At 71.7% G+C, this 57,671-nt stretch carries 40 protein-coding genes and 1 pseudogene (1 of these 41 cut by a window edge); 23 read left to right on the top strand and 18 right to left on the bottom strand.

The features are described 5' to 3' along the window. The first annotated feature begins 50 nt into the window (after positions 1-50). Positions 51-677, top strand: coding sequence for an NADH-quinone oxidoreductase subunit C (locus G401_RS0106305; protein WP_027341834.1), 627 nt, complete (start codon positions 51-53; stop codon positions 675-677). Further along, positions 677-1,636, top strand: a complete 960-nt coding sequence (gene nuoH, locus G401_RS0106300; protein ID WP_027341833.1) for an NADH-quinone oxidoreductase subunit NuoH — start codon at positions 677-679, stop codon at positions 1,634-1,636. The genes G401_RS0106305 and nuoH overlap by 1 nt, the downstream gene beginning before the upstream one ends. 64 nt (positions 1,637-1,700) lie before the next feature. Here the strand turns inward: nuoH and G401_RS0106295 are convergent, their stop codons facing one another. From G401_RS0106295 to G401_RS0106285, 3 genes are all read right to left on the bottom strand, one after another. Then, entirely contained in the window at positions 1,701-4,181 is a 2,481-nt protein-coding gene (locus G401_RS0106295) for a carboxypeptidase-like regulatory domain-containing protein (RefSeq protein ID WP_027341832.1), read from the bottom strand. A gap of 60 nt (positions 4,182-4,241) precedes the next feature. After that, positions 4,242-6,725: an MSCRAMM family protein gene (locus G401_RS0106290; protein ID WP_027341831.1), complete on the bottom strand. Its 2,484-nt coding sequence runs from the start codon at positions 6,723-6,725 to the stop codon at positions 4,242-4,244. Positions 6,726-6,886: 161 nt separating this feature from the next. After that, positions 6,887-9,394: a carboxypeptidase-like regulatory domain-containing protein gene (locus tag G401_RS0106285; RefSeq protein WP_027341830.1), complete on the bottom strand. Its 2,508-nt coding sequence runs from the start codon at positions 9,392-9,394 to the stop codon at positions 6,887-6,889. Positions 9,395-9,525: 131 nt separating this feature from the next. Here G401_RS0106285 and G401_RS43860 point away from each other — a divergent pair, with 131 nt between their 5' ends. The 7 genes from G401_RS43860 to G401_RS0106250 all read left to right on the top strand — a co-directional run bounded on the left by G401_RS43860 (position 9,526) and on the right by G401_RS0106250 (position 22,180). Next, complete coding sequence (locus tag G401_RS43860) at positions 9,526-10,044, top strand: NuoI/complex I 23 kDa subunit family protein (RefSeq protein ID WP_034590957.1); 519 nt, start codon at positions 9,526-9,528, stop codon at positions 10,042-10,044. Then, positions 10,041-10,535, top strand: a complete 495-nt coding sequence (locus G401_RS43855; protein WP_034590868.1) for an NADH-quinone oxidoreductase subunit J family protein — start codon at positions 10,041-10,043, stop codon at positions 10,533-10,535. The genes G401_RS43860 and G401_RS43855 overlap by 4 nt, the downstream gene beginning before the upstream one ends. Continuing rightward, on the top strand, positions 10,536-10,865 hold the full coding sequence (nuoK, locus tag G401_RS0106270; RefSeq protein ID WP_027341829.1) for an NADH-quinone oxidoreductase subunit NuoK: 330 nt from the start codon (positions 10,536-10,538) through the stop codon (positions 10,863-10,865). Beyond that, a complete protein-coding gene (locus G401_RS0106265) occupies positions 10,855-12,651 on the top strand; it encodes an NADH-quinone oxidoreductase subunit 5 family protein (RefSeq protein WP_027341828.1) in 1,797 nt (598 codons plus the stop codon). Before nuoK ends, G401_RS0106265 begins: the two co-directional genes overlap by 11 nt. Then, positions 12,648-14,132: a complex I subunit 4 family protein gene (locus tag G401_RS0106260; RefSeq protein ID WP_027341827.1), complete on the top strand. Its 1,485-nt coding sequence runs from the start codon at positions 12,648-12,650 to the stop codon at positions 14,130-14,132. Before G401_RS0106265 ends, G401_RS0106260 begins: the two co-directional genes overlap by 4 nt. Before the next feature lie 11 nt (positions 14,133-14,143). Then, the gene (locus tag G401_RS0106255) at positions 14,144-15,550 is read left to right on the top strand and encodes an NADH-quinone oxidoreductase subunit N (protein ID WP_245601632.1); all 1,407 of its coding nucleotides are present in this window, start codon (positions 14,144-14,146) and stop codon (positions 15,548-15,550) included. A gap of 252 nt (positions 15,551-15,802) precedes the next feature. Then, positions 15,803-22,180 carry an FG-GAP-like repeat-containing protein gene (locus G401_RS0106250; protein ID WP_027341825.1) on the top strand — a complete coding sequence of 2,126 codons (6,378 nt, stop codon included), beginning with the start codon at positions 15,803-15,805 and terminating at the stop codon, positions 22,178-22,180. A gap of 53 nt (positions 22,181-22,233) precedes the next feature. On the opposite strand, the gene G401_RS0106245 is transcribed toward G401_RS0106250, so the two are convergent. Both G401_RS0106245 and G401_RS0106240 read right to left on the bottom strand, forming a co-directional pair. Further along, on the bottom strand, positions 22,234-23,244 hold the full coding sequence (locus G401_RS0106245) for a LacI family DNA-binding transcriptional regulator (RefSeq protein ID WP_034590866.1): 1,011 nt from the start codon (positions 23,242-23,244) through the stop codon (positions 22,234-22,236). 100 nt (positions 23,245-23,344) lie between these two features. Continuing rightward, positions 23,345-24,136: a maleylpyruvate isomerase family mycothiol-dependent enzyme gene (locus G401_RS0106240; RefSeq protein ID WP_027341823.1), complete on the bottom strand. Its 792-nt coding sequence runs from the start codon at positions 24,134-24,136 to the stop codon at positions 23,345-23,347. Positions 24,137-24,183: 47 nt separating this feature from the next. Here G401_RS0106240 and G401_RS0106235 point away from each other — a divergent pair, with 47 nt between their 5' ends. From G401_RS0106235 to G401_RS0106225, 3 genes are read left to right on the top strand one after another with little or no spacing between them, the layout of a single operon-like run. Further along, positions 24,184-25,224 carry a UDP-N-acetylmuramate dehydrogenase gene (locus G401_RS0106235; protein WP_027341822.1) on the top strand — a complete coding sequence of 347 codons (1,041 nt, stop codon included), beginning with the start codon at positions 24,184-24,186 and terminating at the stop codon, positions 25,222-25,224. 58 nt (positions 25,225-25,282) lie between these two features. Further along, entirely contained in the window at positions 25,283-26,995 is a 1,713-nt protein-coding gene (locus G401_RS0106230) for a GEVED domain-containing protein (RefSeq protein WP_157545384.1), read from the top strand. 6 nt (positions 26,996-27,001) lie between these two features. Further along, positions 27,002-28,594, top strand: a complete 1,593-nt coding sequence (locus G401_RS0106225; RefSeq protein ID WP_157545382.1) for a DUF6923 family protein — start codon at positions 27,002-27,004, stop codon at positions 28,592-28,594. Positions 28,595-28,806: 212 nt separating this feature from the next. On the opposite strand, the gene G401_RS0106220 is transcribed toward G401_RS0106225, so the two are convergent. Together G401_RS0106220 and G401_RS0106215 are read right to left on the bottom strand one after the other, a co-directional pair. Then, on the bottom strand, positions 28,807-29,574 hold the full coding sequence (locus tag G401_RS0106220; RefSeq protein WP_027341819.1) for a methyltransferase domain-containing protein: 768 nt from the start codon (positions 29,572-29,574) through the stop codon (positions 28,807-28,809). Next, positions 29,571-30,323 carry an SDR family NAD(P)-dependent oxidoreductase gene (locus G401_RS0106215; RefSeq protein WP_027341818.1) on the bottom strand — a complete coding sequence of 251 codons (753 nt, stop codon included), beginning with the start codon at positions 30,321-30,323 and terminating at the stop codon, positions 29,571-29,573. Before G401_RS0106215 ends, G401_RS0106220 begins: the two co-directional genes overlap by 4 nt. Positions 30,324-30,430: 107 nt before the next feature. Here G401_RS0106215 and mshA point away from each other — a divergent pair, with 107 nt between their 5' ends. Further along, positions 30,431-31,780 carry a D-inositol-3-phosphate glycosyltransferase gene (gene mshA / locus G401_RS0106210; protein ID WP_051366247.1) on the top strand — a complete coding sequence of 450 codons (1,350 nt, stop codon included), beginning with the start codon at positions 30,431-30,433 and terminating at the stop codon, positions 31,778-31,780. A gap of 11 nt (positions 31,781-31,791) precedes the next feature. After that, on the top strand, positions 31,792-32,265 hold the full coding sequence (locus G401_RS0106205) for a type III secretion system chaperone family protein (protein WP_245601646.1): 474 nt from the start codon (positions 31,792-31,794) through the stop codon (positions 32,263-32,265). Here G401_RS0106205 and G401_RS52420 read toward each other — a convergent pair. Beyond that, positions 32,250-33,581, bottom strand: a complete 1,332-nt coding sequence (locus tag G401_RS52420; RefSeq protein ID WP_051366245.1) for a protein kinase family protein — start codon at positions 33,579-33,581, stop codon at positions 32,250-32,252. The genes G401_RS0106205 and G401_RS52420 overlap by 16 nt on opposite strands. A 154-nt stretch (positions 33,582-33,735) precedes the next feature. Between G401_RS52420 and G401_RS0106195 the strand changes: the two genes are divergently transcribed. Both G401_RS0106195 and G401_RS0106190 read left to right on the top strand, forming a co-directional pair. Then, entirely contained in the window at positions 33,736-34,650 is a 915-nt protein-coding gene (locus G401_RS0106195; protein WP_027341815.1) for a COG1361 family protein, read from the top strand. Between the two features lie 152 nt (positions 34,651-34,802). Next, on the top strand, positions 34,803-35,531 hold the full coding sequence (locus G401_RS0106190; RefSeq protein WP_245601630.1) for a DUF559 domain-containing protein: 729 nt from the start codon (positions 34,803-34,805) through the stop codon (positions 35,529-35,531). Positions 35,532-35,593: 62 nt separating this feature from the next. Here G401_RS0106190 and G401_RS43845 read toward each other — a convergent pair whose 3' ends face one another. The 3 genes from G401_RS43845 to G401_RS0106175 all read right to left on the bottom strand — a co-directional run bounded on the left by G401_RS43845 (position 35,594) and on the right by G401_RS0106175 (position 41,101). Then, a complete protein-coding gene (locus tag G401_RS43845) occupies positions 35,594-37,174 on the bottom strand; it encodes a serine/threonine-protein kinase (RefSeq protein ID WP_051366244.1) in 1,581 nt (526 codons plus the stop codon). Continuing rightward, positions 37,171-38,913 (bottom strand): FHA domain-containing protein, encoded by a 1,743-nt coding sequence (locus G401_RS57040; protein ID WP_051366241.1) that lies wholly within the window; start codon positions 38,911-38,913, stop codon positions 37,171-37,173. The genes G401_RS43845 and G401_RS57040 overlap by 4 nt, the downstream gene beginning before the upstream one ends. A 226-nt stretch (positions 38,914-39,139) precedes the next feature. After that, the gene (locus tag G401_RS0106175; RefSeq protein ID WP_027341813.1) at positions 39,140-41,101 is read right to left on the bottom strand and encodes a hypothetical protein; all 1,962 of its coding nucleotides are present in this window, start codon (positions 41,099-41,101) and stop codon (positions 39,140-39,142) included. 227 nt (positions 41,102-41,328) lie between these two features. Between G401_RS0106175 and G401_RS0106170 the strand changes: the two genes are divergently transcribed. Then, entirely contained in the window at positions 41,329-43,893 is a 2,565-nt protein-coding gene (locus G401_RS0106170; protein WP_027341812.1) for a helix-turn-helix transcriptional regulator, read from the top strand. Between the two features lie 275 nt (positions 43,894-44,168). Here G401_RS0106170 and G401_RS0106165 read toward each other — a convergent pair whose 3' ends face one another. After that, positions 44,169-44,915, bottom strand: a complete 747-nt coding sequence (locus G401_RS0106165) for a phosphoglyceromutase (RefSeq protein WP_027341811.1) — start codon at positions 44,913-44,915, stop codon at positions 44,169-44,171. Between the two features lie 148 nt (positions 44,916-45,063). On the opposite strand from G401_RS0106165, the gene G401_RS43835 reads away from it, so the two are divergent. Together G401_RS43835 and G401_RS43830 are read left to right on the top strand one after the other, a co-directional pair. Further along, positions 45,064-46,269, top strand: a complete 1,206-nt coding sequence (locus G401_RS43835) for an MDR family MFS transporter (protein ID WP_051366239.1) — start codon at positions 45,064-45,066, stop codon at positions 46,267-46,269. A gap of 39 nt (positions 46,270-46,308) precedes the next feature. Further along, positions 46,309-47,598 (top strand): MFS transporter, encoded by a 1,290-nt coding sequence (locus tag G401_RS43830; RefSeq protein WP_051366237.1) that lies wholly within the window; start codon positions 46,309-46,311, stop codon positions 47,596-47,598. A gap of 117 nt (positions 47,599-47,715) precedes the next feature. Here G401_RS43830 and G401_RS0106150 read toward each other — a convergent pair whose 3' ends face one another. Together G401_RS0106150 and G401_RS0106145 are read right to left on the bottom strand one after the other, a co-directional pair. Then, positions 47,716-48,510 (bottom strand): sugar phosphate isomerase/epimerase family protein, encoded by a 795-nt coding sequence (locus tag G401_RS0106150; protein ID WP_245601629.1) that lies wholly within the window; start codon positions 48,508-48,510, stop codon positions 47,716-47,718. A 108-nt stretch (positions 48,511-48,618) separates the two neighbouring features. Further along, a complete protein-coding gene (locus G401_RS0106145; protein ID WP_027341809.1) occupies positions 48,619-49,395 on the bottom strand; it encodes a hypothetical protein in 777 nt (258 codons plus the stop codon). 181 nt (positions 49,396-49,576) lie between these two features. Between G401_RS0106145 and G401_RS0106140 the strand changes: the two genes are divergently transcribed. Beyond that, the gene (locus tag G401_RS0106140; protein ID WP_027341808.1) at positions 49,577-50,497 is read left to right on the top strand and encodes a Ppx/GppA phosphatase family protein; all 921 of its coding nucleotides are present in this window, start codon (positions 49,577-49,579) and stop codon (positions 50,495-50,497) included. Here G401_RS0106140 and G401_RS43825 read toward each other — a convergent pair. The 3 genes and pseudogenes from G401_RS43825 to G401_RS43820 form a co-directional block, all read right to left on the bottom strand. Next, on the bottom strand, positions 50,487-51,980 hold the full coding sequence (locus tag G401_RS43825; protein WP_157545378.1) for a hypothetical protein: 1,494 nt from the start codon (positions 51,978-51,980) through the stop codon (positions 50,487-50,489). The two genes, G401_RS0106140 and G401_RS43825, sit on opposite strands and share 11 nt — an antisense overlap. 18 nt (positions 51,981-51,998) lie before the next feature. Then, entirely contained in the window at positions 51,999-52,685 is a 687-nt protein-coding gene (locus G401_RS0106130; protein ID WP_027341807.1) for a response regulator transcription factor, read from the bottom strand. Between the two features lie 58 nt (positions 52,686-52,743). Beyond that, a pseudogene (locus G401_RS43820) lies at positions 52,744-53,829 on the bottom strand (sensor histidine kinase); the annotation flags it as partial. 231 nt (positions 53,830-54,060) lie between these two features. On the opposite strand from G401_RS43820, the gene phoU reads away from it, so the two are divergent. Continuing rightward, a complete protein-coding gene (gene phoU, locus G401_RS43815; RefSeq protein ID WP_084556863.1) occupies positions 54,061-54,813 on the top strand; it encodes a phosphate signaling complex protein PhoU in 753 nt (250 codons plus the stop codon). Between the two features lies 1 nt (position 54,814). Here phoU and G401_RS0106115 read toward each other — a convergent pair whose 3' ends face one another. Further along, complete coding sequence (locus G401_RS0106115) at positions 54,815-55,735, bottom strand: proline dehydrogenase family protein (RefSeq protein ID WP_027341806.1); 921 nt, start codon at positions 55,733-55,735, stop codon at positions 54,815-54,817. A 171-nt stretch (positions 55,736-55,906) separates the two neighbouring features. Here G401_RS0106115 and G401_RS0106110 point away from each other — a divergent pair, with 171 nt between their 5' ends. Continuing rightward, positions 55,907-56,467, top strand: a complete 561-nt coding sequence (locus G401_RS0106110) for a CGNR zinc finger domain-containing protein (protein ID WP_027341805.1) — start codon at positions 55,907-55,909, stop codon at positions 56,465-56,467. Between the two features lie 121 nt (positions 56,468-56,588). Then, positions 56,589-57,671 carry the 5' portion of a hypothetical protein gene (locus tag G401_RS0106105; protein WP_157545376.1) on the top strand. Its footprint extends 864 nt past the window's final position, so the window shows 1,083 of its 1,947 coding nt (coding positions 1-1,083); its start codon is at positions 56,589-56,591; the stop codon falls past the right edge of the window.

Raw genomic sequence — 57,671 nt, 5'->3', positions numbered from 1 at the left:
CCGGCCCGACCGACACGACCCCCGGGCTGCTGCTCGCCTAGGATCGGGCCATGACTCCCGAGGAGGTCGGCGCGCGCCTGACCGAGCTGCTGGCGGCGGCCGGTGTGGCGGACGGCGTCACGGCGGGCGTCTCGGCCGGCAACGCGTACGCGCGGGCGGTCGTGGACGTGCCGGCGGATTCCTGGCCGGCCGCCCTGACCGTCGCCCGCGACCGGCTCGGCTGCGACTTCTTCGACTGGCTGTCGGCCGTCGACGAGCTTCCCGAGGGCTTCGCCGTCCTCGCGCACCTGTGGTCCACCGCGGAGCGGTTCGGCGTACTCGTGCGCACGCGGCTCGGCCGGTCGGAGCCGTCGCTGCCGTCCGTTGTGGACGTCTATCCCGGCGCCGCCTGGCACGAGCGGGAGACGTTCGAGATGTTCGGCATCGGCTTCCCCGGCGAACTCCCGCCGCTGCTGCTGCCGCCCGAGTTCGAGGGCCACCCGCTGCGTAAGGAGTTCATCCTGGCCAGCCGGGTCGCGAAGCCGTGGCCGGGCGCGAAGGAGCCGGGCGAGTCCGAGTCCGGCTCCGCGAAGCGCGCCCCGGTACGCCCGCCGGGCGTACCCTCGCCGGAGGAGTGGGGTCCGGCCGCTCACCGGGCGGCTACGGCCCCCGAAGCGGCTCCCGGGGCGGAGGACTGATGCCCGTCTGGCTCGAACTCGCGATCCGCGTGGCCGGCGTGTTCGTCGCGTTCCTGGTGCTGCCGCTGATCGTCGGGCAGACCGAGCACAAGGTCATGGCGCACATGCAGGGCCGCCTCGGCCCCATGTACGCCGGCGCGTTCCACGGCTGGGCGCAGCTGGTCGCCGACGGCGTGAAGTTCGCGCAGAAGGAGGACGTCACGCCGCGCGCCGCCGACCGCCCGGTCTTCCGCTGGGCACCGGTCGTCGCGCTGATCCCGTACCTCATGGCCCTCATGGTGATCCCGCTCGGCCCGGGTGACCTGGTCGGACAGTCCCTCGACGTCGGCCTCTTCTTCGTCCTCGCCGTCCTCGGTATCGGCGTCGTCGCCGTGCTCATGTCCGGCTGGGCCTCCGCCAACAAGTACTCCCTCCTGGGCGCTCTGCGGGCGGCGGCGCAGCTGATGGCGTACGAGCTGCCGCTGGTGCTGTCGGCGGCGAGCGTGGCCATGGCGGCCGGGACCCTGTCGCTGTCCGGCATCGTGCACGCCTGGCAGCCGTGGTGGCTCGCCTGGCAGCTGCCGGCCCTGGCGGTCTTCTTCGTGGCCGGCGTCGCCGAGATCCGCCGCCCGCCGTTCGACATGCCGATCGCCGACTCCGAGCTGGTCTTCGGCTACATGACCGAATACACGGGCCTGCGCTTCGCGTTCTTCCTGCTCGCCGAGTACGTCGGCATCGTGGTGATCGCGGCGCTCACGGCGGTGCTGTTCCTGGGCGGGTGGAAAGGTCCCGGGCCGGACGCGATCGGCTGGATCTGGATGCTCGTGAAGACGTTCGCGGTGGCGTTCGTCGTGATCTGGCTGCGGGTGTCCTATCCGCGGCTCCGGGAGGACCAGCTGCAGAAGCTGTGCTGGCTGATCCTGGTGCCGGTGGCGCTGGCGCAGCTGATCCTCACGGCGGGTGTAAACATCGCCCGCTGACCTTGTTCCTCAACGGCAAGAGGACGGCCCGCCAGGTGGCGAACCGTCCTCCTGCGACCGAGCCTCAGCGCCGGGTGGCGTGACCCTGCTGCAAGCTCGGTGTGATGTCCGATCGACAGTCCGCCCCGGGGGTGATCGTCAGTCGATCCACCGGATCGATGACGTAGCTCGGCTGGGGGCGGCGGCCGGGCGCCGCCGACCGCGCAACGGTGACGTAGCACGGCTGGGCCAGCGACGGCGCGCTGAGCATCAGCACGACCTGGCCCGGCACCGAGATGGACTCGAACAGTCCACGTCCGACACCGACATCCGCGACCCGGTCACCGGTCACGGGGTCGAAGGCGGTGAGCGTCCACGTGTTCGCCGGGACGCCCTGCACGGTCAGCCACATCTGCGACAGCGGCCGCAGCCGGATGTCAGCCTGGGCGGCCTGGCCGCTGGTGACCTGGACGTAGCCTGCGTCGAAGCGGTTGGCACCCGGTCCGGTCCAGCCCACCACCTGCCCGAACGGCGACAGCGAGAGCGACACGGGCCAGCGGTACGGGCCTAGGCCGGACTGGGTGTAGCTGCCGGTCGCGCAGCTGCCGTAGCCGGTGATGACAGGGCCTGGGCACACCAGGTCGGTGGAGCCCGGACCGGTCACCGTGCCGTTGATCGACCCGCTCGGGAGGAGATGCTGCGTCGGCCCGGTGGTGGTCTGACCCGCTACGAAGGTGAACCGGGTCGCCTGCCGCTGGTCACCGCCGCCGCCGGCGTCCGTGACCCAGAGCGCGCCGAGATTGGTGTTGACTATCAGGTACAGCAGCACCTGCGCGGAGCCGGCCGGGATCGGGCCGAGCAGAGCATGCCCGCCGCTCACCGTCGGGCAGGCGTCGGTGGCCCGGTCGGGCTGGAAAGGAGCTGCCGTGACGGCGTGGAAGCAGATCTGCGACGGGCTGTAAGCGTTCGCGGGAACCGTGTAGTCGAGGGCCAGAACCGCACCCGGCCGCAGCCGGAGGGTGACCTTCGTCGTCTGTCCGAGGACCGCCGAGACTTTCCCTGACGAGGCTGGGAAGTAGGTGGGCGTGCGGCTGGCGGTCACGGAGGTGAAGCTCGTCGAGGCGGCGGTGGAGTCGTACGCGTAGACGCCGGCCGCGATCGCCGGGGCACAGGCCGACCACGAGGTGGTGTTGCCCTTGACGCAGGCCCCCGTGACCGGCTGCCCGGTCACGTCGTCCAGCACGGTGACCTCGATGCGGGCCGGTGCGACGAGCGTCTCCTGGACGTCGGTCGTGGTCTTGTCGGTCACCGTGATGGTTCCGCTCTTCGCGGGATCGGTCGTTCCCGGCCAGTACTGCGTCAGGCGGCTGGTGGGCACGAGCGTCAACCGATACTGCCCGGCCGGCACGTCGGGAATCTCGAAGTGGCCGTCGAACCAGGCGTAGGTGGTGAAGGAGACCGTCTCGTCGACGGACGCGAAGTTCAGCCGTGTACGCGGTGGCGTACCGCCGTCGAAGTCGTGCAGTGTGCCGGTGATGGCACCGGCGCCGGGCCGCAGGACGACGCTGACCGCCGAACCGGCAGGGCTGACGCTGATGCTCGACGGCGTGACGGTGCCGGTTCCCCACGCGCTTGCGTAACCAGCCGCGCTGGTACGCAGGTAGTAGGCCAGATCATCCTGCGCGAGGCCGGTCAGGGTGAAACGCCCGTCCTGGTCGGTCACCGTCTGGGCCACCGTCTCAGCCGTATACGCCAACGGGCTCAAGAGCTGGACGTCGGCGCCCGCGATGGCGGCCCCGGCGGGATCGCGTACGGTCCCGGTCAGGCTGCCCGTCGTCGCCGGCGGGATCGGCGTCACCGGCAGGAACGTCTCGTTCACGGTGGTCGTGGCGCCGGCCGTCACGGTCTGCGGCTGGGCGTCGGCGAACGTGGTCCGGCCGGGGACGTACTGGGTCGGGTAGCCCGCCCCGTAGACCTGTATCCGGTACTGCCCCGCGGTCAGCCCGCCGAGGTTGTAGCTTCCATCCAACCTGGTGTACACCGTTTCGATGTCGTCGCCCGTGGCCGTGTACACCTGCACGACAGCGCCGGAGGCGGGTGTGCCGTCCTGACGCCGGATCGTTCCCGTGATCGTCCCGCTCGCCTCGGCCATCGTCGGCAGGACGAAATCGACCGTACGCGGAACCCCGGGCGCCGGTACGGTCACCGGCTTGCTGCCGTTGTACTCCACCGAGGCAGGCCACCAGCGGGCGGCGTACCCGGGCGCGGCGGCCTGCATCCGGTAGATGGCGAGCTGGTCGGAGATGCCGCCGACCTCGTAGTGCCCGGCGGCGTCGGTGCACGCGTGCGCGAAGAACTGCCACTGGTTGTAGTGGACATCCACGCAGGCGCCGGCGAGGGGCAGGCCGGAGCTGTCCCGTACCGTGCCGACGATCCTCCGGGCGACGTCGGGCGACGTGGTGAGGCCGGTACGCGTACCGGATGGTGTGACCGCCTGGGCGGGCGCGGGCGCTCCGAGCAGCGCGGCGGTGAGCAGCAGTGTCAGGGTCGCGGCGAGACGACGCACGGCGATCCTCCCCGTGAGAATGCGAGATGCCTTCGGCACGGTACCTCCTGTGTTCTCTGGTTAGCGGCGCGTGCCCGATCCTGGCTGCAGGCTCGGCATGATGTCCGGCCGGCAGTTGACGCCGGGTGTGATCGTCAGCTGCGCTACCGGGTCGATCACGTAGCTCGGCTGGGAGCGCCGGCCGGGCAGCGCGGGCTGCGGAATGCTGACGTAGCAAGGCTGGGCCATCGACGGCGAGCTGAACCGGAGCACGGCCTCTCCGGTCAGCTGGAGCGGCGACCCGGCCCCCGTGGCCGAGACTCGGTCGCCGGTGACGGGGTCGAACGCGGTCAGCGTCCAGGTGTTCACCGGTACGCCGACCGCCGTGACCACCATCTCCGACACCGGCCGCAGGCGGATGTCGGCCTCGGCGGTCTGACCGCTGACGACCTGAACGTAGCCCGCGTTGTAGCGGTTGGTCCCCGCTCCGCTCCAGCCGACGATCGTCCGGCTCGATGACAGGAAGACCGAGACCGGCCAGCGGTAGGGCCCCAGGTGGGACCGGGTGTACGACCCGATGGCGCAGCTGTATCCGCCGTCGCTGGGCCCGCCCGGGCAGACTGTCTCGGTGCCGGCGCCGGGTCCGCTCACCGTGCCCCGAACCGATCCGCTGTAGAGGAAGTGCTGGACAGGTCCGGTGGTCGTCTGCCCGGCGGTGAACGTGAAGCGGACGGCTTCGCGCTGGTCGCCTCCACCGCCGACCGTGGTCATCCACAGTGCCCCGAGGCCGCTGGAGCCGCCCGGGGAAAGGAGGAAGACCTGCGCCTGGCCCGGCTCGATCGGTCCCAGCAGCACACGACCGGCGGTCACGGCGCCACAGCCGGCGTCGGAACCCCTGGTCGCGAAGGGTACGCCGGCGTCCGAGACGAAGCAGACGACGGTGGGTGCCGCAGCATCCGCGGGCACGGTGACATCGAACGCGAGCAGCGCGCCCGGCCGGAGCCGGATGGTGATCTTCGTCGTCTGCCCCCGTGCCGCGGCGATCGGACCTGACTGACCGCTGAAGTAGTAGGGGGCAAGGGTGGCGACGACATAGGAGTAGCTCTGATCACTGGTGAAGGAGTCGAACGTGTACACGCCAGGGGCGGTGGCCGGCGCGCAGTCCGACCATTCACCCGACGGCGGCCGTACGCAGGCTCCCGAGATCGGCTGCCCGGTCGCGTCGTCGAGGACGGTGGCCTCGATCCGGGCCGGGGCCGCCAGGATGCCGTCGAGGTTCGTCACAGCTCCGTCGGTCACGGTGATCGTGGTTTGCCGGTCGGGATCCACAGTGCCCGGCCAGTACTCCGCCGGACGGTCGGAGTGCGTCATCGTGATTTTGTAGGTGCCGCTCGGAACGTTCGGCACCTCGATGTGGCCGTCGATCCACGCGTACGTCGAGAAGCTCACGGAGCCGTCGAGCGAGGTGAAGGACAGCTGGGTCAGTGGCGGCGCGCTCCCGTCGAAGTCGCGTACCGTGCCGGTGACCGCACCCCCCGAGCGCAGCACCACGTCCTTGACGACATCGGCCGTGCCGGTCTGGATCGTCGACGGCATCACGCCGTTCGCGCCCCAGGTCGCGACATACCCTGGCGCGGTGGTGCGCAGGTAGAACGTGCCGACGAGGTGAAAGAGGCCCGGCACGGTGTAGTGGCCGGCTTGATCGGTCACGGCTCGGGCGAGCGGAGCCATGCCCCAGGTAGCGGGCGGCCAGACCTCCACCGTGGCACCGGCCACGCCGGCACCGGCCGGGTTCCGCACCGTCCCGCTGATACCGTGCAGGGTGGAAGAAGGGATGGTGGGCAGGGGCAGGAAGGTCTCGTCCACGGTGGTCGTCTGCCCGGTGACGACCGTCTGCGGTTGCGCCTCGGCCACCTTCGTCTTGCCCGGGACGAACTGCTGCGGGTAGCCGTCTCCGAACATGCTCACGATGTACTGGCCGGAGACCAGGCCGGTCAAGGCGTAGCTTCCATCCGTCCCGGTGTACGCGACCGCCACGGCCACGTTGTCCGGCGTCTGCACCCGTACGCGTACATCGACCGCGGGTGTGCCGTCTTGGCGGCGCACCGTTCCGGCGACGCGGCCTGACGCCTCCGCCGGCGACGGCAGGACGATGTCCGCGGTCGTGCTCGACCCCGGTCCGCCGCCGACCACCGCCCGGGCGTCGCCGAAGTCCACGGCCGACGGCCACCAGCGGGTGGCGTACCCCACCGCGGACACCTCCAACCGGTAGCCGAAGTCCGCCAGCACGTTGTCCATCTCGTAACGGCCGGCCGAGTCGGTGCAGACATGGTCGAGGTAGAGCCACGGGGACGAGTTCGTGTGAGCGTCGACGCAGGCTCCCGCGATCGGCCGGCCGGCGGTGTCGCGTACGGTGCCCACGATCTTCCGGTCCTGGTCGGGTGGAGTGATGAGATCGGCCGGCGTACCCGATGATGGGCCGGATGGGACGGCCTGGGCCGGAACCGGGGCTCCCAGCAGCGAGGCGGTCAGAAGAACGGCGACGGCCGAGGCGAGACGACGCACGGCGATCCTCCCCGTGAGAATGCGCGAAAATGCCCTCGGCACGTTATCGATCTTGGAGATGCCCGGCAATGAGCCGAACGTACGGCGGGGTCTTCCTTTCGGGGCTGATCAACAGTAAGGGACGGCCTGCCGGGTGGCGGGCCGTCCCTTGATGCCTCCGGTCAGCGGCGGGTGGCCGATCCTGGCTGCAGGCTCGGCGTGATATCCGACCGGCAGTTGACGCCGGGTGTGATCGTCAGCTGCGCCACCGGGTTGATCACGTAGCTCGGCTGGGAGCGCCGGCCGGGCAGCGCGGGCTGCGGAATGCTGACGTAGCACGGCTGGGCCATCGCGGGCGCGCTCAGCTTGAGGACGACCTGGCCGGGCACCCAGATACTGTCGTACGTCCCCCGGTTGGTGCCGATGTCCGAAACCCGGTCACCTGTCACCGGGTCGAACGCGACGAGGGTCCACGTGTTCGTGGGTACGCCCGCGACGGTCACCCCGATCGGCGACAGCGACCGCAGCCGGATGTCGGCCTGGGCGGAACCACCGCTCGTGACCTGGACGTATCCGGCGTTGAAGCGGTTGGTGCCGGCCCCCGACCAGCCGGCCACCTGGCCTCCGCCGTACAGCGCGAGGGACACCGGCCAGCGGTACGGCCCCAGCTTCGGCTGCGTGTACGCCCCGGCGCCGCAGTTGAGGTAGCCGGTGTAGACCGGACCGGGGCAGACCTGCGACGTCGCACCGGGGCCGGTGACCGTGCCCTGGATCGAGCCGCTGTAGAGCAGGTGCTGGCTCGGCCCGTTCGTCGTCTGCCCGGCGACGAACGTGAAGTCGGTGGCTTCGCGCTGATCGCCGCCGCCGCCGGAGCCGGTCACCCACTGCGCGCCGAGGTCGCTGGCTCCGGTCGGCGCCTGCAGGAAGACGTTGACGTGGCTGCCCGGCCGGATCGGGCCGAGCAGCGCGTGCCCGCCGGAGACGGTCGGGCAGGCCGCGCTGCGGTCGCCGTTGTCGTACTGGAACGGGGCCGAGGTCGTCGCGCTGTAGCAGATCTGTGTCGGGCCTTGTGCGCCTGACGGAACGGTGTAGTCGAACGCGAGCTGCGCGCCCGGCTTCATCCGGATGGTGACCTTGGCGGTCTGCCCGATCGTCGCCGCCGCCGGCCCGCTGGAGGCGATGAAGTGGTACGGCCCGTCGGTGGCCGACACGCTGGGGAAGTTCAGCGCTTGCGTGAAGTCGTCGTGGGCGTACACGCCGGGGGCGATGGCGGGAGCGCAGGCGGTCCAGCCACTCGTGCCGGTGAGGACGCACGCGGTGGTGATCGGCTGGCCGGTCACGTCATCCAGCACCGTGGCCTCGATACGGGCCGGGCTGAGCAGCGTCTCGCGCAGATCGGTCGAGGTGTGGTCGGCCACCGTGAAGGTGCCGTACTCCTGGGGCGTACGCCCGCCCGGCCAGTACTGGTACGGCCGCGTGTAGGGCTCGAGCGTGAGCCGGTACTGACCGGCGGGCACGTTGGGCAGCTCGAAGTGGCCGTTGAACCAGCTGACCGTGTTGAAGGTCAGGGAACCGTCCAGCGAGGTGAAGACCAGCGAGGTACGCGGCGGCACTCCGCCGTCGAAGTCACGCAGCGTACCTGTGATCGCGCCGACGCCGGGCCGCACGGTGACGTCCCGGATCGTGTCGACCGGAGGCAGGCTGTTGGTGACGGGCGTGACGTTGCCGGCACTCCAGGCGGTCGCGTAGCCGGGGGCGCTGGTCCGCACGTAGTAAGTCTGGCTGGCCTGGGCCAGACCCGTGAGGGCGTAGTGGCCGTTCTGGTCGGTCACCGTCTGCATGAGGGCCGCGGACTCGTAGGCCAGCGATCCCCACAGCGCGACGGTGGCTCCCGCGACCGGCGTACCGGCCGGATCGTGGACCGTGCCGCTGAGGCTGCCCATCGTCGCCGGCGGAATGGTCGCCAGGGCGAGGAAGGTCTCGTTCACCGTGGTCGCCGCGGCCGTTGTCACGGTCTGCGGTGCGGCCGAGGCCAGGTCGGGCTGCCCGGGAACGTACTGGACCGGGTAGCCGGCCCCGCTGACCTGGATCCGGTACTGCCCGGCGACCAGACCGTCCAGAGTGTACGAACCGTCCGTCACGGTGTACGCGATCTGGACAGCCGGCACCGTGGTGTCCAGGAAGGCCCGCACGATGGCCCCGGACGCGGGCGTACCGTCCTGCCGGCGGACCGTTCCGGTGATCTTCCCGCTGGCCTCCGCGGTGGACGGCAGCACGAAATCCACCGTCCGAGCCTGACCCGCGACCGGGAGGGCGACGACCTGGGCGCCGCTGATCTGCGCCCCGTTCGGCCACCACCGGGCGGCGTGGCCGACCGCCGAGGCGTGCAGCCGGTAGGAGGCCGGGACGGTCGAAACGTCGCCGATCTCGTAGTGACCGGCCGCGTCGGTGCAGGCGTGCGCGAAGTACGCCGTCAGCGAGCCCTGCACGTCCACGCAGGCGCCCTCGATGGGCTGGCCGGCGGTGTCGCGTACGGTCCCGGAGAACGTGCGCTCCTGACCGGGCGGTGTGGTGAGGCTGTTGGGCGTACTCGATGATGATGTGTTCGAGGTGACCGCCTGTGCCGGACTGGGTGCTCCGAGCAGCGAGGCGGTCAGCAGAAGAACGATGATCCCGGCGAGACGACGCACGGCGATCCTCCCCGTGAGAATGCGAAATGCCACCGGACCGTATCGATGATCAACCGGGCTGGCAATGAGCCGAACGGTCGGCCGGACCCCCGGTGCTCGCGCGCGCCCCTTCAGCAGGGGATGATGTGGCCATGAGTGCGGGCGGTTTCCCCGGGTCGGGACTGGCGAAGGGTCTGGCGGTCACGTTGAAGACGATGACCCGCCGGTCGACCACTCAGCAGTACCCGGATGTGGCACCGGAACTGCCGCCGCGGTCGCGGGGGGTGATCGCGCTGCTCGCGGAGAACTGCACGGTGTGCATGCTCTGCTCGCGCGAGTGCCCCGACTGGTGCATCTACATCGACTCGCACAAAGAGGAAGTGCTGGTGCCGGGGGCTGCCCGGCCGCGCCAGCGCAACGTCCTCGACCGCTTCGACATCGACTTCTCGCTCTGCATGTATTGCGGCATCTGCATCGAGGCCTGCCCGTTCGACGCGCTCTACTGGTCACCCGAGTTCGAGTACGCCGAGTACGACATCCGCGATCTCGTGCACGACAAGGATCGGCTGGGGGAGTGGGTGGCGACCGTGCCGCCGCCGCCCGCGCACGATCCGATGGGCGAGCCCGCCAAGGAGGAGCAGAACGCCGCGAAGAAATCGGCCGCCGCATGACCGGCCTTGATCTTCTGCTCGCCGGGATAGGCCTGGTCGCGGTGGGTGCGGGCTGGGCGGTGGTCGCCACCAACCAGGTCGTGCGCGCGGGCTTGTGGCTCGTGGTCTGCCTGGGTGCCCTGGCCGCGGAGTACCTGCTGCTCACGGCCGAGCTGGTGGCCTGGACGCAGGTGCTGATCTACCTCGGCGCGGTCGTCGTGCTGCTGCTGTTCGCCGTCATGCTCACCCGGGCGCCGATCGGGCCGAGTCCGGACCTCGACCGCAAGGTCGGGCCGGCGAGTGTGGTCGGGGTCGGCGTGGGGCTCAGCCTGGGCACGCTGTTCGCGGTCGCGTACGGGTGGACGAAGTACGCCCTGCCGGCGCAGCACGGCAACGCCGAGACGGTCGGCGGCCCGATCTTCACCAGCTGGGTGCTGCCCTTCGAGGTCGTCTCCATCCTGCTGCTCAGCGCGCTGGTCGGGGCGGTCGTCGTCAGTAGAGGGGCCAAGTAGATGCACCCCTTCATCCCGTACGCCGTCGCCAGCGTCCTGTTCGGCCTCGGCGTGATCGGCGTACTGCGGCGGCGGAATGCGATCCTGCTGCTGATGTCGGTCGAGCTGCTGCTCAACGCCGTCAACCTGATCTTCATCACGGCCGACGCGACCCTGCCGAAGACGGCACCGACCGGGCAGATCTTCGTGCTCTTCGTGATCGTGCTCGCGGCCGCCGAGATCGGCGTGGGCCTGGCGGTCGTGTTGCAGCTGTTCCGGTTGAAGGCGCGGATCAACGTCGACGAGGTCCCGCTGGACGAGCATCAGCCGGAGGCGACCCATGACGTCTGACCTGCTCGCTCTGCTGCTGCCGGTGGTTCCGGCGGTCGCCGGGCTCGTCGGCCTGCTGACGCCGCGGGGCAACCGCCTGCTCGGAGCGGCCCTCGGGGTCGCGGGTGCGGCGGTCGCGCTGCTCTTCGTCGTTCTGCTGCTCGTCGACGGCGATCCGGTCGAGAAGGCCCTGAACTGGGTCCGGATCGGCGACTTCCAGGTCACGTACGCGGTCGCCGTCGACTCCCGGGCGCTGTATGTCGGACTGGCCGTCACGATCGTGGCGCTGGCCGTCCAGGTCTACTCGATCGGCTATCTCGCGGGCGACGACCGCTACGGCCCGTACGCCGCCCAGATCAGCCTGTTCACCGCGGCGATGCTGGCCGTGGTCGTCGGCGAGGACCTGATCCTGGTGCTCCTCGGCTGGGAGGTGATGGGCGCCTGCTCGTACCTGCTCATCGCGCACGATCGCCGTCTTCCCGAGGCGCCCGCCGCGGCGGTGAAGGCGTTCCTGGTGACGCGTACCGGCGATGTGGGATTCCTGCTCGGGATCGCGCTGCTCGGCGTGCAGGCGGGCAGCTTCCGGATCGGCGACGTCTTCGCGGCGCTGCCGCGGATGAGTTCCGGCGTCGTCCTCGCGGCCGCCCTGCTGCTGCTCGCCGGGGTCGCCGGCAAGAGCGCGCAGTTCCCGCTGCACACCTGGTTGCCGGACGCGATGGCCGGCCCGACGCCGATCTCCGCGTTGATCCACGCCGCGACGATGGTGGCGGCCGGTGTCTACGTGGTCTTCCGGCTTTACCCGGTGTTCCTGGCCGCGCCCGCGGTGCTGACCGTGCTCGGCGTCATGGCCGCGATCACGCTGCTGCTCGGCGCCTTCGCGGCCACCGCGCAGGACGACATCAAGCGGGTCCTCGCCTGGTCGACGGTCAGCCAGCTCGGCTACATGACCGGCGCGCTCGCCGTCGGAGCGCCCGACGCGGCGCTCTTCCACCTGCTCACCCACGCCGCCTTCAAGGCGCTGCTGTTCCTCGCGGCGGGCTGCGTCATCCACGCCGTCGGCACGAACCTCATGTCGCGGATGGGCGGGCTGCGCGGCGTACTGCCGGTGACGTTCTGGTGCATGACGATCGGGCTCGCGGCGCTCGCCGGGGTTCCCCCGCTCGCCGGGTTCTGGAGCAAGGAGGCCATCCTCGGCGCGGCGCAGCACGGGTCCGGCGGCACGGCGCTGCTCGTCTACCTGGCCGGCCTGGTCGGCACGTTCGTCACCGCCTGGTACGCGACGCGCCTCTGGCTCAAGGTCTTCTTCGGTCCCGGATACAACGATCACGTGCACACCCCGGGCTGGACGATGCAGGCGCCGGTCATCGTGCTGGCCGTTCCGGCGGCCGGACTGGGGTTCGGGGCGTACCTGGTGAATCATCATCTGACCGAGCTGGACCCGGTCGCGCTGCTGCCGATCCTGCTCGTCGCGCTCGGCATCGCGGCCTCGTGGTGGAGCTGGAAGCGTACGGGTGACCCGGCGACCGTCCTCGGCGGCGTCCGGCCGTTCGTCGCGGGCGCCTTCGGTCTCGACGCCGTGCAGGACGTCCTCGTCGTCCGCCCGGTGCAACTGCTCGCCCGGGTCACGCGGTTCGCCGACGAGTCCGGAGTGGACGGCATCGTCACCGGGATCGGCGCCGGTACGCTCGCCGCCGGCACCGGGCTCGCCCGCTGGCACCGGGCGGGCCTGCCGCGGGCGCTGGCCGGGGTGCTCATGCTGGCGGCCGTGTCCGTCCTCGTCTTCGCCCTGAACGGACTCCTCCGATGAGCGCGCTGTTGATCGGACTTCTCGTCGTGCCGCTGCTCGGCGCCGTCGCCGGATTCGTCCTGGGCGGCCGGGCCGGCCGGATCGCCGCCACCGTCGCGGCCGCCTTGACCCTGGCGGCCGTCGTTCCGCTGGCCTTCGACCGGGGCGCGGGGATGTGGCATGAGGTCGACGCGGCGTGGCTGCCCGATCTCGGGATCCGCTTCCATCTCGGGGTGGACGGCGTCTCGTACCCGCTGGTCGTGCTGACCGCGCTGCTGACGCTGCTGTGCTGCGCGTACACGCTGTGGCGCCCGGCCGGCGAAGGGCCGGACACCGCGAGGTTGAGCGCGCTGCTGCTGGCCATCGAGGTCGGCCTGATGGGCGTGTTCACCGGCCTGGACCTGATCGTCTTCTTCATCGCGTTCGAGGTCGTCCTGCTGCCCATGTACGCGGTGATCGCCGGCTGGGGCGGCCCGGACCGGCAGCGGGCGGCCCGCAAGTTCGCGCTGTACACCCTGTCCGGCTCGGTGCTGCTGCTGATCGGCGTCCTCGGGATCGGCCTGCGGGCCGGCTCGTTCGACATCGTGACCCTGACCCAGCACCCCACCCTCACCCGCGGTACGCAGATCGCCCTCTTCGCGGTCGTCGCCGTCGCCTTCGCGGTGAAGGCTCCGCTGTGGCCGCTGCACACCTGGCTGCCCGACGCGCATACCGAGGCGCCGACGGTCGGCAGCGTGATCCTCGCCGGCGTCCTGCTGAAGATGGGCACCTACGGGCTGATCCGGGTCGGGCTCGGCGTCCTGCCCGAGGGCGCGAGGGCGGTGGCCCCCGTCCTCGGCGTGCTGGCCGTCGCCGCGATCATCATCGGCTCGCTGGTCTGCCTGGCGCAGAGCGAGCTGAAGCGGCTGATCGCGTACTCGAGCGTGGGGCACATGGGTTTCGTGCTGCTCGGGATCGCCGCGGGCGCCACGAGCGGCGGGCTCGCCCACTCGACCGGGGTGCAGGCCGCGCTGCTGGGCAACGTCGCGCACGGCGTGATCACCGGACTGCTGTTCTTCCTGGCCGGGGCGATCAAGGACCGTACGCACACGGGCTGGCTCGACGACCTCGGCGGGCTGCGCGAGAGTTCCCCGGCGATGGCCGGCGTGCTCGGCTTCGCCGCCCTGGCCAGCCTCGGCCTGCCCGGCCTGGCCGGCTTCTGGGGCGAGGCGTTCGCCGTGGTGGCCTCCGTCCAGCTGGGACACGGCTGGATCGCCCTCGGCGCGATCGCCGCGGTCGGCGGGGCGCTGACGGCCGCGTACCTGCTGCGGCTGCTGCGGCGGGTCGCGCACGGTCCGGCCACATCCGCCGTCACCGGCATCGCGGCGGTCAGCCGGGCCGAGCGCTGGGCCTGGGCGCCGCTCGTCCTGCTCGCCCTCCTGCTCGGCGTGGTCCCCGCGCTGGTCAGCGAGGTCGCCGCACACTCCCTGCAGGCCGACGAGATCGAGGCGGTGACCCGGTGAGGGGTGACGCGGTGAGCCTGCTGCCGGTCTACCTGGCCGCGGGTACGGCCGTCCTGGTCTTCCTCTGCGACCTGGTGTTCGCCCGAGTGGCGGTCACCGTCGGCGCGGGGGTCCTCGGCGCGGCCGCGACCGCCGTCGGGGCCGCGTTGACCCGGCGCGGCAAAGCGTTCTGCGACGACACCGCCTGCTCCTGGGTCTTCGACCGGCCCGCGACCCTGGTCGCCGTGGCCATGGCCGTGATCACCGCCGTGGTCCTGCTGCTCTCCGTGCCCACCCTGCGCCTCGGCGAGATCCCGGCCGGGGAGTACGCGTTCCTGCTCACCGCCTCCATGACCGGCGGCGTGGCGCTCGGCGGCGCCCGTGACCTGATCGCCCTGATCGTGGCGCTGGAGACGCTGACCCTGCCGCTCTACGTGCTGGTCGGGCTGCGGCGCAAGTCCGTCGAGTCGGCCCAGGCGTCGGTGACGTTCCTGCTGACCAGCGTGATCGCGACCGCCGTGACCCTGCTCGGCGCCGCCCTCGTCTACGCCGCCACCGGCGAGGTACGCCTCAGCGCCCTCACGACGGCCCTCGACGTCTCCGGTCCGGCGCGGCCGCTCGCCGGGGCCGGCCTGGTGCTGCTGATCGCCGGTCTGGCGTTCAAGGTCGCGGTCGTGCCGGCCCACGCCTGGGCACCGTCCACCTACGACGGTGCGCCGCTGCCGGTGGCCGCGTACCTGTCGACGGCTTCGAAGCTCGGCGGCATCTTCGCGCTGCTGTACGTCGTCGTGGGCGCGGGGCCGGCCTGGTACCACGTGACCGGTCCGGCGCTCGGCGTACTGGCCGGGCTGACCTTGCTGGCCGGAAGCCTGGTCGCGCTGCGGCAGCGGCGGATGGTCCGGCTGCTGGCCTGGTCCTCGATCGCGCAGGCCGGATTCCTGCTCGCCCCGCTGGCCGCCCTCGGCCACGCCGCACCGGCGGACCTGGTGACGGCGACGGTCGCGTACACGGTGATCTATCTGATCGTGGAGCTCGGGGCCTTCGCCGGAGTGATCAGCCTGCGGCCGGCCGGGGCCGACGGCGGCGACCTCGCCGAGTACGCGGGCATCGGCCGCTCGGCGCCGCTGCGTTCGGCGGCGCTGGCGTTCGCCGTGGTGGGTCTGGCCGGGCTGCCGCCCGCGCTGGCGGGCCTGTTCGCGAAGGTGTTCGTCCTGCGTGCGCTGGTGGATGCGCGGGCGTGGGCGATGGTGGCGGTCGTGGCGGTCGCGGCCGTGGTCGGGCTCGCGGTGTACCTGCGGGCGCTCCTGCCGTTGTACCGGAGCGGGACGGCGGCGGCGCCGCGCGCGGTGCTCGGCTCGGTCGTGCTGGGTGTGCTGACGCTCGCGGCGGTCGTGGCCGGCTTCGCCCCCCAGGTGATCTTCTCCCTCGCCCGCCCCTGAGCCGCCCTCCTCGCGCCGCGCCTGCTCCATGATCCCGTTTGGATCAGGTTTTTCACCCGAATCATGGCCCAAGATTCGGGTGATTTCCCTGATCCAAACGGGATCATGAGGGCGAGCTCAGCGGGATCGTGAGGCGGGTGAGCAATGGGCGGGCGGGAGTTTGAGTAGCGCTTGCTCAGGCCCCGGGGTATCGACGGATGACACCGTTCCAGCGACGGGCAACCCGGCCCGTCGCTGCGAAAGGGAACCGTCATGCGTACCACGCCGCGGGCGTACCGGAAGCGCTCGCTGATTCACCTCCTCGCGCTGAGCCTGGCGCTGTCCACGACCACCGCCGGCCTCGCCGGGCCGGCCCTCGCCTCACCCCTGCCGAACGGCGCGCCCGCGCTGCCGGAGGCGATGACCGTCCCGGGTACGCCGATCCAGGCCGCCGTCGGCCATGTCGGTTACCTGCCGGGCTCCTGGGACGTGACCCCCAGCGGCTCGTTCGTGTACACGATCCCGCTGGACGTTCCGGCGGGCCGCGCGGGTGTGCAGCCGGCGCTGAGCCTGAACTACGACAGCGGGAGCGGCAACGGCACCGCCGGTGTCGGCTGGTCGCTGAGCGGCGCCGGATCGCAGATCGTCCGCTGTGGACACAGGTTGTCCACGGACGGCGTCGTAGCCGGGGTCAAGTACGACTCGACCGACCGCTTCTGCCTCGACGGCCAGGAACTGGCCCAGCTCGGCCCGATCCCGGGCGACCCGCCGCAGACCTTCGCCGAGTACCGCACCGAGCAGGACTCGTTCGCCCGGATCACGGCCACCGCCACGGCGGCCACGGCCGCGTCCGGCCCCGATTCCTTCGAGGTACGCACGAAGGACGGCCGCATCCGCACCTACCTGCCGCAGACGGCGACCCGGGTGACCTCGGGTGTCGGCTGGGATCCCGGCCCCACCACGGGCGACCAGCAGACCGCCGCCGTACGCGTCGCCTGGCTGCTCGCCACCGACCGCGACCGCTCCGGCAACCAGCTGTCGTACCAGTGGGACGTCACGGCCGGGAACTACGGACTGGAGATCCTGCCGAAGAAGATCGTCTACACCGAGCACGTCGGCGGCACCCCGCTGGCCGGCGTACGCGCGGTGGACTTCGCGTACGAGGCGCGGCCGGACAGTTCGTTCCGGTACGCGAACGGCGTGCGCTACGCCTCGACGAAGCGGCTGAAGACGGTCACGATGTCGGCGCCGAACCCGGCCGTCACCTCGGCCGTCTGGTACTACACCCTCCAGTACACGACCAGCCCGTCGGGTCGCAGCCTCCTGACCTCGGTCGCCAAGTGCGGCCAGCTCGGCGGCTGCCTGCGGGCCAAGCAGTTCACGTGGCAGCAGCCGGCCGCGCAGGTGCCGTCGTTCACGCAGACGGATCTCGGCGTACTCCCGGGGTTCCAGACCGGGCAGACCCGCCCGCCGCTGGGCCAGGTGCTGGACCTCGACGGCGACGGCACCGACGATCTGCTGTGGACACCCGGTGGGACCACGGACGCGAACAGCCCGATCCTGGCCCGGCGCGGCAAGACCGATGCGGCCACGGGCGCGGTGACCCCACTCGCCGACGAGACCTCGGTGACCGCCGCCTCCGTGGGCTGGCCGGCCAACGTCAACCTGATGACGAGCCGCGCGATGGACCGCCGGGGCACCGGCGCGATCAGCATGGCCGCGCAGTTCCCCACGGACCAGGCGAAGCTGTTCGACTGGGACGCCTCGCAGAAGTTCGTGGACACCGGGATCGCGATCAGCGCCTCGGCCAACACGGTCTTCGCCGACCTCAACGGCGACGGCCTGGCCGACTACATCACCGACGACGTCGTGGCCGGCGGCCTGAAGTACTACTCGGTACGCCTCAACAACGGCAACGGTTTCGACGCTCCGATGCCCTCGAACTACGCGGACGGCCCGGCGAACGGCAACGGGACCTGCCCGGCGCCACGGGTGACGGACGCCGACGGCGACGGCCGGGCGGACGTGGTGGGCCAGTCCTATTCCGCGGTGGGTTGCAGCTATGACCCGTGGGTCCTGCACCTGGACTCGGGCGGGCTGCCCGTCGGGCACCCGGAGTCGGACAAGATCGGCAGTGTCGTGTACGCGAAGGCGCTCCCGCAGATCAGTCACTACCGGGTCGTCAACGCGGACTTCAACAGTGACGGGCTGGACGACTACCTGCTGGTGCCCAACCACCTCGACCCGAACACGAACACCTGGGACCGCTCGGCCGCCCTGCTCTGGAACACCGGCGCGGGCCTGGTCGTGGACTCCCACACGCCGAACATCTTCCACGACGAGTACGCCGACCTGCGCCCCGCGGACCTCAACGGCGACGGCCGCGCGGATCTGGTCGTCTTCACGAACAACGCCACGACCGTGCTGATCTCCAACGGGGACGGCACCTTCGGCGGGGCGAACCTGGCGGCCGACGGCGGCACGGTCGACCCGAACGCCGGCCGGTCGCTCTCGCTGGCCGGGGACTTCACCGGCGACGGGCGTACCGACGTGGTGCGGGTGAGCGGCGGGCACCAGCTGCTGCTGACGCAGAATCCGTCCTACCCGGACACGCTCGTCAAGGTGACCGACGAGGACACGAACTGGGCGGCCGAGACGGTCACCTACAGCAACTCCTGGTCCGACCACCCCGAGAAGCTCGCCAACTACACGTGCACCTATCCCGTGCGCTGCGTACGCGGTGGGCAGACGGTCGTACGCCAGGTCGTCGACCGCCGGCACCTGCTGGACCCCGCGAACACGGCGGACGGCTACACGCTGCAGTACGCGTACGAGGACCCGGCGTTCGACTCGCGGGGCCGCGGGTTCCTCGGGTTCGGCACCATGCGGGTCTGGGATCCGCAGCGGCCGGCCGAGACGACCTACAACTTCCAGCTGCACAAGTCGCGTGTGGACGGTCAGTACTACCCGTCCGTGGAGCGCCCGCTCAGCGTGACGACGGCCGTGCCGATCCTGGCCGGCAGCTGGCCGGGCCGCAAGCCCGCCACGGTCAACGCCCGGATCACCCGAACGAGCAGCACCTACGAGCTGCGCCACCTCAACGGCTCGACCACGTACGCGGTGTTCCCGAAGACGAGCGCCGAGCTCGAATGGGAGCAGAACGCCACCATGACGTGGGGCCCGCTCGGCCCGGCGACCGCCACGGAGCACGTGAGCGGCATCGTCGAACCGGCCCACGCGCCGAAGCGTACGGACCGGACGTTCACCTACGACGACTTCGGGAACCTGACCGACAGCGTCACCGCGGTGGCGGCCGGCGACACGACGACCGTGCACACCGACTACGACAACCGCGTGGGGGACTGGCTGGTCTCGCTCGCCACCCACCAGGCCACGACGTCGGCCGTCGCCGCGAACCAGCCGGCCGCGGTCACGCGTACCACCGATCGGGAGTTCGACGCGCTCGGCCGGCTGACGGCGGCGTGGGTGGAGAAGGGGAACGCTAACCCGGACGTCACGAAGGCGACCTCGTTCGTGCTCAACGACTTCGGCACGGTCGACTCGGTGCTGACCACGGCCGCCGGCCTGCCCGACCGGGTCACCCACTTCGTGTACGCGGCGCCGTTCGCGGGCCAGCCGAACGAGTGGATGGACGCGTACCAGAGCTGGGCCGAGCATGCCGATCCCGCGTACCGGCCGGCTTCCTGGCAGGTCGTGTACCCCGCGTACGGCGTGGTGGTGGCGAGCGAGGACGTGAACGGCGTGCAGGCGACGGCGACGTTCGACGCGCTGGGCCGGACCGTGCACACGACGGCCGACGGCCAGGATCCCACGACCGTCACGTACGCCGACCGGCCCGACACGGCCGGCGGCACGAACGGGACCGTGACGAGCGGTCAGATCGGCGCGGCGCCGCTGATGCCGCGGATCGTCAGCTCGACGGCGGACGCGCTGGGCCGCACCATCGCGAGTGGACAGACGGCCTTCAACGGCCAGACCGCCACGACCACCAGCAGGTACGACGCGCTGGGCCGGCTCGCGAGCCGGACGGTGCCCGCGCCGGGCGGCACGACGGCGTTCGGGTACGACAGCCTCGACCGGCTCGTCGCGCAATCGCAGCCGGACGGCTCGATCGCCAAGAACACCTACACGATGTTCACCGAGAAGGCCCTCTCACCCGCGGGTGCGCAGACCGACACGACCTTCGACGTGAACGGCCGGCTCACCGCGAGCACCATCGGCGGGGCGACGACCACCTACCAGTACGGCCCCTTCGGCCTGCTGTGGACGGCGATCGACGCGCAGGGGCACCAGACCGCGCACGCCTACGACGTCGAGGGACGGCAGGTCCAGGTCGACGACCCGGACACCGGCCGGACCACCGACACCTACTACGGCACGGGTGACCTGCGGCAGCAGACCGCCGTGGCGACCGGCTCGACCATCGCCTTCGGCTACGACGACCTCGGCCGGTCCGTGTCGCGTACCGATGCCGACGGGACGGCGACGTTCACCTACGACACCGCCGCGCACGGCGTCGGCAAGCTCGCCGCCGCGATGAGCGCCGACGGGATCCTCACCGGGTACCGCTACGACACGAACGGCCGCGCGGTCGGCACCGACTACACCGACACCACCACCGGCGCCGCGTACCACGTCGATCAGGCGTACGGGGCCAACAACCGGCTCGCGAGCACCGCGTACCCCGCGGTTCCCGGGCGGTCGCGGTTCACCGTCGGCTACGGCTACACCCAGTTCGGCGCGACCAGCTCGGTCTCCGACGTCACCACCGGGCAGCCGCGTTCACTGTGGACAGTCCTCTCGCGTACGCCGAACTCCGCGCTCCAGTCGGCCACGCTGGGAGCGGCCAACCTGACGATGGCGTACGACTCGCCGTCCGGGCGGCTGCACGAGATCTCGGTCGGCGGACCGGGCGGACCCGTGCAGGACCTGACGTACGCGTACCAGGCCGACGGCCTCGTCACCGGCCGGACCGACAGCGTCACCGGGCGGACCGAGTCGTTCGGCTACGACGCCGCCGGACAGCTCACGTCTTGGCAGCTGAACAACGACACCACGGGGTACGCCTACGACCCGGTCGGCGACCTCACCTCGATCACGAAGAACGGGACGGTCACCGAGACGCGGACGTACGGCAACTTCAACGGCGGCCAGCCGCACACGCTGACCACCATCACGACGGCCGGCGGCACCTCGGCCAAGTCGTACTACGACGGCGAGGGCCGCCAGACCCAGGGCGACGGGCGTACCACCACGTTCACCGCTCGGGACCTGCCGAAATCGGTGACCGTCGGCGGCGTGACGACGACGTTCGCGTACGACGCCTTCGGGGCCCGGGTGAAGCAGACCTCGCCGACCGCGAGCACCTTCACCATTCCCGGCCTGTACGAGCACCGGGTCACCGGCGGGAGCACGACGGACGTGTTCTTCGTCCAGGGCACCGACGGCCCGGTCGGCCAGGTCGTCTACGCGGGCAGCACCACCACGACCGAGTACGCCGTCCACGACGCCCTCGGTTCGGTGACGGCGACCCTCGACGGGGCGGGTGCCGTGGCCGAGCGGCTGTACTACGAGCCCTTCGGCGCGCGTACGCAGGCCGACGGCACTCCGCTGGCGACCGCCGGTGGCGATGTCCGGCGCGGCTTCGCCGGTGACGACCACGCCGACGACCTCCGCCTGATCGACCTGGGCGGCCGCGTGTACGACCCGGCGCAGCACGCGTTCCTGTCCGCCGATCCGCTGCACCTGCCGGCGGCCGACCCGTACGCGTACGTCCACAACAGCCCGCTGAGCTTCACCGACCCGTCCGGGTTCACCGAATGCGACGCGGCCTGCCTGTGGTGGAACAGCTACGTGCAGGACTCCTTCAACGAGTTCGCCGAGGCCGGTGAGGCGTACGAGGAGGGAGGCGCCCACGGGCTGGCCGACCACGAGAAGACCCTGCTGCAGCACGCCGAGAAGGAGTACGCCCAGCACGTGCTCACCGACGAGCGGCTGAAGCTGGAGGAGCTCAAGGCGCAGGCGGCCAAGGCGGACAGCACCGGGACCTCGTCCGGCGACAAGCCGGCGCCCAACACCCCGGCGCCCGACGCGGCCACGCAGGCGCAGACCCAGGCGTCACCGGCGCCCGCGGCGGGCGGGGACATCCCGGCGGCCTTCGGCACCTGGGACGCGGCGGCGATCGTGGCCGGGCTGCTGGCGCTGGCCGCGGGGGTTCCGCTACCGACGCTGCTCGACGCGGCCGCGGCCGGGCAGGACATCTCGCAGCTGACGGCGCAGTGCCAGAGCGACCCGGCGAGCTGCCAGTCGACCGTCCAGGCGGCGGCGACCAAGCCGGCCGCGGCGGCCGCCCCGGTGGCCGACCCCAACGACGAGGTCGTGAAGTCCTTCGAGAAGCTCGCCCAGTCCGCCCAGGACCACATCGGGGAGGTGCAGGCCCGGATCGACCAGGACACCCAGGCGCTCCAGCAGGCGTACGCGAACTACGACGGTACGCAGCACGCGGCCTTCGAGGTGGAGATGGCGGCCAGCAGCCTGGACTGGGACCGGCAGCGCCTGGCCAACGCCCAGCACGACTACGACGCGATGGTGATCTACGTCGAGCGGGCGAAGCACAGGTTCGCCGAATGACGAGGTGAGATGAGGTAATCCGCGGCCGGGGTTCTCGAACCCCGGCCGCGCCGTCATGCGGAGGCTCGGATCACCATCTCGGTCGGGAGGACCACCGCGTGCGGCACGTCCTCGCCGGCCGCCAGGCGCAGCAGCTGCCGGGCCATCTCCCGGCCCTGGCCGATGATCGGCTGGCGGACGGTGGTCAGCGGGGGCTCGGCGTACTTGGCCTGCTCGACGTCGTCGAAGCCGACCAGGGCCACGTCGTCCGGTACGCGCCGGCCGGCCTCCCGCAGCGCGGTGAGCGCCCCGAAGGCCATCAGGTCGCTGGCCACGAAGACCGCGTCGAGGTGGGGATCGTCGGACAGCAGCTGCCGCATCGCCACCGCGCCGGATTCCCGGGTGAAGTCGCCGACGGCCACGATCGAGCGGCGGTCGGTGTCCCGGAGCACTTCGCGGTATCCGTTGAGGCGGTCTATCCCGGCGACCATGTCCTGCGGGCCGGCCACGGTCGCGATGCGCGTACGCCCGCTCTGCAGGAGGTGCCGGACGGCCATCCGGGCGCCGCCGACGTTGTCCACCTCGACATAGGGGACGGGGCTGCGGCCGAGCGGCCGGCCGCCGCACAGGACCGGGATGCCCATCCGGTGCAGGGCGTTCGGCAGCGGGTCGGCACCGTGCATCGAAGCGATGATCACGCCGTCGACATGCCGCGCCAGCGCGTACCGCTCGATCCGGTCGTGCGAGGCCTGCGAGCCGCCGACCATCAGCACGAGCTGCTTGTCGGCGCCTTCGAGCTCCTGGGAGACGCCCCGGATGAAGCCGGGGATCGCCTGGTCCTCGGAGAAGACGCGGAACTCGGTCTCCGGCAGGATCAACGCGATCGAGTCCGTACGCTGCGTCACCAGGCTGCGGGCGGCCTGGTTCGGCACGTACCCGAGTTCGGCGATGGCGCGCTGGACGGACTCGCGGATCGTGGCCGCGACCGTCGGCGAGCCGTTCACGACGCGTGAAACGGTGGCGCGCGAGACCCCCGCGCGCTCAGCGACCTGTTCCAGCGTGGGTCGACTGGTCACCGCCACCATCCCTACGTCCGATTCCTGGGATGACCATACGAGATGTCCTCCACCGCCCACTCCCCGGGACAGATCCCGCTCGGCTGGCCGAAGGGCCGGTCTTCGCCGATCAGCCGACCCGCAGCGCCTCCAGCAGCGTCTCGTCGCCGTCGATGTCGAGCACGTCGAAGTCGACCCGGCCGAACAGCGTCAGCAGCAGGTCGGACGCCGAACCGCTGGCCGCGACGCGGGCGTTGGGGTCGTCGCCGTCGAGCAGCGTGCCGGTGTCGAGCAGGGCGATGCCCGGCCCGCGCAGCCGCACGAACCACTCGTCGCCGATGTCGTCGGCCAGCAGGTGGACGACGCCGAAGCGGTCGGTCGGCCCGAGCCGCCGCGAGCCGCCCGCCGGCAGCCAGGTGTCGAGCACCTCGCTGACACCGTCGGAGGCCAGCTTCTCCTCGACCGGTTCGGCCCGGGCGAGGGCCATCTCGGCGTCCCAACGGTGCACCGCCATCTCCAGGGCACCTCGGCGCTGCCAGAAGGCGACCTTCTTGGCCTGCGGCGCCCAGTTCCAGGCGGGCATGTCCGGGTCGAGCGCCGCCAGCGTCGTCAGCAGCCGCTCGGCGCGCTCGTCGAAGAAGGCGATCGCGGAGTCGGCGTCCGGCCGGTGGCTCGGCGGCGTCCCCTCGCTGATCGGGGCGAGGCCCGGGTCGCTGGTCACGCCGCGGCTGACGTGCGAGAGGAACCGGTCGTACACGTACGTCACATGGTGGACCAGGTCAAGCATCGTCCAGCCCGGGCAGGACGGCACCGGGATGGCGGGGTCGGCGGCGAGCGCCTCGACCGCCGCGGCCCGGAAGTCCGCGACCTCCGTTTTCAGAGCGCCCAGCCAGAAATCCTTGCCACCGTGTCTACCGCTCATTCGGTCCTCCCGCTCCCACGACCTGATGCACAGCTTAGGGTGACTGTGTGCCTGAGGTCAGCCCTGACGTACCGCTCGCCCCGTGGACAACGCTCGGACTGGGCGGTCCCGCCCGGCGCGCCGTGGTCGCGCGTACCGCCGAGGAGATCGTCACAGCCGTCCGGTCCGCCGGTGACGAGCCCGTTCTCGTCCTCGCGGGCGGGAGCAACGTCGTCGTGGCGGATGCCGGTTACCCCGGACTGGCCGTCCTCATTCGCTCCTCGGGATGGTCGGTGTCCGCCGAGGACGGTCCCGCCGTGGACCTCGTCGTCGAGGCCGGGCAGGACTGGGACGAACTGGTCGCGTACACCGTCACCGAGGGGCTGGCCGGCGTCGAGTGCCTGTCCGGCGTACCGGGGTCGGCCGGCGCCACGCCCATCCAGAACGTGGGCGCCTACGGCCAGGACGTCTCCGAGGTCATCACCGGGGTCACCGTCCTCGACCGGCACACCGGCGACGTCGTCGACCTGACCGCGGCGGACTGCGGGTTCGCGTACCGGTCCAGCCGCTTCAAGCACAGCGACCGCTGGATCGTGCTCTCCGTCGGCCTGCGCCTGCAGCGCTCGACCACGTCCACCCCCATCCGGTACGCGGAACTCGCCCGGGCCGTCGGCGTAGAACAGGGCGGCACCGCTCCACTGAAGACGGTCCGGGACGCCGTGCTCGCCCTGCGCCGGGGCAAGGGCATGGTGCTCGACCCGGCCGACCCCGACACCCGCTCGGTCGGCTCGTTCTTCGTCAACCCGGTGCTGTCCGCCGGGGCGTACGCGCATCTGGTGGCGCAGCTCGACGGCCGCGAGCCGCCCTCGTGGCCGGACGGCGACGTCGTGAAGGTCAGCGCGGCCTGGCTGATCGAGCACGCCGGTTTCGCGAAGGGGTACGCGCGCGCCGGCGCGGCGATCTCGGGCAAGCACACGCTGGCGCTGACGAGCCGGGGCGGGAGCACGGCGGACCTGCTGGCCCTCGCCCAGGAGGTACGCGACGGCGTGCACGAGCGGTTCGGCGTGACCCTGCGGCCGGAGCCGGTCCTGGTCAACTGCGAGCTCTGACCGCTCGTCACAGCAGCTCAGGCCCGTCGTTACGTCCGTTATGCAAGCTTTGCGCAATATGCGGCGATGGGCCCGGCCCGCCGCCGCACTTCTTCTGGCTCTCACCTCGCCGGTGGTGACCACGGCCCGCCCGGCGCACGCCGCTCCGGTGGAGGCCGCCCTGGGCGCCCCCATCGCGCCGTTCGCCACCTGTCCCAACTACGGATACATGGTCACCCTGCCGATGGGCAGCGGCCGCTCGACCTTCAACCGGTACGACATCGGCACCGCGACGCTGCAGCCGATCAAGCAGTTCGGCTTCGTGGTCAACGCGATCGGCCTTTCGCGTACGCAACTCGTCTTCTGGGGGCTGCACTCGGTCGACAACGCCCCGGACGCGCTGGTGCGGTTCGACTCCGCGGGCAACCTGGACGAGGTCGGCGTACCCACGGACGCGGGCGGTATGCCACTGCCGACGTTCGAGGCGCTGGCCGGCACGGTCGACGGGGACGTGCTGATCGTGCACACCCGGGAGCCGGCCAACCACCTCATGCGCATCGACGTGAACCCGGCCAGCCCGACCTTCACGCAGGTGCTGTCCGACGTGACGCTGTCGCGGACGACGCCGGGGGTCGCGTACCTCAACATCGGCGACTGGGACGTCTTCGACCAGGACGGCCTGCTGTACGCGATCGAGCTCAGCTCCGCGTTCCGCAAGGTCGTCAAGATCGATCCAGCGACCGGGGTGGTCACGGACGTCGCCGACCTGTCGGCCGACCTGCCGGAAAGCGACAACTACGGCGCCGCGTTCATGGAGGACGGCAGCGGGAACCTGTACGTCTCGGCGAACAACATCATCAGCGGCGGGGCGAAGACGGATCAGAGCCAGACCTTCATGATCCGCACGACGCACGACCCGGTCATCGTCACCGCGTACGCGAAGGGGACGGGCCTGCGCGTGAACGACGGCGGGGACTGCCTGGTGGCCACGGACTTCGGCGACGCGCCGGACTCCTACGGCACCCTCGACGCGTCCGGCGGCCCGGCCCACATCCTCACGTCCTACCTGCACCACGGCATGAAGCTGCGGCTCGGTACGAAGATCGACGCCGACCTGGACGGCTTCGACAACGCCGCCGGGACGACGGACGACGACAACATCCCCGGCGACAACGACGAGGACGGCCTCCCCGCCGGTACCAAGATCTCGGCGGGCCACCCCAGCGTGACGATCCCGGTGACCAACACGACCGGGCTGGCCGCGGTGGTCGCGGGCTGGCTGGACGCGAACCGGAACGGGAAGTTCGACGCGAACGAGCGGGCGACCAGGGACTTGGCGGCGAGCGCCACCTCCGCGACCTTGACCTGGCCCGCGTTCACCCTCGCGACCTCGGCGAAGACGTTCCTGCGCCTGCGGATCTACCAGGGCGGGGCCACCGAGGCGGCAGCCGGCCCGCAGCCGGGCGGCTGGGTGAACGGCGGCGAGGTCGAGGACCACCAGGTGACGCTGACCCCGGCGGTGACGGCGGTGCGCCAGAACGCCCCGGCGGCGGCTCCTCCGGCCGCGGCCACGGGAGACGTCCCGCCGGCCACCAAGGACTGGGATGACGACGGCGATATCGACTACAACGATGCGCTGCTCGCGCAGACCGGCTTCGTCCTGCGGCCCTATCTGATGCTGGGCATCGGTCTGGTCCTCGTCGGACTGGCCCTGCTCACCGGGGCTTTGATCTTCGGTCCGCGAAAGATGCGCAGGTCGCGGCAGTCACCCGAGTCGGGGAGAGTTCGTTAGGGTTTCGTGCGCTTTATCCGAATTGGTCGCCTCGTCGGTCTCACCCTCGTCGGCTCGGCGGCGGTCGGTGCTCTGCCGGCCGCCGCCGCCTTCGCCGAGATAGCCCCACCGATAGCCCCGTTCGCGGAATGCCCGAACCTCGGCTATCAGGTGCAATCCGAGGACGGCAAGACGTCGACCTACGGATACTTCGACCTCAACACCTCGAAGTTCGTCCCCATCAAGAGCCTCGGCAGCTCGGTCAACGCCGGCGGCTACTCCCGCGATCAGCGGGTGTTCTGGGGAATGCGTACCAACCCCGACAACAACACCCTCGTACGCTGGGACTCCGAGGGGAACACGACGGACTTCGGGCCGCTGAACGGCGTACCGGTGGGGCAGGTGGTCCGGACGAACGTCGGCACCGTCGACGATCAGGACCACCTGCTGATCCTGACCCGCGACCCGGCGGCCGACAAGCCCGGCCTGGTCGGCCCGATCAACGAGCTGATCTCGATCGACGTCGACCCGAGCGACGGCAGCGTCGGCGACATCCTCAGCATGGTTCCGCTGAGCCGGGCGACGCCGGGCATGAACTTCCTGCGCATCGGCGACTGGGACTTCAATCCGACCGACGGCAAGCTGTACGCCCTGGAGGAGGTCGGCACCACCAAGCGGGAACTGGTCTCGATCGACCCGGCGACCGGCCAGGTCACCGACGTGAAGGATCTCAGCGCGCAGCTGCCCGAGTCGCAGAACTACGGCGCGGTCTACGTCGAGGACGTCAGCGGCACCGTGTACGTGTCGGCCAACGACGTCGACAGCAAGCTGGCGCACGGCGAGCCGGGAGCGTACAGCGAGACCTTCGCGATCTACGCGCCCTACGCCAACCCGACCGTGCTGAAGTACACGCCGGGCCCGGCGCTGCTCATCAACGACGGCGCGGACTGCCTGGTCGCGACGGACTTCGGCGACGCCCCGGACAGCTACCACACGCTGAACCCGCACGACGGTCCCGGCCACATCTTCACCGAGGTCGACCACCCCGGCCAGGAACTGCGCATCGGCAAGCTGATCGACGCCGACCTGGACGGCATCCCGACCCCGAACGCGGACGGCGACGACAAGAACCTGCCCGTCAACGACGAGGACGGGGTGGCGCCGGGTACCACGATCTCCACCGCGGACCCGGGCCTGGACGTCCCGATCACCAACACCACGGGTGCGGCGGCGACGCTCGCCGGCTGGGTCGACTTCAACGGCAGCGGCACCTTCGACACCGGCGAGCGCGCCACGGTCGCCGTCTCGGCCACTGACACCACCGCGCACCTGCACTGGAAGGCCCTGGAGGCGGGCGGTGTCACCAGCACCTTCCTGCGCCTGCGGCTCTACCCGGGTACGGTCGCGGACCCGAAGCCGGACGGGGCGGCGTTCATCCACGGCGGCGAGATCGAGGACCACAAGATCCTGCTGGGCCTGCCGAACACGGGCCAGCGCCTGCTGCCCATCATCGAGGCCGGGCTCGGCCTGATGGTCGTCGGCGCGGCGGTCACGGTCGCCACCCGCCGCCGCCCGTCTCCGCGCCGCCGTCCGTCGCCCCGCCCCACCGCCACCGCCTGACACCGCCCACCCCGGCCGCCCACCCCGGCTCGCTCGCCGCGGCCCGGGCCGCCGCATCCAAGATCCCGCTTGGATCACGGTTGTCACCCGAATCTTGGGCCAAGATTCGGGTGATTTCCCTGATCCAAGCGGGATCTTCGCGTAGCGGGAGCGGGCGGGATCTTCGCGTAGCCGGGCGGGAGCGGGAGCGGGGCGGGGTTGGGCAGGGCGGGTCAGGCGGGCCAGGGGAGGGTGAGTTCGCCCATGCGCCAGCGGACCGGGCCGTCGAGGACCGCGTACCCGAGGGCGCGGAACTCCTCGACCGTCCGCACCCAGCGCTGCCGGGGCCCGAAGACACCCATCGGGGCCGACCGCTGCCAGCAGCCGTCCAGCGCCCGCAGCAGCTCGTGGACCGGCTCGCCCGGCACGTTGCGATGGATGAGCGCCTTGGGCAGCCGTTCGGCGAAGGTCGCGGGACTCTCCAGCGTGGACAGTCGCGCCGCGAGGGTCAGGCTCACCGGCGTCTGCGCGTCCGCCGGCAGGGTCGCCCACGTCGCGAGCCGGCCCAGCTCGTCACAGGTGCCCTCCACCAGCCAGCCGCCGTCGGCCAGCGAGCCGGTCATCGTACGCCACGCGGCCAGCACCGCCGACTCGTCGTACTGGCGAAGGACGTTGAAGGCGCGGACGACCTGCGGCCGCAGGCCCGCCAGTTCGAACCCGCCCCGGCGGAACTCCAGGCGGGGCGGGTCCGCGGCCGGCTGGGCCTGCGCGACGCGTACCGGATCGATTTCGAGGCCGACCACCCGCGGCCGGAACCGGGCCAGCCGGTACGCGAGTTCCACGGCGGTGATCGGGGTGGCGCCGTAACCGAGGTCGACGACGAGCGGAGACTCCACAGCGGACAGTGCCGGCCCCAGCCGGTACGCGATCCACCGATCCACCCGCCGCAGGCGGTTGGGGTTGGTGGTGCCGCGGGTGATCTCGCCGAGCGGGCGGTTCACGGCACGCGGTGGACCTTGTGCTGGGCGGCCTGGGCCAGTGGGCGGACCACGAGCCGGTCGATGTTGACGTGGTGCGGCCGGGTGGCGCACCAGGCGACGCAGTCGGCGACGTCGTCGGCCACCAGCGGCTCGGCGACGCCCGCGTAGACGGCGGCGGCCTTCTCGGTGTCGCCGTCGAAGCGGTTGACCGCGAACTCGTCGGTACGCACCATGCCCGGCTCGATCTCGATCACCCGCACGGGCCGGCCGCTGAGTTCCAGCCGCAGCGTTCCGGTGAGCGCGTGCTGCGCGTGCTTGGCCGCGGTGTACCCGCCGCCGCCTTCGTAGACGACGTGCCCGGCGGTCGACACGATGTTGACGATCGTGCCCGACCCCTTCTCCAATGCGGGCAGCAGCGCCCGGGTCATCCGCAGGGTGCCGAGGACGTTGACGTCGAACATCCACTGCCAGTCGGCGGTCAGACCGTCGGCGACCGAGTCCGCGCCCTTCGCCCCGCCCGCGTTGTTGACGAGCAGTGCGAGGCTCTCCAGGCCGGCGGCGAAGTCCAGGACCGCCGCCTCGTCGGTCACGTCCAGGTGGACGGCGGTGGCCGCACCGCCCTTGGCCTGGATGTCCGCGACCACCTCGGCCAGCCGCTCCGTACGCCGCGCGGCAGCGAGCACGTGGAAGCCCTCGGCGGCCAGCCGGCGGGCGGTGGCCGCGCCGATGCCGCTGGAGGCGCCGGTCACAACGGCGAGATCGCTCTGCATACACCGATCATGCCTTCCGGCATGATGCGTGGCGGGACCGGGTAACCCACCAGGCCGACCGGGCCCGCACAGTGATGTGGATCACGCGGGCCGGTTGTGTCGGGATTATGAACGCCCTCTTCTCTGTTGGAGCGCACGTGAGTTCTCGGACCCCTCGGCGCATCGCGACCCTCTCGGTGCACACATCGCCCCTGCACCAGCCCGGAACAGGCGACGCCGGCGGTATGAACGTCTACATCGTCGAAGTCTCCAAACGGCTGGCCGAGGCCGGCGTCGAGGTCGAGATCTTCACCCGCACGACCTCCAGCGAGCTGCCGCGGCACGTCGAGGTGGCGCCGGGCGTACGCGTGACGCACGTCAACGCCGGGCCGTTCGAGGGGCTCGCCAAGGAAGATCTCCCCGCCCAGCTGTGCGCCTTCACGCAAGGCGTCCTGCGTGCGGAGGCCGCCCGCCCGCCGGGCCACTATGACCTGCTGCACTCCCACTACTGGCTGTCCGGGCAGGTCGGCTGGCTGGCGAAGGAGCGCTGGGGCGTACCGCTGGTGCACACCGCGCACACCCTCGCCAAGGTCAAGAACCTCCAGCTGGCCGACGGCGACCGGGCCGAGCCGATGGCCCGGGTGATCGGCGAGGAACAGGTGGTCGCCGAGTCGACCAGGCTCATCGCCAACACCCCGACCGAGGCCCGCGAGCTGATCGACCTCTACGACGCCCCGCTGGACCGGGTCAGCGTGGTCGAGCCCGGCGTCGACCTCGACCGCTTCCGGCCGCTGCCGCGCGTCGCCGCGAGCGCCGGCAAGCTGGCCGCCCGCCGCCGCCTCGGCCTGCCCGAACGCGGTCACATCATCGCGTTCGTCGGCCGCATCCAGCCGCTCAAGGCCCCCGACGTACTGCTGTCCGCCCTCGCCGAACTCGCCGCGAACGCGCCCGAGGTGGCCGAGCAGACGACCGTGGTCATCGTCGGCGGCCCCAGCGGCAGCGGCCTCGACCGGCCCACCGCCCTCATGGACCTGGCCGCCAACCTCGGGATCGCGGCCCGCGTACGGTTCCTGCCTCCGCAGAGCGGCGACGACCTGGTCGCCGTCTACCGCGCCGCCGACCTGGTCGCGGTGCCGTCCTACAACGAGTCCTTCGGCCTCGTCGCCCTCGAAGCCCAAGCCACGGGTACGCCGGTCGTCGCGGCGGCCGTCGGCGGTCTCGTGACGGCCGTCCGGGACGGGATCAGCGGCGTACTCGTCGACGGGCACGCGCCGCAGGAGTGGGGCCTCGTCCTCGAACGCCTGCTCCGCGAGCCTGCCCGGCTGCTCGATCTCGCCCGTGGGGCCGTCGAACACGCGCGGGCGTTCTCGTGGTCGCGTACGGCGGCGGGGCTGCTGGACGTCTACCGTGAGGCCATGGACGACAACCGCCGCCGGCTCACGCTGCGCGACGACGCCGAGCTGGCCGGCGCGTGGTAGACGTCGGGGCCCTGCTCGACGAACTGGAGATCCCCTACGAGGTGTCCCCGCAGGGCGGCCTCGTCGTCGTCCTGCCCGGCCAGCACAAGCTCAAGACCACGGTGAACCTCGTCGCGGGCGGGCACTCGCTGCGGATCGAGGCGTTCGTGATGCGTCACCCCGACGCGAACCACGAAGAGGTCTGGGCCTGGCTGCTGCGGCGCAACGCCCGGCTCTACGGGGTCGCGTTCTCCATCGACCAGGCCGGCGACGTCTACCTGACCGGCCGCCTGCCGCTGCACGCCGTCACCACCGGGGAACTCGACCGGGTGCTCGGGTCAGTGCTCGCGTACGCCGACGAGTCGTTCGACCCGCTGCTCGAACTCGGGTTCGCCGACGCCATCCGCCGCGAGTACGCCTGGCGGGTCAGCCGCGGGGAGTCCACGGCCAACCTCCAGGCGTTCAAGCACCTCACCGGCGAGGACGAACCTCACTTGCAGGAGTAGGCGACCTTGCCGGTCGCGGTGTACTTGCCCGGCGAGATGATGTTGATGGTCGCCGTGCCGTCGTGCTTGCCCTTGCCGGCGAAGCCCCAGTAGTAGTGCACCTGCACCGAGCCCTGGCCGTCGCGCACGCTCTGGTTGAGCCGCCCGCTCTGGTGGCCGTCGCTGTCGGTCCACTCGTAGGTGAAGGTGCCCGCCTTGCCGTTGGTCACGACGGTGGCGATGACGTCGGCCTGGGAGTCGCACTTGCCGACAGCGACGTCGCCGATCGTGACCCCGCTGAGCACGACCGGGTTGTGGAACTTCTGCCACAGCACCAGCGCCGCGATCACCACGAGCACCACCGTGATCAGTCCACTGAGGAATCCGGTGACGCGCTTGAACGTGCTCTTCTTCGGCTTCACCGGGGGCGGCGGCGTCCAGGTCGGCGTGGCCGGCGTCGCCACCGGACCCTGCCCGAACCGCAGCGCCCCGTCCGCAGCGCGCTGGACCGGCGCGGGAGCGGCCACCGGTTGCGCCGTGGAACGCCGGGCCATCTGCGTCGCCGCGTCCTCCGCCGGGACCGGGGCGGCGGCCGGTGCGGCGGGAACCGCGAACGCCCCCGGCTGGTACGCCGGCTCAGGTGTGGTCGCCTGTCCCGACATCGCCACGCCGGCCTGGCCGGGCAGCAGGGTCGTGGACTCCGCCGGAGGGACGTCGGTGCGTACGGGAGCGGGGGTCTGCGGAAGCGCGGCCAGCGTGGCGCGGTCGCCGAAGCCGGGCAGCGAGCCCGCGTGCGCGGCGAGAACCTTGAGTCCGGTCTCCAGACCGGCGGCGGCCGCGGCGGCGACGGCGGCGATGGTCGGGTCGCTGCCCCCGAGCCGGCGGGCGAGGTCGGCCCAGGCGGCGGTGTCCTCCTGCGCGCTGCCGGTACGCCCGGCGGCCGCGGTGGCCATGCCGACCTCGCTGAGCATCGCGACGCCGCCCGAGCTGAGCACGATCGTCGAGGCGTCCAGCGCGCCGTGGGTGATCCCGGCCGCGTGCAGCTTCATCAGCGTCTGCCCGGTGTCCGACAGCACCGTCGCCACACCGCCGGGCGTCAGCCGCCCGGCCAGCGTCTGCAGCGTCGGCCCGACCGGGTTCGGCGTCACGAGCCACGCCCGGCCCTGATGGCCCACCAGGTCCGCGATCGGCACGACGCCCGGCAGGTTCAGCCGGCGTACGGCGTTGACGGCGGCGACCACCCGGGTCAGCTGATCCTGGGTCTGCTGCGGCAGCGCGAGCGCGCCCACCTTGCGCCCGTCCGCCGTGGACGTCTCCTGCCACGTGCCGATACTCACGGCTCCCCCTGCTGATCGTCGGACCCATGCTCGCTAGATCGGCGTCACCCTACAACCGGCTGAATACCCTTCACACTGGCCGAACGTCCGGGCCGCACTGTTGACATCCCGACTCAGCCCCGGCACCGTTTCCCTACCGGCTGCGGAGGCCCCGATGACGCGTACGCTCGCTCTGGTCACGGCACTGCTGCTGCTCGCGGGCTGCGATCCCCGCGCGACCCCGGCGCCGTCGCCCACCCCGGTCGCCGTCTTCCCCACGATCCTTCCCACGAGTACGCCGAACGGGGCCGATCTGCGCGTCTTCGGCGGTGCCGTGGTGGACGTGCCCGACTTCGGCTCCGACAAGTGCGCCCACGGCCCGATGCGGATCTGGCTCGGCCAGCACAATCCCGGCGGCGGCCAGCAGTTGCTCGCGATCACCGCGTACCAGACGGCCGACGTGGACCACGACGGTACGCCGGACTACGTCACCCTCCTGGCCTGCGGCTCCGGCGCCCGGCAACTCGTCGCCTTCCACCGCGACCACAGCGACCTGCACACGGAGTTCAACCCGATCGGCCGCATCATCGGCGGCGTACCCTTCGACGACTTCCGCGTACGCCCCGACGGCCGGATCGCCGTCCTCGTCTCGTCCCACTGGCGCATCTACTCCTGGAGCCACGGCGCCTTCACGGCGGTGTCCGATCCGGGCGGCGGCCCCGCTGCGAAGCTCGTCGTCGGTTCGGCCGATCTGACCATGCAGCCGGATCGCGGCGTTCTCACCTTCACCGTCGGCAACCTCGGCACACTCGGCGTCCCCGCCGCCGAGGTCTCGATCAACCTTCCCGAGGGAGTGTCCGCCGCCGGCCCGGCCTGGTCCGGCTGCGCCACCGCCGCCGAGGTGGTCCAATGCCCGGTCGGCGCGCTGGGGGCGGGCGGGTCGCGTACGTTCACCTTCGACGTGGTGTCCGACAGCCCTCTCGCCACCGAAACGCTGATCGTCGACGCGGTGCGGGTCTACCAGCTGCCGCCCTACGTCGCCGAGGAAGGATCCGGCGGTGCCGCGGACCTCCAGGTGATCGCCGGCTGATGCCCCGGTCCCCGCGCCTTCCGCGCTCCTTGCTTGTCGGACCGTTCCGCGGGCGCGACGCGATCGCCGATGGCCTGCTTACCCGCACCATGCTGCGCGGCTCCCAGTGGATCCGGCTTCTCCCCGACGTGTACGTCCACCGAGACCTGCCTGTGGATCACCGTCTCCGCTGCCAGGCGACCGCGCTGATCCTCCCCGCCGGCGCGGCTGTCGGCCTGCTGAGCGCCGCCGAACTCTGGGGTGTACCGCTGGGCGCGACCGACGCCGTTTCCGTCCTCGTACCGGGTGCCGCCCGTATGCGTTCATCGTCGCTCGTACAGGCGCACCGGACCGCGCTGGCGCCGGACGATGTCACGGAACTCTTCGGCGTGCCGGTGACGATGCCTGTACGGACCGCCTTCGACCTGGCGCGAACTCTTCCGCGAGTGGAGGCGGTGATCGCGCTGGACGCCTTCACCAAGCGGCGGAAGGTTCACCTCGACGCCGTTCGGTCCTATCTCGATGATCACGTGGGATGGCCCGGGATGGTCGCGGCGCGCGAGGTCGTCTCCCAGACGGATCCGCTGGCGGAGTCGCAGATGGAGACTCGCATGCGTCTCGTTCTCGTCGACGGCGGCCTACCGCCGCCGGTCTCCCAGTTCCGGATCTTCGCCGGTCGCCGCATGCTGGCGCGGGTCGACTTCGCCTACCCCGAACATCGGCTCGCGCTGGAGTACGACGGCGACCACCACCGGGATCGGACCACGTTCCGCTTCGACATGGAACGGCAGAACGAGCTGCACCTCGCGGGCTGGCGGGTGCTGCGGTTCAACGCCGACGACGTTCTCCGCTTTCCGGACAGATTGCTCGCCGCGGTCCGCGCGTCCCTCGCCCGATCTTGACCATGTACACAGGAGGGGTGTTTCAGTGCCTCCGAAACACCCCTCCTGTGTACATCAGGAGATCATCTGATGCACTGGAAGTCGCTCACGAGTGTCGGTGCGCCGTTGAACTTCGGCCAGCTCGTCTGCAGATACAGCCGGATCTGCACCTGGCTGCCGCAGTCGTTGTAGAGCGGCGTCACGTCGATCGACGACTTGCTGGAATAGGCGCCGGCGGGGACGGTGAAGGAACCCCAGCTCCCGCAGGTCGCCGTTCCGTACGCCGTGCCCGCCTTGTCGACCTGGATTCCACAGACCCGCACCCGGACCGTTCCGGCCGCACAGGACGCGAGTCCCCAGTAGACGGAGATCGTCCCGGTTCCTGCGGTGTCGGTGATCCGGCCGCTCGGCGTACAGGCGGGGCTGGGCGAAGGCGACGGGCTCGTCTTCGGGGAGGCTTTGGGGGAGGCCTTGGGCGACTTCTTCGGTGACGCCGAGGGCGCTGCCGATGGGGAAGTCGACGCTGAAGGAGCCGCCGACGGAGAGTCCGAGGGCAGCGGGGACGGCGAGTCCGACGGCGATTCCACGACCACCACCGACGGCGATGATGACGGCAGGGCGGTGTTGTCCGCCGCGTTGGACGGCTTGAACGCCACGCATCCGCCGACCGAGCCGCCGACCAGGATGACCGTCGTCGTCCCGGCGAGCAGTGCCTTCTTCACGCCGCTCGACAGGCGGCTGAACCCCGAGCCGAAGCCCGTGTTGGCCACCGCCGTGCCCGACAGGGACGCCAGCGCGAGCGGGAAGAGCGCCGCGAGCAGCAGGGCCCGGCGGGCGAGCTTCTTCTTGCCGTTCTCCTCCCAGTCCGCGCCGTACGCGCCGCCCGCGACCGCGTCGAGTTCGCGGACGAAGGTCGCGGCGTCGGACGGGCGCTGGCCGGGGTCCTTGGCGAGACCGCGGCGCAGGATTCCGCGTACGCCTTCGGGGACGTTGTCGACCGGGATGGGTGCGGACTCGTGCTGGCGGCGCAGCAGGGCCAGGTCGCCGGGGGCGCGGAAGGGCGGGGCGCCGGTGAGGCACTCGTAGAAGGTGGCCGTCGCGGCGTAGATGTCGGTCTGGAGGGTGGCCGGGCCGCCCGCCCACTGCTCGGGCGCCATGTAGCTCGGGGTGCCGGCGAGCGGGCCGGTACGCCCCGCGCGCACCGCGATGCCGAAGTCGGCGAGCTTGCTGCGGCCTTCGCCGTCGACGAGGACGTTCTCCGGCTTGTAGTCGCGGTGCACGACGCCGTGGCGGTGGGCCGCGGCCAGGCCGAGCAGCGATCCCTTGAGGACGACGAGGGCCGCCTCGGGTTCGGTCGGGCCCTGCTCGCGCAGCATCTTGCGCAGTGCGACGCCGTTGACCAGCTCCATGACGATCGCGGCGCCGCCGGGCTCCTCGATGTACTCGTAGAGCTTGCTGACGTTCGGGTCGTCGACCTCGGCCAGGATGCGGGCCTCGGCGCGGAACTCGCGCAGGAACTGCTCGTCGGTCTTCAACTCGTCGGCCAGGTACTTGACCGCCACCGGTACGCCGGTGCTGTCGTGCGTCGCCAGCACGACCCGGCCGGACGCCCCCCGGCCGAGTTCGGTGACCTCGCTGTATCCCGGTACGGACCAGCCACTCATGCGGTCGTCGCCTCCCCAAGCCCGGCGCGTTCACGGGAACGCGCCGCCAGCATTCGCTGGACCACTGCGGACACTTTCTTGTACAGCCGGTACCAGATCGGGAACATGATGATGCCGATACCGACGATCACCACCGGGATCGCGTACCCGTGTGGGAGATATTGTGCGGTCAATCCGCTCAGCCGGTTGCGCCAGCTGAACGCCCCCATGGCCAGGAAGCCGACCATGCCCAGCACCGCGAGCATGCCGTAGGCCGCCATGCCCCACTGCCGCAGTCCCGGCCGCTTCCCGGTGCGCAGATCTTTCCAGAAGCCCTTCGTGAAGTACGCGGAGGCCTCCTCGCGCAGCCGCGGCATCCGCAGCGCGTCGGAGAGGGCCTGATACCCGTCGACCGGCATCAACGGGTTCAAGTTGTAGAGGGTGTTCAGGTAGAGGGCGAACGCCACGTGGAAACCGATCCCAGCCACGATGGGATTCGGCACATAAGCTGCCACGAGCGCGGCCGCCCCCGCCACCCCGGCCGTCGAGAGTGGACCGGAGAGGGTGACGACCACGCGGGACCAGCGCGTACCGAACCACATGTCGGAGGTGTCGACGAAGGCGAACGGCATGCCCATCATGAGCATGAATCCGCCCCGGGTCACCTTGCGGCCGTAGGATTTCACCGCGAGCGCGTGCGCGGACTCGTGGATCGCCAGCGCCAGCAGGCACACCGCCGCCACGATCACCGCGCCGACCCAGCCGGCGCCGCCGAGGGCGAACAGCTTCTGGTGGGCCTTCGCCACGAAGAAGGCGTACAGGCCGCCGATCACCAGGGCCCACAGCAGGAAGACGCCCGTACGCGTGAAGAAGCGCCACCCGAAGGCGGCGTACATGCGGCCGAACAGGCCGTCGACGCCTCGGATCGACAGCTCCATCCGCAGCAGTCCTCGGAAGACCGCCTGGCCGGCCCGCTTGAGCAGGTTCTGCTTCTGCGGATCGCGCTGGCCGGGAAGGCCCCGGACGAGCTGGATGGCCGCGAAGGTCCGCAGCGTGCGCTCGATCCGCGGCAGGGCCAGCTCGCCGAACTTGTCGGCGTAGAGGAACAGCAGGTCGCGGACGGAGTTGACGCCGTCGAGGCTGTTCCAGATGAACACGTCGCGCTCGTCGAGCTGCAGATACATCCCGGTACGCGTATTGCTCAGCACCCATTCGGCTTCGCGGCCGCCGGGCACCTGCTTCAGCGCCCAGCCCGACCGGCGGCGGGGGACGGCCGACAGCGGCTCGGTGGCGGTGGCTGCCTGCTCCGGCGGCTTGCCCCCGACCGCGAGCATCGTCTGCTCGGCGCCCTTGACCATCGTCTTCGAGCCGATGGCGGCGCTGCGCGGCTGGGCGAAGCGTACGGCGACGTCGCCGAAGACCAGTTCGGTCTCGTCGTTCAGGGCGGCCCGGTCGCCGTGCAGCAGCCGTCCGCCGACCGTGGTGCCGTTGAACGAGTCGAGGTCTTCGAGCAGGAAGCCGTCCGGCGTACGCGTGATCCGGGCATGCCGCCGGGACACGCTCGCGTCGTCGAGGATCAGGTCGTTGTCGCTGGTACGCCCCACCGTGGTGACCGGCTTCACCAGCGGGTACGCCTGGCCGGCGTACCGCAGCTCGGGGGCGGCGAACTCGGCGACCTGCGCGCCCTTGCGGAGAGTTCCACAGTGGAGGCAGTAGGGGTAGTCCCGGCGCAGGTGCACGTGGCAGGCGTGGCAGAGCATGGCGGGGCGGCCCTTTCTGGCTGTTGCTCTGAAGGCTGGCTGTTGCTCTGAAGGCCGGCTGTTGCTGTGAAAGCCGGCTGTTGCGCTGAGAAGCGGTCCGGCCGGGCCGGTCGGGGCGAGCACGGGGGAACTCGGCCCCGACCGGCGTCTGCGGGCGGAGGTCCCCCCTCCGCTGCACCCGGCCTTCGGTGATGCCTGGGTCTTGCTGGATCGAACGTCGGTGCGGTTACGCGTTGGGCTGGCCGGACTGGTTCTTCTTGCCGGCCGCCGCGCCGGCGACCCCGCCCGCCACGCCGCCGGCGATCACGCCGACGCCGAGACCGGCCGCGCCGATCGCCAGTTCCTCGCCGGAGATACCGCCGTCGGGAGCCGCCGGGATGTTACCGGGCGCCGGCGCGTTGGCCGGGTCCACCGCGTCCGCGACCGGAGCGTGCGTCGCGGCGGCGGCGTCGGCCGCGGCCGCGTCCCCGTCGCCCTGGCCGTCATCGGTCGCGACGGGCTGGTCGCCGCCACCACCGGTCGAGCTGGTGTCGGAGTGGGCCGAGCCGTGCGAGTCCGAGCCGTGCGACGAGCCGCCGCCGGAATCCGAGCCGGGTGCCGGCGAGGGGCCGTCCGAAGGCGGCGCCGTGTCGGTGGGCGTCGGGTCGGCGTGCCCGCCGTCGTGGCCGGGGTCGCCGAGTACCGGCGGGTCGCCGAGGATCGGCCCGTCGCCGCCCGGGTGCACCGGGTCGACGATGACACCGCCGCCGTCGGTCGGCCCGGTACCCGGGTCGAGGACGCCGGGCGGGAAGTGGATCGATCCGGGGTCGATCGGGAAGTGCGGGTGTCCGACGCCCGTGCCGGGGTCGAGGACCAGGTCCGGCGGGAGGTGCAGGTCGCCGGGGAAGATCGGGTGCGGGTGCGGGTCGCCGTTCGGCGTCGGGTCCAGGAAGTTCGGGATCCCGTCGTGGTCGTTGTCGCCGAACAGGCCGCCGAAGTCGGGCAGGCCGGCTCCGCCGTCACCGGGCGGCGGGGTGTCGCCGTTCGGCGTCGGGTCCAGATAGTTCGGGATCCCGTCGTGGTCGCTGTCGCCGAGCAGCCCGCCCAGGTCCGGCAGGCCGGGGTCGCCCGAGCCGCCACCGGCGCCGCCGCCCGCATCGCCTTCGCCGCCGGGCAGGTGGGGCAGGCCGAGATCGCCCAGGTCGCCGAGACCGCCCGGGAAGTGCGGGATCACGGGCTCGCTGCCGCCGCCGTCGCCCGTGGGCAGCGGGTGCAGGTGCAGGTCGCCGAGGTCGCCCAGCAGGCTCGGGTCGATGTGCGGGGCCGGCAGCGGGGTCGGGTCGCCGTCCGGCGTGGGGTCGAACATGTTGAGGATGCCGTCGTGGTCGTTGTCGCCCAGCGGCAGGCCGCCGAGGTCCGGAGCGGACCCGCCGCCACCGCCGCCGTCACCACCGTGTCCGCCCGGTTCGAGGATGCCCTCGATGCCGAGGTCGGGCAGGAGATGGATCGGCTGGCCGGGCGTGATCGGGCCATCGGGAAGGTGGTGCCCGATGCCGTCCGGCGGCAGCGTGGCCAGTTCCTGGGGATCGGCCGGGCCGTCACCGGAACCGCCGCCGGGCGGGTCGGAGTGCCCGCCGGTCGGCAGGTGCAGGTGCGGGGCGATCGGGCCGGTGTGCCCGCCGTCGCCGCCGAGGTGCAGGTTCATCGGCGTCAGGTCACCGACCGGCAGGTCGGGCGGAGGCGGCGGGGGGCCGACCGGGTCGTCCTGCTTCGGTCCGATCTCGAGCAGGCTCTTCGCACCGTGCAGGTCCGGCGTACCGCTGTGGTCGCCGCCGCCGGGCGGGGCCGGGTGGCCGCCGCCGTCGTGCTGGACGTCGCCGGGGTGCAGAACCGCGATGATCGCCGGGTCGTGCCCGGCGTCCGGCGTACCGCCGCCGTCGCCGTGCGCGGGCAGGTCGAGGTGGGGCAGGTCGTGACCGGAGGTCAGGGCCGTGGCGAGGCCGCCGGTCGTGATACCGCTCTTGGAGAGGCGCACGCCGAGCGCCGTGGGCCCGCTGACGGCGGAGGCGTCGGCCAGTCCGCGCAGCTTCTCGGTCTCGTCGAAGGTCAGGCCGTACTCGCCGGCCACCTGGTCGGGGTGAGATCGAGCGTGCCGAGCGAACTCCGCGTCCACCGCCATGCGCGCGATCACATCGCGGAACTGGGACATCGCAGTGTTCCTTTCTCGGTGGCTGTGCACTGCAGATCGGAGGTGAGCTACGAGTACGAAAGGTAGGCGCGGCGGGCCGGGTGGAGCATCGGGCCGGGTACGGAACTTTGACATGTGCGCAACCTCCGTACCGCCATCCGTACCGGTCCCGGTACCCTCCGCGCGGAGGATGGCAGCTCAGCCTCCAGGCGTGGGACTCTTCGCCGATAGGTCGGGGGTGACGACAGATGCGGTTCGTGGGGAGGGCGGTCGAGCTGGGAACGCTCGCCGCGCATGCCCGTGCCGTGCTCGCCGACCGCCGGCTGCGGGTCGTCCTGGTCACCGCCGCCGCCGGCTTCGGGGTCAGCAGCCTGCTCGAGGAGTTCGGCCGCCGCACCACCACCATGGCGTACGCGCGGGCCAGCGCACCGCGTACGCCGGGGGCACCGGCCCTGTTGCCGTGGAAGCGCGTGCTCGCCGGGATCACGCCCGGCGACGGGTCCACATTCGACGACGTGTGGACCGCCGAGGAGACGTTGACGGCGGCGTTCACCGAGGCGGGGCCGCTGATCGTCGCGCTCGACGACCTGCACCGGGCCGATCCGGCGACGCTGACCCTGCTGGCCGAGTTCGCCGACCATCCGCCGGCCGTGCCGGTGCTCGTGGTGGCCGTGTTCCGGCCCGACGCCCTCGAACTGCCGTCCGGACCGGGTGCACATCGCTTGTGGCTCAACGGTTTCGACCGCGACGAGGCGGCCGCCTTCCTGTCCGGCCTGGTCGCGTACGAGGTGCCGGCCGGGGTCGCCGCCCAGTTGACCCGGCGTACCGACGGCAGCCCGACGTTGCTCTCGGCTGTCGCCGGCCAGCTGCGCGAAGGCGAGGACGGGCGGCGGCGCGTACCGCTGCGGTGGCCGGAGACCGTGACGGCTTCGGTCGCGCCCCGGCTGGCCGCCCTCTCCCCGGGTACGCGTGACATCCTGCGCTTCGCCTCGGTGATCGGCCGGGAGTTCGATCTGTCCCTGGTGGAGGAGGTCGGCGGCGAGCCGGCGCTGGGCGCGGTCGACGAGGCGCGCTCGGCCGGGCTGCTGCACGCCGTCGCCGATCGCGTCCTGTCCTTCGACTCCGCCCTGGTACGCGAACTCCTCTACGACGGCATGAGCCTGGCCGAGGCCGCGGCGGCCCATGAGGCGGTGGCCGATGCCCTGATCCGTGTCGGCGCCCGGGTGGGCGACCGCGCTCCCACGGTCGGCGAGCTGGCCCATCATCTGGTGGCCGCGTCCGCGCTGGGCGGCACCGAGCGGCTGGACCGCGCCGTGGCGGCCGTCGTCGCCGCCGGGCGGGCCGCCGAGCGCCCGGTCGAGGCGGTCGAGGCGTTCGCCACCGCCGTCGAGCTGGCCTCCCGTGCGCAGTGGTCGCCGGGGCAGCTCGGCCGGCTGCTGGTCGCCTTCGGTGCCGCGCAGTTCGCCGTGGGCCGCCCGGAAGCCGCCCGCGAGGCGCTCGCCGCCGCCGTGCGCCTGGCCCGCCAGGTCAATGACGACGCGCTGCTCGCCGAGGCGGCGCTCGCGTACGGGCCGCGGTCGGGGCTGGGGGCGACCGCCGAGCCGACCGATCCCGAGCGGGCGACCGCGCTGACCGAGGCGCTGGCCCTCCTCAACGGACGGCCGGCCGCAAATCTGTCCACAGTGGCTCGACTGCGGGCCCGGCTGGCGCTGGAATCGGTCCCGCCGGCCGCGACCAGCCTGGCGGCGCAGGCCCGGGAGGCGGCCGTCGCGTGCGGCGATCCCCGGGCGGTCGCCGAAGCCGCGCTCGCCGACCCGGACGCCGACATCCCCCGGCTGCGCCAGGCCGTCCGCGAAGCCACCGCGCTGGACGACGACGGGCTGGCCGGACGGGCGCACCGCGTACTGGCCGCGAGGCTGCTCGCCGACGGGGAACTGGCGACCGCCGACCATCACCTGGCCGAGGCCGGCGACGATCCCGTCCTCCGTACGCATCGCGCGCTCCTCGCGGGCCGCGCCGGGACCGGCGAAGATCTCGGCGAGAGCTGGGACGAGATCGCCGCCCTCACCGGTCTGCGGCTCGTCGTCGGCGAACCCGGCGACCTCGGCGACCGCCTGCGCGATCTGCCGCCTCGGGACTGGACGACGGCCGCGACCGCGTGGGCAGCCCGGTCGTCGGGCCTCGACGACCTCGCCGGCGCGCTCCTGGCCGAGTTGCCCGCCGAACCCGATCCCTGGACGCTCGCGCTGGCCGCCGCGGCCCAACCGCCGGCCGACCTGGCTGCGCGGATGGCAGCGGTGCTCTCGGCGTACGCGGGGAAGTGGATCGTGGCCGGCGCGGCGGCGGCGAACGGCGGGCCGACGGAGCTGACCCGCGCGCGGCTGCTGCTGGCGGCCGGTGACCGGGCGGGCGCGGCGCGGGCGCTGACCGACGCGGGCCGGATCGCCGGGGGTACGCCCTGGTCCGCCTGGGTCAGGATGACCCGCGCCCAGCTGCTCGCGGCGGGTGGCGACGGCCCGGCGGCGGCGCAGGAGCTGAAGGCGGCCCGGTCGCTGGCGGCCGAGCGGGGCCTGACCGGGCTGATCGCGCTGGCCGACCGCGACGCGCAGCCGGACGGTCAGGGGCTGACCCGGCGGGAGCAGGAAGTGCTGGCGCTGGCGGCCGGTGGGGCATCGGCCAAGGAGATCGCCGAACAACTCGTCATCGGTGAGCGAACGGTCGAAACCCACCTGGCGAACATCTATCGGAAGCTCGGCGTACGCAATCGAGTCGAGCTGGTCGCCTACCTGCGGGACAGTCGCGAACCAGTGTGATCGCCGTTACGGAATGTGACAGCGGAGACACGGAAATCGGTGGACGGGCCAAAACGCCGCGGCGTACCGTGATCCGTAACGCACCTCGCTCGTGCTAACCGGGGGTTCGCCTAGTCGATCTGCTTCGACTTTGGCGCCGAGCGAGGAGCTGGGGGATGGGTGGCGCAACACCGTTGGGGGACGGTAGCCACCTGAACCGGCGTGCTGGCTGGCGACGCTAACGGGGGTGAGCGTCGCCAGCCACCGCCGGGTTTGTCGTTTCCGGACCCTTTCCTTTACCGGCCCTGGTTGGCGACCGCCGCGGCCGCTTCCTTGGCGGCCTCGGGGTCGAGGTACTCGCCGCCGGTCTTCACCGGGTGGAAGTCGTCGTCCAGGTCGTAGCGCAGCGGGATGCCGGTCGGGATGTTGAGCGCCGCGATGGCCTCGTCCGAGATGCCGTCGAGGTGCTTCACGATCGCCCGCAGCGAGTTGCCGTGCGCGGTGACCAGGACGGTCCGGCCGGCGGCCAGGTCCGGGACGATCGCGTCGTACCAGTACGGCAGCGCCCGCGCGAGAACGTCCTTCAGGCACTCGGTACGCGGCCGCAGCTCGCTCGGCAGCGTCGCGTACCGCGGGTCGTCGAACTGCGAGAACTCGTCGTCCTCGGCGATCGGCGGCGGCGGGACGTCGTACGAGCGGCGCCAGAGCATGAACTGCTCCTCGCCGAACGCCTCGAGGGTCTGCTTCTTGTCCTTGCCCTGCAGCGCGCCGTAGTGCCGCTCGTTCAGCCGCCAGCTGCGGCGTACCGGGATCCAGTGCCGGTCGGCCGCGTGCAGCGCGATCTCGGACGTCCGGATCGCCCGGCGCAGGACGCTGGTGTGCACGACATCCGGGAGCAGGCCGTGCTCCTTGAGTAGCTCGCCGCCGCGCCGCGCCTCGCCCTCACCCTGTGCGTTCAGGTCCACGTCGACCCAGCCGGTGAAGAGGTTCCGGGCGTTCCATTCGCTGTATCCGTGCCGCAGCAGCACGAGAGTTCCTGCCATGCCAACCATCCTGCCCCATGCCCGGACAGTGACCACCGCCACGTCGGAATTCAGGTGACCGCCGTGATCCACCGGCGCTAGGTTGTAAGGCGTGCCCCGGCCTAAGACTCATTACGTTACGCGCTGGGCCGGTGACACGTTGGGTGGTTTGCCGGCCACCTTCTGGTACCTCTGGCTCGGAACCCTCATCAACCGCCTCGGCGCGGTCGCGATCCTCTTCCTTGAGATCCACATGGTCGACGGGTACGGCTTCTCGGCCACCTTCGCCGGTCTCGTGCTCGGCCTCTACGGCGGCGGCATGGCCCTCGGCTCGCTGGCGGGCGGCGTACTGGCCGATCGCTGGGGTCGCCGCAAGACGCTGCTGACGGCCAACGTCCTCGGCGTCGTCACCGCGCTCGCCCTCGGCTTCACCGAGCGCGCGCCGGTCATGGCCGCGATGGCCCTCGTCTACGGCCTGTGGAACGGGCTGGGGCGCCCGGCGTACAGCGCGATCCTGGTCGACATCCTCGGGCCGGCGAAGCGCATGCGGGGCATGAACCTCAACTACTGGGCCATCAACCTCGGCTTCTCGGGTGCGGCCATGTTCGCCGGGCTGCTCGCGCACACCCCGCGCATCGTCGTCTTCGCGCTCAACGCGACCGTCCTCGCGATCACCACCGTGATCGTCGCGGTGAAGGTCCCGGACACGACGCCCGGCCCGTCCGCGCACGCGGTCAAGGACGAGACCGGCGGCATCGGCCTGGTCCTGCGCGACCGCACCTTCATGATGTTCGTGGCGCTGAACCTCGGGCTCTGGATCCTGATCGAGTCCTGCAAGCTGCTGCCGATCGCGATGGTCAACGAGGGCATCGACCCGGCCAACTACGGCAAGATCATTGCGGTCAACGGCATCATGATCGTGACCGGGCAGCTGTTCGTGCCGCGGCTCGTTTCCGGGCGCCGGCGTACGCATGTGCTCATCGCGGCCGCCCTGCTGGTCGCCGTCGGCATGGGGGCCGTCGCCGTGGCCGGTTCGGTCGGCGCGCTCGCGCTCACCGTGGCCGTCTGGACCCTGGGCGAGATGCTGAACGCCCCGGTCAACGGCGCGTACATCGCCGACCTGTCCCGGCCGGCGATGCGCGGGCGCTACCAGGGCGTCGCGTCCATGAGCTTCACCCTCGCCAACTTCTTCGCCCCCGTCATCGGCGGCTTCGTCCTCGACCGGACGCCGCCCGCGACGCTGTGGCTGGGGCTGTGCGCGCTCGGCGTACTGGTCGCGGTCGGTCAGTGGATCACCGGTCCGGCCCGCGAGCGCCGGGCCGCCCTGCTCACGGCGGCACCTCCGGCCGCGCGTACCGCCGAGCTGGTCGGTTAAGCTTCTTTACAATTCTTCCTGACGCACCTCGGAGCGGTCGTGTTCGCTCGTTTCTGGTCGCAGACCGCCGGCGGCCTGCCCCGCGTTTTCTGGACACTGTGGTCCTCGATGCTGGTCAACCGCGTCGGCGCGTTCGCGATGCTGTTCCTGCCCCTGTACCTCAAGTCCGGTCGCGGCGTCTCGCTGACCATGGCGGGCCTGATCACGGCCGGCTACGGGATCGGCGGCGCGTGCGGCAGCCTGCTCGGCGGCGTCCTGGCCGACACCATCGGCCGGCGGCGTACGCTGCTGCTCGCCAACTACACGGCCGCGTCGCTGATGCTGGCGCTCGGCTTCGCCCAGCCGCTGTGGCTGATCGCGCTGCTGACCCTGGCGGTCGGCGTCTTCCACTCGATGCCCGGCCCGGCGCTGGTCGCCGCGATCATCGACGTGACCCCCGAGCACAACCGGTCGCGCGCGTTCAATCTGCAGTTCTGGGCGTTCAACCTCGGCACGGCGGTGGCCGCCGCGCTGGCCGGGGTGGTCGCGTCCAGCGGCTTCCTGCTGCTGTTCCTGGTCGACGCGGCGATGACCGCGGTCACCGGCACGATCATCTTCTTCGCGGTACCGGAGACGCTCGGCAGGTCCTCGCCACGCGGCGGAGCCGGCCGGACCCGGGGCGGTCTGGGCACGGCGCTCACCGACCCGTTCTTCATGATCTTCGTTGGCCTGACCTTCGTCCTGGCCTTCCTCGGCGCGCAGACCTCGATGCTCCAGCTCGCCATGAACGCCGACGGGCTGCCGCCGGAGGCGTACGGGATCGTGGCTGCCCTGCCGGGCCTGCTCATCGTGCTCGGGCAGCTGTTCGTGCCCCGGCTCCTCCAGGGCCGGGTGAAGGGCCGGGTGCTCGCCACCGCCCTGCTGTTCACCGGGCTCGGTTACACGTCGGTCGCGTTCGCGAACGTGCTCCCCGCGTACCTGGTGGCAGCGGCGATCTGGACGGTCGGCAGCATGCTGGCCGCCCCGCCCAACGCGGAGGTCATCGCCGAACTGGCCCCGGCCGAGCTGCGGGCGCGCTACCAGGCGGTGTTCTACCTGGTCTTCCCGGCGGCCGGGTTCCTGGCCCCGGCGGCCGGCGGCTGGTCGCTCGACCACCTCGGCAGCTGGCACTGGGCGATCGTCGGCGGACTCGGGCTCGCGGCGGCCGCCGGCCACCTGGTCGCGGGCAAGTCCCGGGACCGCCGGGTCCGGTCGCTGCACGGCTCGCCGGCCTCGGCCGCGGAGGAGATCGCGGCCGCCGACGCGGCCGCGGGCGACCTGGCCCAGCTCCCCAGCGAGATCCGCGGCTGAGCCGCGCTTCATGATCGCGTTTGGATCACGGTTGCCACCCGAATCTTGGGCCATGATTCGGGTGATTTCCCTGATCCAAACCCGATCTTGGGGGCGCGGAGTGCGGCGCGGTTGGGCTTAGCCGGGTACCGGGGCGGACACGTGGGCGCGGGCGAACTCCAGCGCCGCCGCCAGGTCCGCCTCCCGCTCGGCGCGGCTCACCGCCCGCCGGGTCGACACCTCCACCGCGATCGAGCCCGAGAAGCCCCGCTCGCCCAGCGACTCCAGCAGCTGCGCGCAGGGCTGCGTACCCCGGCCGGGCACGAGGTGCTCGTCCCGCCCCTCGCCGGTGCCGTCGCCGAGGTGGATGTGCCTCAGTTGGCGGCCCATCTTGTCGGCCATCTTCAGCGAGTCGGTCCGGCTCGCCGCGCAGTGCGACAGATCCAGGGTGTACGCGTCGAAGCCCGTCGTCGTCGGGTCCCACCCCGGCGAGTACGCGTTGAACTCCCGCCGGGCCATGCGTACCGGGAACATGTTCTCGATCGCGAAGGTGATCTGGGGATAGCGGGTCTGCAGCGTCGCGATGCCGGTCGGGAACGTCCGCGCGTACTCCCGCTGCCAGGAGAACGGCGGGTGCACGACGACGGTGGGCGCGTCCAGCTGCTCGGCCAGCGCGGCGGCGCGGCGGAGGCGCACCCACGGGTCGCTGGACCAGACCCGCTGGGTGACCAGCAGGCACGGGGCGTGCACCGAGCCCACCGGTACGCCGTAGTGCCGGGTCAGCCCGCGCAGGGCGCCCGCGTCCTGGCTGACGGCGTCCGTCCAGACCATGACCTCGACACCGTCGTAGCCGAGCTTCGCCGCCAGCTCGAAGGCGGCGGCGGTCGGCTCCGGGAAGACGGAGGAGCTGGACAGGAGGATCGGGAAGGACATATGCATCAGGCTAGTCGCCTCGGGCCGCGCCCGCCGGGTACGCCCGCCGCCGACCGGCCGCCGACGTGCGGCATCGGCTGGTCGTAACGTCGGCCACGGTGCCGCCCGTCACCCGGCCGGGTGCGCCGCGATCAGGCCCTGGCTCGCCCGGGCGGCGCAGAGCCGGGCCAGCTCGTCGTACGCGGCCTGACCGATCAGCGCGGTCAGTTCGGCCGCGAGGGACACGTAGACCGGCGTCTGGTCGACCCGCGCCTCGGGTGAAGAGGTGCACCACCAGTCGAGATCGTGACCGCCGGCGCCCCAGCCGCGCCGGTCGAACTCGGTCAGCGTGGTCTGCAGCACCTTGGTGTCGTCCGGCCGCTTGATCCACTTCTGGTCCCGGCGGATCGGCAGCTGCCAGCACACGTCCGGCTTGTAGTCCAGCGGGTGTACGCCGTCGCGCAGGGCCTGCCCGTGCAGGGCGCATCCGCCGCCGCCGGGGAAGTCCTCGTCGTTCTGGAAGACGCACGGCCGGCCCGGACCCTGCGTGGCCGTACGCCGTGCGGGCTCGGAGTCGTGCAGCTCGTCGAGCTCGGTCCAGTTCTTGAAGCCCTTGCGGAAGTGCTGCCAGTTCTCCGGGGTGAGCTTCTTGACGGCCGCCTTGACCCGCTTCTCGTCGTCGGCGTCGGTGAAGAAGGCGCCGTGCGAGCAGCAGCCCTCCTTCTCGCGGCCGGCGATGATCCCGTGGCAGCCGTTGCCGAACACGCAGCTCCACCGGGACAGCAGCCAGGTGAGGTCGGCGCGGACGACCTGGTCGGCGTCGGCGGGGTCGGTGAACTCGACCCACTCGCGCGCGAAGTCCAGGCCGACCTCCAGGTCACGCGGCCGCACCGTCACGGGCAGCAGCTTGCGCCCGGCCGGGGCCGGCGACGTGCCGTCCGCGGCGGACTTCTGGGCGGCGGGCTTGCGGGCGGCGGACTTCTGGGCGGCGGTCTTCTGCGCCCCGGGCGCGGCCTCGGTCCGGGCGGAGTCGGTGATACGCACTCCGCCAGAGTACGGCGGTGCGCCGTCCCGGTACGGTATTCGTGTGCGGCTGGGCGTGCTCGATGTCGGTTCCAACACGGTCCATCTCCTTGTCGTGGACGCGTACCACGGCGCGCATCCGTGGCCCGCCCACTCCGAGAAGGTGGTGCTGCGCCTCGCCGAGCAGCTCGGCAAGGACGGCGCGCTCACCTCCGCCGGCGAGCAGGCCCTGATCTCCGCGGTCAAGGGGGCCAAGGGCGCCGCCGAGCGGCTCGGCGTCGACGACCTGCTGGCCTTCGCCACTTCCGCCGTACGCGACGCGACCAACTCCGCGAAGGTGCTGGCCCGCGTACGCGAGGTGACCGGGGTCGACCTGCGGGTGCTGTCCGGCTCCGACGAGGCCCGGCTGACGTTCCTCGCCGTGCGGCGCTGGTTCGGCTGGTCGGCCGGCCGGCTGGTGGTGCTCGACATCGGCGGCGGCTCGCTGGAGATCGCGGGCGGCATCGACGAGGAACCTTCGCTGGCAGTGTCCCTCCCGCTCGGGGCCGGCCGGCTCACCCGGGACCGGCTCCGGGGCGACCCGCCCTCGCCGGCCGTGGTCGGCGCGCTGCGCGAGTACGCCACCGCCCAGCTGGCCAAGCTCGACATCAGCCGGCTCGAAGGCTGGGACAAGGCCGCCGCGACCTCGAAGACCTTCCGTTCACTGGCCCGGCTGGCCGGGGCGGCGCCGAGCGGCCGGGGGCTGTGGGCGCCGCGGTCGCTGACGCGTACGGGGCTGCGGCAGGTGCTCGGATTCATCCAGCGGATGCCCTCGTCGGCCATCGCCGAGCTGGACGGGGTCAGCCAGGAGCGGTCGCATCAGGTGCTGGCCGGGGCGGTGGTGGCGCTGGCGGCCATGGAGCGGCTGGACCTCGACAGCGTCGACATCTGCCCGTGGGCGCTGCGCGAGGGCCTGATCCTGCGGGAGCTGGACCTCACGACCTGAGCGCGTTGGCCGCCGGCCCGAACACGTGGTAGTTCGCCACGGTCCGCACGGGTACGCCGGTCAGCGCGGCCGACAGCGTCCCGTCCAGCGGCGAGCCGATCGGGGCCAGGTAGACCACGTTCGGGACGCCGACGACCTCGTCCCAGTAGGGCGCGTACCGGTTGAAGCCGCGGGCCATCGCGTGATCGTCCAGTACCGCGCAGATCCGCTTCTCACCCGTCTCGTACGCGATCCAGTCACAGGTCCAGTAGTCGGCGTACACGCGGGTGGAGTCCAGCTCGGCGAGCCGGCCGAGGACCGCCTTCTGCTGCGCCCGCATCTCGGAGTACACCGGGGCGTGCAGGAACAACGTGACGGTCGCGAAGACGCCCAGCGCCGCCCCGGCCGCCACCGGTACGCCGGCCGGCAGGGCCCAGCGCGTACCGGCGGCCCGGCGCAACGGATCCAGCCACGCGGGTGTCGAGATGAGCAGGCACGACAGGTAGCGGGCGCTCTCGATCGGTGTCTCGGCGGCCGCCGGGCTGTGCGCGTACGAGGCGATCGTCAGGAGCGCGGCCAGCGGCAGGACCAGCCGCACCGTCCGCTCGACCGAGCGCGCGTCCCGGTACGCGAGCACCACGGCGACCACGAGCAGGGCCGCGTACACAGGTGCCCACCAGAGCGTCCACCTTGGACAGGAACTCGGCGCGCACATCCCCATCCCCAGCGGTACGCCGAGGATCCCGCCGCCGTACAGCCGGTCGCCGAGGGGCGGATGGCCGCCGGTGGTCTGGAGGTGCCAGAAGATCGCGAAGGACCGGTTCGACAGCTTGGCGTGCAGGTCGTGCCAGATCAGCGGCGAGATGCCGACCAGGAGACCGGCGAGGGCCGGCCACAGCGCCCGCCGCCGGTGCACCAGCAGGATCACCCCGGCGGCGGCGAGGTAGGGCAGCGGCAGCCAGTGGTTCCACAGGATGAGGCCGGTGAGCAGCCCCATCCCGCCGGTGAGCCACGGTCGCGGCGTCGGCGACTTCGCCAGGACCAGTACGCCGAGCAGCAGAGCCGCCACCATCGGGGCGGTCTCCGGATAGCCGCCCCCGGCGATGAGCTGGTTCTTGACGATCCGGTCGGCCCCGAACGCGAGGAAGCCGACGGTCGCGACGCCCAGCCAGGGGCTGTAGGCCCGCTTGGCCAGCGCGTACATCAGGGGGAGGAAGGCCGCGTAGAGCGCGAGCGTGGGCAGGCGCAGGGCGAGCGGCGTGGGACCGAGCAGCCCGACCAGCGGCGCGGCCAGGTACGCCTCGATGGTGCCCATGTAGTCCTGGCCGTAGAAGTAGGCCGGGAAGTCCTCGCCGCGCCAGATGTGCAGCGCGGCCAGGCCCATGGTCGCCTCGTCGCTGTTGGTCGGCGGGGCGTGCGCGATCGTCAGCCAGACCCGCAGGGCCAGCCCGATCACCCCGAGCGCCGCGGCCGCGGCGGCAGGACGTCGCCAGGGTGGGGGCATTCCGGGGAGCTTACCGACTCACGGCTCGAACTTGTACCCGAGACCGCGCACGGTCACGAGGTAGCGGGGGGTCGACGGCTCCGGCTCGATCTTCGAGCGCAGCCGCTTGACGTGCACGTCCAGGGTCTTCGTGTCGCCGACATAGTCGGCGCCCCAGACGCGGTCGATCAGCTGCCCCCGGGTGAGCACCCGGCCGGCGTTGCGCAGCAGCAGCTCCAGCAGCTCGAACTCCTTGAGCGGCAACGGCACCGCCTCGCCGGAGACCGTGACGACGTGGCGCTCGACATCCATGCGTACGGGGCCGGCGGCCAGGGTCGCGCCCCCGGCGACGTCGGTCGGCTCGCTCGTCTGCCTGCGCAGCACCGCCCGGATCCGGGCGACGAGCTCCCGCGGGGAGTACGGCTTGGTGACGTAGTCGTCGGCGCCCAGCTCCAGACCGACGACCTTGTCGATCTCGCTGTCCCGGGCGGTGACCATGATGATCGGTACGCCCGACTTCGCGCGCAGCGCCCGGCAGACCTCGGTACCGGACATCTCCGGCAGCATGAGGTCGAGCAGGACGATGTCGGCGCCGGTGCGGTCGAACTCGGTGAGCGCCGCGGTGCCGTTGGCGGCCACCGAGACCTCGAAGCCTTCGCGGCGCAGCATGTAGGACAGGGCGTCGGAGAACGCTTCTTCGTCCTCGACCACCAGAACCCGTGCCACGTCTTTGTCTCCTGTCTTGTGGGGTTCGTGAATCTTGCGGGGTTCGTGAATGAAGTCTCTAGAGGGAGGGGAACTGGGCGGACTGGGGCAGGGCCAGCTCGTCCTCGGGCGGGCGGGCCGGCAGCCGCAGGGTGAACGTCGAACCGCCGCCGAGGGCGCTGCTGACGTCGACCCGGCCCCCGTGGTTGGTCGCGATGTGCTTGACGATCGCCAGGCCCAGGCCGGTGCCGCCGGTCGCCCGCGAGCGCGCCCGGTCGGACCGGTAGAACCGCTCGAAGACCCGGTCGACCTCGTCGGCGGCGATGCCGATGCCCTCGTCCGCGACGGCGACCTCGATGCGGTCCTCGTCGCCGCGTACGGTCACGACGACGGTCTTGCCGTTCTCGGAATAGGCGACCGCGTTCTCGATGAGATTCCCGACGGCCGTCGCGAGCTGGCTGTCGCTGCCGAAGACGCGCAGGCCGTGCTGGCCGCGTACCTCGATGTCGATCTCCTTGGCCACCGCCGCGGTACGCGACCGGTCGACCGCCTCGGCCACCACCCAGTCGACCGAGACGGGCTCGGGATCGGGCAGCGGCTCGGCGCCCTGCAGCCGGGTCAGTTCCAGCAGTTCGGTGACCAGCGTGCCGAGGCGTACGGATTCGCGCTGCATCCGCTCGGCGAACCGGCGGGCCGCCTCGACGTCCACCGTTCCGTCGGTGCCGATGTCGGTCGCGTCCAGGATCGCCTCGGCCAGCAGCTGCAACGCCCCGATGGGGGTCTTCAGCTCATGGCTGACGTTGGCCACGAAGTCCCGGCGTACGCGGGCGACGCGGTGCGAGTCGGTGACGTCGAACGCCTCGACCGCGACGAGGCCGCCGCCGAGGGCCACCGCTCGCAGGTTCACGCCGAGCGGCTCGGCGCCGCTGCCCTCCGCGCCCCGGGGCAGGTCCAGCTCGACCTCGCGGCGCATCCCCGTGCGGCGTACCTGACCGGCGAGCGTACGCACGATGGGGTGGGCGCGCGGCGTACCCGGCACGGCGCCGGCCCGGAGCAGGCCCATGGCCCGCGCGGACGGATTGACGAGGACCGGCTGGTCGGTGCTGTCGAGCACGACGACCCCCACACGCAACGAGTCGAGGCTTTTGCGGCCGAGCCCCGGAAGCGTGTCTACCTCGGATGACGTCGACGAGCGGCGGAGGAACACGCTGCGAACGATAGCCGTTGCACTAACAGACCGATAACCCGCATGCACACAAAACGGACACCCATCGCGTCAATGTTCACCTACGAGCGGCTCGGCGTTCACCGTCGTTCACCGGACGGTCGCCCTGGCCGCCTACTTTTTCCCTGACAACACAAGCCCGGACCTCCGACCCGATGGCGGTAACCAGATATGCGTGAGTCCTTCGGCGCAGCCCTCCAAGAGGTGGGCGGCCTTCTCGTCAACATGGCCGAGACCGCCCGCAAGCAGATGCGTCAGGCCACTTTCGCCCTGCTCACCGCGGACAGCGAGACCGCCGAGGAGGTGGTCGCCCGCGATCAGGAGATCAACGCCCTCTACCGGCAGGTCGAGGAGCGCGTCCTGCGGCTGCTCGCCCAGCAGCAGCCGGTCGCCCGGGATCTGCGTACGGTGATCACCGCCCAGCACGTCGCGACCGATCTGGAGCGGATGGGCGACCTCGCCGAGCACGTCGCCAAGACCGCCCTGCGCCGGCTGCCGAACGCCGCCGTGCCGGCCGAGCTGGCCACCGTGATCGCGGAGATGGCCGAGGTGGCCGACCGGATCAGCGGCAAGATCACGCTCGTGCTGGCCGCGTACGACACCCGGCGCGCGGCCGAACTGGAGCGCGACGACGACGCGATGGACAACCTCGAGCGCGACCTGTTCGAGATCATCCTCAGCCCGAACTGGTCGCACGGCGTCGAGGCGGCCATCGACGCGGCCCTGCTCGGCCGCTTCTACGAGCGCTTCGCCGACCACGCGGTCAACGCCGGCCGGCACATCATCTACCTCGTGACCGGCAGCGTCGCCCCGAACGACGCGTCCGGCGTACTGGAGGCGGCGGTGCCGGACTCGCCGGACGCCGCCGTGCTCGAGACCGGCGAGGACCCCGAGAAGGGGCCGCAGGGCAGCACCGAGGTCTGAGTCACTTCTTGGACGAGAGCGCCCGCGCGAAGAACATCAGGTTCGCCGGGCGCTCCGCCAGCCGCCGCATCAGGTAGCCGTACCACTGCTCGCCGTAGGGCACGTAGACCCGGACTCCGAAGCCTTCGGCCACGAGCCGCCGCTGCTCCTCCGGGCGGATGCCGTAGAGCATCTGGAACTCGAACTCGGCCGGCGAGCGGTCGAACCAGTGCGCCCGGTCCTGCCCGATGGCGACCAGCCGCGGGTCGTGGGTGGCGAGCATCGGGTGGCCCTGGCCGGCCATCAGCACGTTCATGCAGCGCACGTACGACTTGTCGACCTCCAGCGGCGCCTGGTACGCGACGTGCTCCGGCTCCTTGTACGCGCCCTTGCACAGGCGTACGCGCGAGCCGGCGGTGGCCAGTTCCCGGCAGTCCTGCTCGGTCCGGCGCAGGTACGCCTGCAGCACCGCGCCCGTGCTCGGGTAGTCCTTGCGCAGCCGGGCCAGGATCGCCAGCGTCGAGTCGGTCGTCGTGTGGTCTTCCATGTCCAGGGTGACCGTCGTGCCGGCGTCGGCCGCGGCGGCGCAGATCGTCCGCGCGTTGGCCTCGGCCAGGTCCTCGTCGAACGCCTGCCCGAGGGCGGAGAGCTTGAGGCTGACCTCGGCGGCCGGGGTGAGCCCCTCCGCCTTCAGGGCCGCCAGCAGCGAGAGGTACTCCTCCCGGGTGGCATTGGCCTGGTCGGCGTTGAGCGTGTCCTCGCCCAGATGGTCCAGCGTGATGCCGAGGCCCTGGTCGGCCAGCTCGCGGGTGACGCGCAGGGCGTCCTCGGTGGTGCGGCCGGCGACGAACCGGCGTACGACGTCCCGGCTGACGGGTGCCGAGCCCACGAACTTCTCGACCTGGGCACTTCGCGACGCTGCGAGGATGACCGAACGGAGCATGGATAAACCCTAACGCCACCTCAGGTGTGACTCACATCCCGTCGGTGGAATCGTTCGCTGCCGCCCTTGCGGAACGCAGGCGTCCGCAATCACGTTGGGCGCACACACGTGTGGCCCATCCGGCACAACCTCGGCACACCACTTCCGGCGACTTTGCACTACCTTTGTCGGGTGGACTTCGACGCGTACGCCAAGACCGCCGTTGACCTGGTCAACGCCCGGCTTGACCACCTCGACGACCTCCGAGCAGCTTGCTCCGGCGAGCGATCATGGATGGCCGACGAGGTCGTGGAGAAGGATCTGCCCGTTTTCCGGCGGGCCCAGCGCAAGCTCCGCGACGTCTTCGAGGCGGGCGCGGCCGGCCGCGACGCCGACGCCGTCGCCGAGCTGAACGGCCTGCTGGAGGCCTACCCGATCCAGCCGCGCATCTCCGGCCACAAGGACGACGGGCCCGACTGGCACATGCACGTGACCAGCCGGGGTTCCTCGGTCTCCGCCGAGTACCTGGCGGGCGCGGCGTGGGGCCTCGCGGTCTGGCTGTGCGAGTTCGGCAGCGCGCGCTTCGGCGTCTGCGCGGACGAGCGCTGCGGCAACGTCTACCTCGACACCTCGTCGAACAACTGCCGCCGGTTCTGCTCGGAGCGCTGCGCGACCCGCTCGCACGTGGCCGCGCACCGTGCCCGCAAGAAGGCGGCCGTCGACGAGTCGGCCCTGGCCGTCGCAGGCGTCTGATCGGACGCGGTCGTCGCAGGCTCCGAGCCGGTCGGCGCGGCCGTGGCCGCGGATGATCCCCGGGCAAATGGGACCGAACGGATGATCTACCTCTGGAGAGCATCCAGTAGCGTTCGGACGCGTGCACCTCGGGGACCCCTCGCAGCCTGACCAGCCGCAGACCAATGCCGAACCGCCGTCCGACCCCTGGGGGTCGTCGCCGTTGAGCCACGGCCTGCCGGGACACGAAGGCCCGCCGCCCGGGGGTCCGGCATCCCCACCGGCGCAGCCGGGCTGGCCGACCGTACCGCAGCCGCGCCAGCCGGGCGACCTCTATGGAGCCCCCGCCGGGAGCATGCCGTCCGCGGGCTCCTACCCGTCGGCCGGCCCCGCCTACCCGGGCGCGGACCCGATGAGCGCGTCTCCCTACCCGCCCGGCACCGCTGCCGGCCCGTACACCGGCGTACCTGGAAGTCCTTACGTCGGCGCACCTGGGAACCCGTACGCCGGCACCGCGGGGAATCCGCCGGTCTACGGTGATCCCGCGAGCCCGCCGCCCTATGCCGGTGGTCCGGGTAGCCCGCCGCCCTACGCGCCGTACAGCGGACCGCCGGCGCAGCCCGGCCCGTACCCGCCCTACCCGCCGTATCCGCCGCAGGGTCCCTACCCGGCCGGGCCGTACGGCGTACCGCAGCAGCCTTCGTACAACCCGTACTCCGCCCCGCCGGCCCCGGCGCCCTACCCGTATCCGCCGGTCGCGCCGCCGCGCAAGCGCGGCTGGGGCTGGATCGCCGGCCTCGTCGCCGGCGTCCTCGTCGTCGGCTGCGGCCTGCCCGTCGCCGGCATCGCCGTCTACCTCGGCTCCCAGCAGGACAAACCGACGACCCCGATCGCGCAGGCCTCCACCGGCGCCACCCGCTCGCCCCAGCCGCGCGCGTCCCGCTCGCCGGCCCCGCAGCCGAAGGCCGGCGACAGCCAGACCGCGTACGAGAACTGGGCCGCCGACCGGATCCAGGACGCCCTCGACGCGCAGGAGAAGGCGGTCCTCGACGGCAACGCGGCCGGCTTCACCGCCGCGGTCGCCACCGGCCAGTCGAAGATCGTCAACGACCTCAAGAAGGAGTACGCGAATCTGCGTACGCTCAAGACGGGCAGCTTCGCCGGCGAGATCCTGTCGATCACCGGCGCGAGCGGGAAGGCGTACCAGACCGATTGGTCGGTACGC

This window comes from Hamadaea tsunoensis DSM 44101 (genome assembly GCF_000428945.1).
Classification (GTDB): domain Bacteria; phylum Actinomycetota; class Actinomycetes; order Mycobacteriales; family Micromonosporaceae; genus Hamadaea; species Hamadaea tsunoensis.
Note: the sequence above shows the minus strand (reverse complement) of the source record. Positions and strands in the feature narration are given on the sequence as shown.

Bases quoted from the DNA above. Each gene is read 5' to 3' on its own strand.
- G401_RS0106305 (WP_027341834.1), top strand. From the start codon at position 51: ATGACTCCCGAGGAGGTCGGCGCGCGCCTGACCGAGCTGCTGGCGGCG.
- nuoH (WP_027341833.1), top strand. From the start codon at position 677: ATGCCCGTCTGGCTCGAACTCGCGATCCGCGTGGCCGGCGTGTTCGTC.
- G401_RS43860 (WP_034590957.1), top strand. From the start codon at position 9,526: ATGAGTGCGGGCGGTTTCCCCGGGTCGGGACTGGCGAAGGGTCTGGCG.
- G401_RS43855 (WP_034590868.1), top strand. From the start codon at position 10,041: ATGACCGGCCTTGATCTTCTGCTCGCCGGGATAGGCCTGGTCGCGGTG.
- nuoK (WP_027341829.1), top strand. From the start codon at position 10,536: ATGCACCCCTTCATCCCGTACGCCGTCGCCAGCGTCCTGTTCGGCCTC.
- G401_RS0106265 (WP_027341828.1), top strand. From the start codon at position 10,855: ATGACGTCTGACCTGCTCGCTCTGCTGCTGCCGGTGGTTCCGGCGGTC.
- G401_RS0106260 (WP_027341827.1), top strand. From the start codon at position 12,648: ATGAGCGCGCTGTTGATCGGACTTCTCGTCGTGCCGCTGCTCGGCGCC.
- G401_RS0106250 (WP_027341825.1), top strand. From the start codon at position 15,803: ATGCGTACCACGCCGCGGGCGTACCGGAAGCGCTCGCTGATTCACCTC.
- G401_RS0106245 (WP_034590866.1), bottom strand. From the start codon at position 23,244: ATGGTGGCGGTGACCAGTCGACCCACGCTGGAACAGGTCGCTGAGCGC.
- G401_RS0106240 (WP_027341823.1), bottom strand. From the start codon at position 24,136: ATGAGCGGTAGACACGGTGGCAAGGATTTCTGGCTGGGCGCTCTGAAA.
- G401_RS0106230 (WP_157545384.1), top strand. From the start codon at position 25,283: ATGCGGCGATGGGCCCGGCCCGCCGCCGCACTTCTTCTGGCTCTCACC.
- G401_RS0106215 (WP_027341818.1), bottom strand. From the start codon at position 30,323: ATGCAGAGCGATCTCGCCGTTGTGACCGGCGCCTCCAGCGGCATCGGC.
- mshA (WP_051366247.1), top strand. From the start codon at position 30,431: ATGAACGCCCTCTTCTCTGTTGGAGCGCACGTGAGTTCTCGGACCCCT.
- G401_RS0106195 (WP_027341815.1), top strand. From the start codon at position 33,736: ATGACGCGTACGCTCGCTCTGGTCACGGCACTGCTGCTGCTCGCGGGC.
- G401_RS43845 (WP_051366244.1), bottom strand. From the start codon at position 37,174: ATGAGTGGCTGGTCCGTACCGGGATACAGCGAGGTCACCGAACTCGGC.
- G401_RS57040 (WP_051366241.1), bottom strand. From the start codon at position 38,913: ATGCTCTGCCACGCCTGCCACGTGCACCTGCGCCGGGACTACCCCTAC.
- G401_RS0106175 (WP_027341813.1), bottom strand. From the start codon at position 41,101: ATGTCCCAGTTCCGCGATGTGATCGCGCGCATGGCGGTGGACGCGGAG.
- G401_RS0106170 (WP_027341812.1), top strand. From the start codon at position 41,329: ATGCGGTTCGTGGGGAGGGCGGTCGAGCTGGGAACGCTCGCCGCGCAT.
- G401_RS0106165 (WP_027341811.1), bottom strand. From the start codon at position 44,915: ATGGCAGGAACTCTCGTGCTGCTGCGGCACGGATACAGCGAATGGAAC.
- G401_RS0106150 (WP_245601629.1), bottom strand. From the start codon at position 48,510: ATGTCCTTCCCGATCCTCCTGTCCAGCTCCTCCGTCTTCCCGGAGCCG.
- G401_RS43825 (WP_157545378.1), bottom strand. From the start codon at position 51,980: ATGCCCCCACCCTGGCGACGTCCTGCCGCCGCGGCCGCGGCGCTCGGG.
- phoU (WP_084556863.1), top strand. From the start codon at position 54,061: ATGCGTGAGTCCTTCGGCGCAGCCCTCCAAGAGGTGGGCGGCCTTCTC.
- G401_RS0106115 (WP_027341806.1), bottom strand. From the start codon at position 55,735: ATGCTCCGTTCGGTCATCCTCGCAGCGTCGCGAAGTGCCCAGGTCGAG.